The organism is Sphingobacterium sp. ML3W, from assembly GCF_000747525.1.
In the GTDB taxonomy this organism is placed as follows: domain Bacteria; phylum Bacteroidota; class Bacteroidia; order Sphingobacteriales; family Sphingobacteriaceae; genus Sphingobacterium.
In genome coordinates, this window is sequence record NZ_CP009278.1 from 4,899,096 (window position 1) to 4,956,766 (window position 57,671).

The 57,671-nt window shown below is 36.6% G+C and carries 44 protein-coding genes and 1 pseudogene (2 of these 45 cut by a window edge); 21 read left to right on the plus strand and 24 right to left on the minus strand.

All coding sequences use genetic code 11. The annotated features are described in order from the left end of the window. Positions 1-599 carry the 3' portion of an AraC family transcriptional regulator gene (locus KO02_RS20810; RefSeq protein ID WP_038701417.1) on the plus strand. 430 nt of this gene lie to the left of the window's left edge, so only the last 599 of its 1,029 coding nucleotides appear in the window; the start codon falls outside the window, past its left edge; its stop codon occupies positions 597-599. Positions 600-702: 103 nt separating this feature from the next. On the opposite strand, the gene KO02_RS20815 is transcribed toward KO02_RS20810, so the two are convergent. After that, complete coding sequence (locus KO02_RS20815) at positions 703-1,197, minus strand: hypothetical protein (protein WP_038701419.1); 495 nt, start codon at positions 1,195-1,197, stop codon at positions 703-705. 298 nt (positions 1,198-1,495) lie between these two features. Between KO02_RS20815 and KO02_RS20820 the strand changes: the two genes are divergently transcribed. From KO02_RS20820 to KO02_RS20830, 3 genes are read left to right on the plus strand one after another with little or no spacing between them, the layout of a single operon-like run. Next, complete coding sequence (locus KO02_RS20820) at positions 1,496-1,714, plus strand: hypothetical protein (RefSeq protein ID WP_038701421.1); 219 nt, start codon at positions 1,496-1,498, stop codon at positions 1,712-1,714. 22 nt (positions 1,715-1,736) lie between these two features. Beyond that, positions 1,737-2,348, plus strand: coding sequence for a MauE/DoxX family redox-associated membrane protein (locus tag KO02_RS20825; RefSeq protein ID WP_038701423.1), 612 nt, complete (start codon positions 1,737-1,739; stop codon positions 2,346-2,348). Positions 2,349-2,399: 51 nt separating this feature from the next. Next, positions 2,400-2,771: a hypothetical protein gene (locus KO02_RS20830; RefSeq protein WP_038701425.1), complete on the plus strand. Its 372-nt coding sequence runs from the start codon at positions 2,400-2,402 to the stop codon at positions 2,769-2,771. Between the two features lie 57 nt (positions 2,772-2,828). On the opposite strand, the gene KO02_RS20835 is transcribed toward KO02_RS20830, so the two are convergent. From KO02_RS20835 to KO02_RS20860, 6 genes are all read right to left on the minus strand, one after another. Continuing rightward, a complete protein-coding gene (locus KO02_RS20835; RefSeq protein WP_038701427.1) occupies positions 2,829-4,193 on the minus strand; it encodes a RagB/SusD family nutrient uptake outer membrane protein in 1,365 nt (454 codons plus the stop codon). A gap of 14 nt (positions 4,194-4,207) precedes the next feature. After that, a complete protein-coding gene (locus tag KO02_RS20840) occupies positions 4,208-7,444 on the minus strand; it encodes a SusC/RagA family TonB-linked outer membrane protein (RefSeq protein WP_038701429.1) in 3,237 nt (1,078 codons plus the stop codon). A 5-nt stretch (positions 7,445-7,449) separates the two neighbouring features. After that, positions 7,450-8,031, minus strand: coding sequence for a hypothetical protein (locus KO02_RS20845; RefSeq protein WP_038701431.1), 582 nt, complete (start codon positions 8,029-8,031; stop codon positions 7,450-7,452). Between the two features lie 11 nt (positions 8,032-8,042). Further along, positions 8,043-9,443, minus strand: a complete 1,401-nt coding sequence (locus KO02_RS23040) for a TlpA family protein disulfide reductase (RefSeq protein ID WP_081918448.1) — start codon at positions 9,441-9,443, stop codon at positions 8,043-8,045. A gap of 11 nt (positions 9,444-9,454) precedes the next feature. Further along, on the minus strand, positions 9,455-10,087 hold the full coding sequence (locus KO02_RS20855; RefSeq protein ID WP_038701433.1) for a hypothetical protein: 633 nt from the start codon (positions 10,085-10,087) through the stop codon (positions 9,455-9,457). Between the two features lie 123 nt (positions 10,088-10,210). Further along, positions 10,211-10,927 carry a hypothetical protein gene (locus KO02_RS20860; protein WP_038701435.1) on the minus strand — a complete coding sequence of 239 codons (717 nt, stop codon included), beginning with the start codon at positions 10,925-10,927 and terminating at the stop codon, positions 10,211-10,213. An 828-nt stretch (positions 10,928-11,755) separates the two neighbouring features. Here KO02_RS20860 and KO02_RS20870 point away from each other — a divergent pair. The 5 genes from KO02_RS20870 (at position 11,756) to KO02_RS23045 (ending at position 15,896) form a co-directional block, all read left to right on the plus strand. After that, complete coding sequence (locus KO02_RS20870) at positions 11,756-12,289, plus strand: helix-turn-helix domain-containing protein (protein ID WP_144243374.1); 534 nt, start codon at positions 11,756-11,758, stop codon at positions 12,287-12,289. 78 nt (positions 12,290-12,367) lie between these two features. Continuing rightward, positions 12,368-12,604 carry a hypothetical protein gene (locus tag KO02_RS20875; RefSeq protein ID WP_038701441.1) on the plus strand — a complete coding sequence of 79 codons (237 nt, stop codon included), beginning with the start codon at positions 12,368-12,370 and terminating at the stop codon, positions 12,602-12,604. Next, positions 12,585-14,174: an AAA family ATPase gene (locus KO02_RS20880; RefSeq protein WP_038701443.1), complete on the plus strand. Its 1,590-nt coding sequence runs from the start codon at positions 12,585-12,587 to the stop codon at positions 14,172-14,174. Before KO02_RS20875 ends, KO02_RS20880 begins: the two co-directional genes overlap by 20 nt. Before the next feature lie 734 nt (positions 14,175-14,908). After that, the gene (locus KO02_RS20885; protein WP_038701445.1) at positions 14,909-15,319 is read left to right on the plus strand and encodes a protein-export chaperone SecB; all 411 of its coding nucleotides are present in this window, start codon (positions 14,909-14,911) and stop codon (positions 15,317-15,319) included. A gap of 10 nt (positions 15,320-15,329) precedes the next feature. Then, positions 15,330-15,896 carry a hypothetical protein gene (locus KO02_RS23045; protein WP_051960145.1) on the plus strand — a complete coding sequence of 189 codons (567 nt, stop codon included), beginning with the start codon at positions 15,330-15,332 and terminating at the stop codon, positions 15,894-15,896. Positions 15,897-16,244: 348 nt separating this feature from the next. Here the strand turns inward: KO02_RS23045 and KO02_RS20895 are convergent, their stop codons facing one another. Beyond that, positions 16,245-16,697 carry a DUF6036 family nucleotidyltransferase gene (locus KO02_RS20895; protein WP_038701447.1) on the minus strand — a complete coding sequence of 151 codons (453 nt, stop codon included), beginning with the start codon at positions 16,695-16,697 and terminating at the stop codon, positions 16,245-16,247. Between the two features lie 6 nt (positions 16,698-16,703). Continuing rightward, entirely contained in the window at positions 16,704-16,907 is a 204-nt protein-coding gene (locus tag KO02_RS20900) for a hypothetical protein (RefSeq protein WP_051960147.1), read from the minus strand. Between the two features lie 667 nt (positions 16,908-17,574). On the opposite strand from KO02_RS20900, the gene KO02_RS24415 reads away from it, so the two are divergent. The 5 genes and pseudogenes from KO02_RS24415 to KO02_RS23405 form a co-directional block, all read left to right on the plus strand. After that, the gene (locus tag KO02_RS24415; protein WP_200878578.1) at positions 17,575-17,757 is read left to right on the plus strand and encodes a DUF1016 N-terminal domain-containing protein; all 183 of its coding nucleotides are present in this window, start codon (positions 17,575-17,577) and stop codon (positions 17,755-17,757) included. Then, positions 17,758-18,606 (plus strand): PDDEXK nuclease domain-containing protein, encoded by an 849-nt coding sequence (locus KO02_RS24420; RefSeq protein ID WP_200878579.1) that lies wholly within the window; start codon positions 17,758-17,760, stop codon positions 18,604-18,606. A 278-nt stretch (positions 18,607-18,884) separates the two neighbouring features. Then, positions 18,885-19,466: an ORF6N domain-containing protein gene (locus KO02_RS20910; RefSeq protein WP_038701449.1), complete on the plus strand. Its 582-nt coding sequence runs from the start codon at positions 18,885-18,887 to the stop codon at positions 19,464-19,466. A 478-nt stretch (positions 19,467-19,944) separates the two neighbouring features. Then, positions 19,945-20,004, plus strand: a complete 60-nt coding sequence (locus KO02_RS24185; RefSeq protein ID WP_235212403.1) for an ORF6N domain-containing protein — start codon at positions 19,945-19,947, stop codon at positions 20,002-20,004. Between the two features lie 136 nt (positions 20,005-20,140). Continuing rightward, positions 20,141-20,251, plus strand: a pseudogene (locus tag KO02_RS23405) (integrase core domain-containing protein); the annotation flags it as partial. Here KO02_RS23405 and KO02_RS23890 read toward each other — a convergent pair. Both KO02_RS23890 and KO02_RS20915 read right to left on the minus strand, forming a co-directional pair. Then, positions 20,211-20,513 carry a hypothetical protein gene (locus tag KO02_RS23890; protein ID WP_162473243.1) on the minus strand — a complete coding sequence of 101 codons (303 nt, stop codon included), beginning with the start codon at positions 20,511-20,513 and terminating at the stop codon, positions 20,211-20,213. The pseudogene KO02_RS23405 and the gene KO02_RS23890 overlap by 41 nt on opposite strands. Positions 20,514-20,884: 371 nt before the next feature. Next, positions 20,885-24,943, minus strand: a complete 4,059-nt coding sequence (locus KO02_RS20915) for a hybrid sensor histidine kinase/response regulator transcription factor (protein WP_038703136.1) — start codon at positions 24,941-24,943, stop codon at positions 20,885-20,887. Between the two features lie 461 nt (positions 24,944-25,404). Here KO02_RS20915 and KO02_RS20920 point away from each other — a divergent pair, with 461 nt between their 5' ends. Next, positions 25,405-27,528, plus strand: a complete 2,124-nt coding sequence (locus tag KO02_RS20920; RefSeq protein WP_051960152.1) for a beta-N-acetylhexosaminidase — start codon at positions 25,405-25,407, stop codon at positions 27,526-27,528. 322 nt (positions 27,529-27,850) lie between these two features. Here KO02_RS20920 and KO02_RS20925 read toward each other — a convergent pair whose 3' ends face one another. From KO02_RS20925 to KO02_RS23050, 13 genes are all read right to left on the minus strand, one after another. Continuing rightward, positions 27,851-28,327: a LacI family transcriptional regulator gene (locus KO02_RS20925; RefSeq protein WP_051960153.1), complete on the minus strand. Its 477-nt coding sequence runs from the start codon at positions 28,325-28,327 to the stop codon at positions 27,851-27,853. A 347-nt stretch (positions 28,328-28,674) separates the two neighbouring features. Continuing rightward, positions 28,675-29,889 (minus strand): hypothetical protein, encoded by a 1,215-nt coding sequence (locus tag KO02_RS20930; RefSeq protein WP_038701451.1) that lies wholly within the window; start codon positions 29,887-29,889, stop codon positions 28,675-28,677. A gap of 58 nt (positions 29,890-29,947) precedes the next feature. After that, entirely contained in the window at positions 29,948-32,302 is a 2,355-nt protein-coding gene (locus KO02_RS20935) for a glycosyl hydrolase 115 family protein (protein ID WP_158500327.1), read from the minus strand. A gap of 111 nt (positions 32,303-32,413) precedes the next feature. Beyond that, the gene (locus KO02_RS20940) at positions 32,414-33,535 is read right to left on the minus strand and encodes a hypothetical protein (protein ID WP_051960158.1); all 1,122 of its coding nucleotides are present in this window, start codon (positions 33,533-33,535) and stop codon (positions 32,414-32,416) included. Between the two features lie 23 nt (positions 33,536-33,558). Next, positions 33,559-34,689 carry a hypothetical protein gene (locus KO02_RS20945; protein WP_144243375.1) on the minus strand — a complete coding sequence of 377 codons (1,131 nt, stop codon included), beginning with the start codon at positions 34,687-34,689 and terminating at the stop codon, positions 33,559-33,561. Between the two features lie 99 nt (positions 34,690-34,788). After that, entirely contained in the window at positions 34,789-35,520 is a 732-nt protein-coding gene (locus KO02_RS20950; RefSeq protein WP_038701455.1) for a hypothetical protein, read from the minus strand. Next, a complete protein-coding gene (locus KO02_RS20955; protein WP_158500328.1) occupies positions 35,517-36,422 on the minus strand; it encodes a DUF1735 domain-containing protein in 906 nt (301 codons plus the stop codon). Before KO02_RS20955 ends, KO02_RS20950 begins: the two co-directional genes overlap by 4 nt. Before the next feature lie 11 nt (positions 36,423-36,433). Beyond that, positions 36,434-38,275 (minus strand): RagB/SusD family nutrient uptake outer membrane protein, encoded by a 1,842-nt coding sequence (locus tag KO02_RS20960; protein WP_038701459.1) that lies wholly within the window; start codon positions 38,273-38,275, stop codon positions 36,434-36,436. Positions 38,276-38,294: 19 nt separating this feature from the next. Beyond that, positions 38,295-41,441, minus strand: coding sequence for a SusC/RagA family TonB-linked outer membrane protein (locus KO02_RS20965; RefSeq protein WP_051960161.1), 3,147 nt, complete (start codon positions 41,439-41,441; stop codon positions 38,295-38,297). Between the two features lie 93 nt (positions 41,442-41,534). Continuing rightward, a complete protein-coding gene (locus KO02_RS20970; RefSeq protein WP_081918450.1) occupies positions 41,535-43,529 on the minus strand; it encodes a glycoside hydrolase family 97 protein in 1,995 nt (664 codons plus the stop codon). 426 nt (positions 43,530-43,955) lie between these two features. Then, positions 43,956-45,848, minus strand: coding sequence for a RagB/SusD family nutrient uptake outer membrane protein (locus KO02_RS20975; RefSeq protein ID WP_200878580.1), 1,893 nt, complete (start codon positions 45,846-45,848; stop codon positions 43,956-43,958). Between the two features lie 27 nt (positions 45,849-45,875). Beyond that, positions 45,876-49,190 carry a SusC/RagA family TonB-linked outer membrane protein gene (locus KO02_RS20980; RefSeq protein ID WP_235212300.1) on the minus strand — a complete coding sequence of 1,105 codons (3,315 nt, stop codon included), beginning with the start codon at positions 49,188-49,190 and terminating at the stop codon, positions 45,876-45,878. Between the two features lie 360 nt (positions 49,191-49,550). Beyond that, positions 49,551-51,143 (minus strand): discoidin domain-containing protein, encoded by a 1,593-nt coding sequence (locus KO02_RS23050; protein WP_051960163.1) that lies wholly within the window; start codon positions 51,141-51,143, stop codon positions 49,551-49,553. Between the two features lie 824 nt (positions 51,144-51,967). Between KO02_RS23050 and KO02_RS20990 the strand changes: the two genes are divergently transcribed. From KO02_RS20990 to KO02_RS21015, 6 genes are all read left to right on the plus strand, one after another. Then, complete coding sequence (locus KO02_RS20990) at positions 51,968-52,402, plus strand: hypothetical protein (protein ID WP_038701461.1); 435 nt, start codon at positions 51,968-51,970, stop codon at positions 52,400-52,402. Positions 52,403-52,810: 408 nt separating this feature from the next. Then, positions 52,811-53,800: a virulence RhuM family protein gene (locus tag KO02_RS20995; RefSeq protein ID WP_038701463.1), complete on the plus strand. Its 990-nt coding sequence runs from the start codon at positions 52,811-52,813 to the stop codon at positions 53,798-53,800. Positions 53,801-54,451: 651 nt separating this feature from the next. After that, entirely contained in the window at positions 54,452-55,177 is a 726-nt protein-coding gene (locus tag KO02_RS21000) for a DUF6088 family protein (protein WP_038701465.1), read from the plus strand. Then, positions 55,174-56,193 carry a nucleotidyl transferase AbiEii/AbiGii toxin family protein gene (locus KO02_RS21005; protein WP_038703156.1) on the plus strand — a complete coding sequence of 340 codons (1,020 nt, stop codon included), beginning with the start codon at positions 55,174-55,176 and terminating at the stop codon, positions 56,191-56,193. The genes KO02_RS21000 and KO02_RS21005 overlap by 4 nt, the downstream gene beginning before the upstream one ends. A 469-nt stretch (positions 56,194-56,662) precedes the next feature. Next, positions 56,663-56,917: a Fic family protein gene (locus KO02_RS21010; RefSeq protein WP_144243376.1), complete on the plus strand. Its 255-nt coding sequence runs from the start codon at positions 56,663-56,665 to the stop codon at positions 56,915-56,917. Positions 56,918-57,387: 470 nt separating this feature from the next. Beyond that, a protein-coding gene (locus KO02_RS21015) for an RNA polymerase sigma factor (protein ID WP_051960165.1) crosses the window boundary here: on the plus strand, positions 57,388-57,671 show its 5' portion. It continues 349 nt past the right edge of the window; only the first 284 of its 633 coding nucleotides appear in the window; the start codon lies at positions 57,388-57,390; its stop codon lies beyond the right edge, outside the window.

Consider the following 57,671-nt stretch of genomic DNA (forward strand, 5'->3'; position numbering starts at 1 on the left):
TTGCTTTTTTGCACGAGTTTAGATCGGCACGTCTACGCAATAAAAAAAAGCTATTCCAAACTCCGATCTGGCCGATCAAAGAAAAAACACCCTATCAGCTGCAGCGGCTCGACGAAGTGTTTTTCCATTATAAATCGAAAAACGAAGCCGATATCATCAGCATGATCTTCATCCTCTTTGACATAGCCAAGATAAAACAAGAAGAACTTTATGAACTGCTCGACCCAAACAAAGAGCTAGCCAAGCGGGTACGCCGATGCATCCAAGACCAAGTGGCATTGGAATTTAGCGACCTCAACCTCGGAGCACTTCCCGGACGCTTTGGACTGAGACAGAAACGGTTGATCAAAGTTCATAAACAATACTTTGGGCAAACCCTTGTCCAATACCTGCATGAGTGCATCATCGAAAAAGCAAAAGAGCTATTGGCCCGATACAGGGTGGGTGAAACGGCCACCTATTGCGGTTATAACCATACCAGTAGCTTTTCCGATTTTTTCTATCAAAAGGTGGGCATGAGACCTCGTCAGTATCAACAACATATTCTAAATATTAAAGAGCATAACACAGATGACACTCGACCTCATCCAATATCCTAAATCAAAATAGGAAATATTAAAACAATTGTGATCATCAATATTAGAGGATGACTTTTGAAGCATTCAAAGTCATCCTCTAATAAAAAAATATTTTATTAAAAAGTTAATTCAATGTTTCTTTATACAGTTTAATAATAACTTTATCACCCAAAGGGTTAGCCACTTTAAAACCACCATTTATATCTTGATCAACTAAAGCAAAATCAGCCGTTTTCAGATACTTCATATCTCCTACTTTTTTTGTTTCTACAAGCTTATCTTCTAATAAAGACAATAGATCTTCTGTTTCAAATGCAGTATAAGGAAAAAACAACTCATACGTCAGTCTGCTCATAGCCGATAACCCGTCTCCACTACCTTCAATTGGTTTTTTAATTCCTTCTCTAGCAATGACCTGACCATTATAGATGACATCGAAAGAATAGATAGTTAAATTTTTGGCTAGCATCTGTTGTATATTTCCCGCACTGACTTCGGAAAAGAAACCAGCAGCCTTAGGCATCAACTCCTTTGGCGATACCTCTACCCGAGTAGTAGACTGTGCAAAAGAACATAGGCCAGAAAAGGCAAAATATAGCACTAAAATAGACTTTATCATAAAATAATTATTACGTAAGAAAGTGTTCAATGTACATAAATTATTCCAAATCGAAATACTGTTTATCAACAAAAATAATACAACTATAACATCATTCCTTTCATACAAATCCCTCCAACTTCCCCCCTCCTTAAACTTCCTAAATAGTAACGAAGTCAGGAGTGACTAACTAACTAACTAACTAACTAACTAACCTTCAAGGAAAAAAGTCGGAAATCGAAATAGGTCAATCGCCGAAAAGAAATTTTACTATGCACCATATCTTTGAGTAAAGAGGTAAACAAAAAGCAAAGAAGCGATGCAAAATATAACTGAGCGATTCAAAACAAACATACAAGTAACCATTGGAACACTATTGATGGTCGCGGCAACAGTAGCGTTAAATTCTGGATGGCATCCGTTTTTTAAATATCAAGAGCTCAAGACCGTGGAAGCAGTAGGCGAATTAGTGAAAACACCACAATGGTATTATATAGAAAATAAAACCGCAACAATCCACCAACAAGGAAGCTGTTAAGGAAACGTAAAAAATAAGCACTATGAACAACAGGGTAAGACATATCATCGCGAATAGTATCAGTATCTTTCTGATCATCTTTTGGCTATATGTAGGCTTGGAGAAAGCGTGGAGCTGGAAGAATTTTCAGCTATCGTTACAGCAGCAGCCACTTCCAGATTGGTCGATTGGGGTCATATATTGGTTAATACCACTTGTCGAAATCGTCACAGGTGCACTATTAGCTTTTCGGATTAGTAAACTGAAGCGCTTGGGCTATTGGGGTTCTATCCTGCTCTTAACTACTTTTACCATCTTTATTGGGTTGGGTGTGGCTGGTGTGTATGAAAAAAGACCGTGCACATGCGCTTCGATTTTTTCTGGCATGTCTTGGGAATGGCATCTCGTGGTGAATATTATATTATTGAGCATATCTATACTGGGAATAATATTGCTTCGTCCTGCTTCCTTATCCTCAGGTGATAGCGAGCGATACAGCAAAAGTGTCCGGTTATTTATCTTATATCTAGCCCTTTCAACAATCGGCACGGTACAGAGCAGACCAATCGGGGTTAAAACAAATGCATTTGTGATACCCCAGAAAATGCAGCCCTACCCCAGTGGCGTGGTTCACTGCGCTATAGTAGCACGGTAACCAATTAAGAAATTGAAAATACAAAAATTATAAAAAACTAAAACAAACGAAATGAAAAATTTCATTCAAAAATATGCGCTGGCTATAGTAGCTGTCGCAACAATAGTAACATTTTCAGCTTATAAAGTAACGGGTACTAATGCTGCATTCGTAACTACCCCTATATATTTCCATGGCGATGCCACAGATCCAGATCAGGTTGCTGACGAAAGTAACTGGACTACAACTCCAAATGGCAAAAGCTGTAATGGAGATAACTTAGCATGCATGATGTTGGTGGAGAATACGGATCTCACAGGCAGTCAGCTAGACCCACTTAAAATAACACTAGATGCAATAGAAGGAGCATCTGCTCTAGGCTATATCCCTGAACATATTGGTGGTTCAGGATCGCCTAATCCAATAATTATCAATGAAAATTAATCATATACAATCACCTTATTAAACTCCAAAGCCCAACGATATGTTGGGTTTTGGAGTTTAATAAGGGTTTTGAGGTATACCTGAAAGCCGAACGACATCATCTGGCAACCGATGCGCATAGCGCTTATCATTGGGTTGCAGTTGATAATCGGCTCCAGCTATCGTTCTTTTCAAAACAATACCGTTGCCCTCCAAATTGAGTCTTTTGATATCGATAAAACGCAGTCCCCGAAACAAAAGTTCTTTTCTACGCTCCAATAAGATTTTCTTCAAAGCTTCCTCTTTATTAGCAAAAACATACGGAACAAAAGTACCTGTGGCATATCTTTTTTCCAACAATTTATTTAAATCACCTTGTGCCTCCACAAGTTTAGTCTGTCGAGCCAGACACTCAGCCCGAATCAACAGCATTTCATTATTAGCAATACCGCAGAACCAAATATCACTCCCAGTATAATTACCTTTAAAAGTCATCGTTCCTCCCTTCCCACTTTTGAAAAAAGTAACTTTTCTCAAATCGTTATCGTCATACAGCTGTAACAATTCAGGTGAAACATCGACATTAGATGAAGACACGAAGCCACTCGATTTCATTTCTTCATAAAAAACAGTTTCCTTATTAAATGCTGCAATTGGAAAATTGGCGCTAGGTTTAACATCCTCCAGTTGGTTAAAATCCAAAAGGACAGGATTTTCTCCCAACACCAAATCAGCATAATAATAAGCCGAATCATATTTAGCCATCGACAGATAAGTACGTGCAAGCACACCATACACCGCCTTCACGTTGGGTTGCAATACATGAACTGAATGCTCGGGGATTAAGTCCGACGCCTGCTTTAAATCGTCAATAACCTTACGGTAGCTCGCTGCTACTGTAGATCGTGTTGACTTTACATTAAAATCCGATGTGTTGCGTAGCACGATCCCCAAATCTTGTTGAGCGGTTGTTTGATCATAAGCTTTGGCGTACGTCCATAAAAGGGATAGATATTGATTGGCGCGATAAAAAGGAGCAGTCCCTTTCACCTTATCCCAAGCAACATCGTTTTCGGCTGTACGCTTCACCTTGGACAAACGATCCAACACCAGATTTGCATTGTAAACTACCGAATAAGACCTGCTCCAATCGCTACTGCTTAAGCTCTCATAAGGCTGCCAGCTATAGGCCAATTTATCTTGATCCCGCAATTTATTATAATTAGCATCCGAGAGGATATAATCATCTGTCATCTCCTCAATCCTACTACCCTTTTGATAGTTCATTGAACTGTTATTATCCAATATTTTCTGCAGGTCTACAATACTATTCGGCACGACCAGCCGGCTATCGGACTGCACATCTAAATATTGATTACAAGATAGCATACCAAACCCCAGTATAATACAGGCTCCAAATAATTTTATATTTTTATTCTTCATGATACATTCCGTTTTTAATAATCTACTTGAATACCGATTGAATAGGTCCGAGCAGGCCCTAATTGATAGGGATATTCCGGGTCGATATTTTCCTTATTTTTTGTCCAGATAACCCCCAAATTTGAAGCATTCAAAAACAAGCGTGTATTTAAACTTCTACTGCCCAAATTCCACTTTTTATTCCATGATGCCGAAATATATGCCAAGCGCAAATGGTCTGCCCGCAGAATGTTGAAGTCCGCATTTGCATAAAAAGGTGCAGCATCCGAGCTTGTCGGATAACCCATAGCTGGCACATTTGTCTGCAGTTCATCACCTGGCACTTTCCACCTTCTTTCATAATCCGGGTAAGCGCTACCAGAAGAGAACAACGAAGATGCTCGTGTAGTAGGCTTTCTAAAATAATAATCGCCCATATAATTGATGTTGATACTGAGATCCACATTCCGATAAGAAAAAGTATTGATCCAGTTACCGAAGACTTGAGGTTTAGAGGAACCAAAAAACCGTATTCCAGCACTATTTTCACCATTTTTAATCACATCATTCCGAATAGCTACATAATCCGTACTCGCAACTCCGTTCAAATTTCCTTGTGCTTTACCTTGAGTATCCAATCCCATCCAGGTATAGGCGGCTAAAGCATGTAAAGGCTTCCCTACAAATGGATTTTTCCTATTCCCATCTCCGATAAAGGTATTGATATTGCTTATGGTATTTAAATAGTATGCGGTTGTTTTATTCCGGTTTAGACTCAAGATTGTTCTCGTTTTCCATTTGAATGCCGAATTGATAATTAAAGCATTCAAATTCACATCCAGCCCTCTCCCCTGCATACTGGCCACATTTTTGGTAATTGTAAATCCCTTGCCCCAATTGGTATAATCGTATTCAGCAGGACCATATAGATCCTGACCATCCTTGATGTAATAATCCAGCGCTCCAGTCAACCTCCCTTTCCAAAGCGAAAAATCCATTCCAAAGTTCAGCGTACTCACCTGCTCCCAACGCAAAGAAGGATCATTGAGCGCATTCAGGTTTAAAGCCGGCAAATTCGTATACATAGCCGTTAGTGTGCCAGCGATAGGGTCTGGCGTTTTCCGAATATCCACATTGCCACTATAACCGAATGTCGCACGTATACGCCAAGAATCCATCCAATCGTATTTCAAAAAGCTTTCCTTGCTCGCCAACCATGCCCCGCCAACGGACCATAAGGGCGACCACTTTTCATTGGTATTTGCCCCAAAGATATTGGCGCCATCGCGGCGCATGCTGCCCGAGATACTGTATTTTTCTTTCCATATTGCACTCCAATTGGTGTAAAGAGAAACAAATCGATTGCTTTCCGTAAATGCAGTTGGACTTCCTGAAATATTCATCGGATAATTCACTGGTACTGAAGGAAATGCATTGACATAATCCACAGGCACACTCGTGGCTGGCAACTTATTGTAGCCAAACATCGAGTAAGATGAATAATCATTATCAAAAGTCCTACGTTCTGCACCCATCATCCCGATGATGTGATAATCTTTAATCTTCTTGTTAAAATTCAACTGCGCACGAAATGTCTTGGACGTACTTGAATTTAAACTGTTGTTTTTTATTCCACCCAACGGCACATTGTATTTCGTTGTATTGGTCGATGCATCGTACACACTAAAAGAATTGATCATAGATCGCGCAGCATAACTGTCCAACGTATTCAGCTGTATGCGCTCTTCCTGCTGATTGGCTAATTGAAAAGCCACACTAGCATCCAAGAAACTGAACAGTTGATAATTTAGGTTCACACTCGAATTATATTCCCTGATGTTCGTGGTATTTGTAGCCTGTTTATATTCCGACAATGGATAATAGCCCCAGTCCAGATAACCCTTAGGGTATGCGCTATCCATATACGATTTTTTATAACTATTATCAAAAGCCAATTCCCTACCTTGATTATCTAAAAATTGCATATAGGGGACGGTTTTAGTACCATAAGTCAAGCTATTATATCCTGGCAACCCTGCTGTATTTTTTTGATTGGTAAACAAGACATTGATATCTAACTGCAACTTATCGGTAGGCTTATAGCTGTTGGATAGACTGATGTTCAGTTTATCGCTATGCGCATCATTGAGCGTACGGTTGCGGTTATGCCCGACTCCAAAACTATAGGCATTCCGACCACCGCCACCCCGCACATTCAAACTATGCTGGTCGCTGTAACTGCGATGGTAAAAGCGGTCCATGTAATTTTGCACCCCATCTTGCACTAACATCTGATTCATCATGTTCGTCGAGTCTAATGCAGAGATAAAACCTCGTTTTCTTTGGTCAAAAAGATCAATAGCAGGAGTCATGGGATAGTAGGGCACATTGTCTAAATAGGGACTATAATAACCTTGATCAAACAGCATCTTTTCAATACCGATAAACTCACGATTGGACAGACGATATAGTTTGCCTAAATCTGGATTCTGTGGCAACAGCAGCGTACTGCTAAAAGAGACTTTTGGCTGCGATTGGTAAAACGCTCCTTTTTTCGAGCTGATGACGATGACACCATTCCCTGCTCGGGCACCCCAAATAGCGGCGGCAGCAGCATCTTTGAGTACAGTGACATTGTCAATGCTGCTGGGGTCAATATTTTCGATGTTACCATCATAGATAAACCCATCCAAAACAATCAAAGGGTCGCGCTGCCCATTGATGGTACTGAGGCCTCGAACAGATAGGTTCAACTTTTGCAAAGATCCGTCATTTGCGGGCCTATTGTCAAATCGGATTGCCGGTGTGATATTTTTCAACCGATCCAGGATATTACCCCCAGTCTGCTGGTTTAACATTTCATTAGAAATGACATCTACCGAACCCGTTATTTCATTGGCTTTCAATCTCTGGTAACCGGTCTGAACAATGACATCTTCCAATACATTGACCTTTCTATCCAAATAGATATTTGCTCCATTTACGAACTTCCCAACAGGTTCATTCTTATTCCAATAGCCAATAGAGCTAAACAGCAATGTATCTGTTAGCGCGTAGACTCCAATAGAAAATGTACCCTTTTGACCTGATTTTGTTGTACCACTTGGATAACGAATAGTCACATTTGCCAAAGGTTTGCGGTCTTCATTGGAGTACACCGTTCCCCGTACTGTGATAAACTTATTTCCCTGTGCTTGAACTTTAATCTGGAAAAAACTTAGGAATAAACTGGAAATAATAGCTATTATCCATTTTCTGTTAATATGAATCATATCATTTACAATTTAGCTTTGTAATATTCAGACATGTGTACCATCCCATTATTAAGTATTAGCGTATAATGTAATAATTGACTGGGCTGAAATAATGTGGTAAAGAACTCATCTTCCATTATAATTGGGGTATCCATCACATCGCCATATTCTTTTTCGAAACAATCCATCATCGCTTTTAGCTGCTTTTGGGTATCCTTACTTTTTTTACTGTGCACCACAAAAGACGCAAATTGGTCGGATGAAATGAGGCATATCTCGTAGAGTTTACGTAAGTCGGAATAAGAATTGGGATATGAAGCATCCCAAAAGAAAAAATAAAGTGTCTTGCCTTTGTACTCCGAAAGCTGATGCTCTTCTTGAGGTTTACCATTTAAGTACGAAAACTTAAAACGATGATTCCAAGCTTCTTCTGGTAAAAACTCATCTTTCTTTAAACCTAATTTAGTCTCTACTGACGTCGTGTTTTTATCTTGAGCAACGACTTCTTGAAAGGAAAGACACGCAATCAGTAAAAAGAAAGCCAGCAATTTGTGCCATAAGCATGCTGCACCAGCATTTCTGTTGTTATATTTATATGTTTTCATAATAGTATCGGTTAATTGATTTTTTTAAAATAAGGGTATTCGATTACCTTTTTAACAGATTTTAAGTGTAGACCTTTACTTGTTAAAAAAGACAGTTTTTGGGATAGAGAAAAATTGATAAAGCCTTTGGGAAGTAAAAGATTAAATTTGGTTCTATTTTCTTCGTTGAAAACGACTGGCCTGTCCAGATAAGGAAATAATAGATTTAAAAATTGGAACAGGACTATATTATTCAATTGCATTTCATCTTCACTCAATTCTTTTACTCTAAACGGCATTCCACCCTTTGATTCCAACTTGGAAAATGCCGGCAAGAGCTCCAGCTCATACACTTCCTGCAAATCCTTTTGTCGGATGACCTCCAATTGAAAAAAACGCATGACATCTGCTTTCACCAGCTCTCGCACCTCTTCTCGTTCAACGGAATCAGCACGATACATCTCGTACCAGTACGTATCATTTAATGCTTGACACATCTGGAAATGATTGCCTTGATTTAATTGTGGGTCAAAAACATATTCATAAAAAACAAATCCTGTAAGTTCCTTATCAAATGCGTATTGCAAAATTGATTTTAGTGGGTGATTGCCCAATTGAAAAAATGTATGGCCCTGTTCATAATATATATTCCTTTGAGTTGGCATAAAATTAGGCTGGGGTTTTGCAAATATAGATGTTGATAACTTCCCTATTGAATCCACCAGCAATGGCCTATTGTTACGATCTTTATTGATGGTAACGCTCATATCGAGTACATCTACCTGCTCTCCTGCGATCAAGCTTTTCACTCTTTTCTCCAAATCATCACTTCCCTTATCCACACCCACCAATTTTCCTTCTCGATCCACCCAAGCATGCGTGGGAACCGTATTATGCGCGAATAATTGAGTAAAAATAGTATCATCTATTACCGACGGAAGTTCCATCTCATAATTATACGTTTTCTTGTAATTGTCAAATACAGCCTTCAGTCGCTTTGGGCTGTCTCTATTTCGCTTACTGTTCACCAAGATAACAGCCAAATCCTTTCCATATTTTTTTTGCAATTCTTCCATCTTTGGAAAACCATTAATACATGACGTACAGCTTGTTGCCCAAAAATCAAACAGGATAACTTTACCTTTAAGATCTTTAAATGGAATCGTTTTTGAACCTCCTTTTAAGTCGTGCAACACAAATGACATTTCCCAAACCGCATCAGGAATTGGATCGCCAGCTTTCAACGGTTTTAAATCCATTTGCACTTGTTTATTTACTTCCTTAGCTCCTTGTGCCCTACTCACCTCACTCCCAAACAGCAGTAATATGAATAGCACCATTTTACTATACCGATGAAAATGATAAACGCACTGGTGAAATACCTCCAGGAAATATTCCCAAAACAATAGCTTCTTTTTGTTCGTTATTTTCATATCGTTAAGACTTAAAAACTTTTAAACATAGCATCGACGCTCATTTCAGAATAGTATACCGCATCTTTATTGACCTGCGCATATTTCGGAAAAGCACCTACTCTGAACAGTTTATCCAAATTTGGATTACCGATGATACAGGCAATATCCATTTTAACATCAAACTCTTTTTTAAAGCGTTCTAGCGTAAGTTTTACTTTTTCTAGTGTCGCCTTATCCGTTTTACTGATAACCAGTATAACATTGGAATGCCGCCCCATTGCTTCTCTATAATCATAGATTCTTTTGAGGTCTGTATAATGCTCGGGATAGGAAGCATCCCAAAAGAAGAGCTGCACATAATTTTTGTTCATCTCCCTAAAAGTGCTGGTCTTATTGTTATCGCCATTAAAGTATTGGAGTTCCAGCGGCATGTCCTGCACTACATAGGGTAAAGGTTCATATGGTTTGATTTCTGGTAGGTCAAGTAGCTTGACCGGCTTAACTTCCACTTTCGATTGTGCACGTACACTATGGATATTTACAGTAATAATTGCTGCTACCACTAACACCTTCCCGACTAGCAAAAATCCTTCTCCGCCAGACTTAAATAACTTCTGAACCTTTGCCCAGACGCTACTTATATATATTTTAATTGTATTCATTTTTTCTAATTTTTAGGCATAAAGCTCCCCTGCCCCTAATACAGACCGAGGGTGACTCCTTCACAAAAGTCATTTTCCCCTCGGCTGAATGGGGATTTATAAACAGTAAAACTTTATCTTATTTTAAATTTGTACAGCTCGTCTGTTCGAGACCGATACTGTACTTACATTTGGTTTACTTTTCATGATCATCATCGGCTGTTCTTGCCAGATGAGTTCGACGGAAATTCCGTTCTTAGTTATCACCTGCCTGCTTTCTTTTACGATCGAAAGTTTCTCGACCCGCACGTGCAATTGAAACTCATCATTCAGATCATTCAATATCCGCTGCTGGTATTCCTCTCTTTCGGTATCGGCCGGTACAGTAAGCTCATAATCATACCGCTGTATTTCAGACGATCGCGAACGAACTCCAGTAGTCCTAACGGGGATAAACTTGGCTTTATCCTCGCCATGTACAATGATCTGCTCGGCAGGAAAGCTTAATGGCAAGCCTAACGCAAACAAATAGCATTCGTAAATAGCCATGTGTGCCAATAATATCCGAAGCACATCTTGGCCATCATCACGCACCACTGCCGTATAAGAACTGTCCCCTGCCTTCGATGGAGTCAGATACGAATAGTAGCGCTCCTTAGGCCGTTTATTCTGGATGTAAGTCGCATCTCCCGAATACAACCTTTTGAGTGGATCTAAGGATGGCAGCTTAAAATTTCGCACGGGTAATTGTGTTATCATAATTGGTTTTTTGATAATTGAAACACGATTTTCACTCAATAACGAAGACATTTCTTTCCCAGAGGATAGCGCATAGCTCTCCCTATAGCAAGTATTTTGCATTATTTTCGTTAGTTTGCGTTAAGCGTAATTTAGGCAGTAAGACTCTAGAAATCCACAACCCGTTTTCACGGCCTAACAGTTAAAAAATAAGATGGGAAAAATGCAATTATATGTCTTCATCACGTATTATAATTGGTCTTCGCGATTGCATTTTTAGGTACTAGAAGAAAATCTGATTCGATTATATATAGAAAAACTATACATCTCTTAAGCGAAATCATTGTTTGGCAAGGAATATTTCATTACTTTTAATGTGTCAAGAAAAAAAGAAACAAAAAATCAAATGCTTATGGTACAATAACGCTAATACGAATCGGTAAAACCAGTAGGAACTAGGCTATTATAATGGCTATACACCATTATCGTGTGCTTTGTACTACCCTATCGGGTGGATATGCCCCTTTTGGTTTTTAATGTATACAAGCTACTCCGGTTGTCGGATCTTGTTTTTGTTCAACGCATTGATAGCGCTATGCCCAGCACGATCCTGGATCAGCTGAAACATGGGTGGATTTTTGGACTTTTTTCTTTTCATCATTTATTTGGTTACACAATTTGGTTAATGAAAATAAGTCTGTTGGAAGAGATTATGAGGCTTTATATAAAAGGTAAGCTCCACTATTTTTCCACCGCTAACGAGGTACGACGAAGAACCCAGAACGCGATTTCAAATAGGGGGAGCTCGCCCCTTCTAATTGTAAAAGTACAAAAAGCATGGGGGTTCACAAACCCTATCGTCTCGCGTTCTATGAAAATTCGTCGTTTTCGTTAACAAGACTCTAACCAGTGAACTGATTATAAATCAAATATAAGAATAAAATAAATGATTTGGAAGTTTTTAACCAAATAATTGAAAATAAATATAAGATGGGCTATTTAACACCGTTGGGAAGTTTTTTATTCAAAAACAAAATCACACAAAAGTATGTTTCAGACTCTACGGGGTTTACTACTACAAAAGTCAACAAGCTATACATAGAAAAAACAACTTTACTTTATGCAGATGAGTTTTATAGGGTAATAAAATCTACAACATTAGATTTTGACTATTCTTGTGAAGAAATTTTTAAAAATTCAAATAACAAAGAGTTTAACAATAAATGGAAATCAACGCTTGGTATATTACTTTTTGATTATTTCAAACCTCAAAACTATATTGAAGATAATACTGGAATTGATAACGTGAGACTTAATAAACTCCTAACTGATCCAAAAAAACGACCTTACGCAGAAGAACTAAACAATGTTGCTAAACTAATGGGAATTAAACCAAGCCAACTTTTCGAATATTTCTACGGTGATGGTGAACGTCCGGTTATTGGCCTGTTACCAAAACCAGATAAAAAGGAAAATGAGGGATAAGACAGATTATAAAAATCTTAAAATAAACATTAAATTCAGTCCATAAACACGTTTTTTTGAAATAACCAATATATTTTTATGATAATTAATACATTAGACAACGGCAAAATACTAAAAGAACAGTTCAATATATTTTTACCTGGCCTAACAGTATTAACTGGAGAAAATGGTTCTGGTAAAACACAATTCTTAGAAAGTATTCGAGATAATGCACACGGTTATTGGGAAAGACATGATCTTGCAATGATGAATAATCCTCAGGTAGAATCTAAAATGATTTTTCCAATAATCTCTGATGAAAGGGATAGAACTTAAAGATATCCATTATTCCTACCCTGGATTAAAAAGTTCAGAATTTGAATACACCGAAAATCAATCACTCATACAGACAATCAAAAAACAATGGGACATTTTAAACCCTATTTCAAAATGTTTTAGTTCGATAAAGGACAAAATATTCGAAAGTGAACAGGCTGAATTAGTAGCACTAAATAGTGCAATTGAGGTATTTGCTAAATCTTTACATACGAGTCCAAATAATATATCTTCATCCTCTATTAGAAAGGCTAATACACATGAATTGAGCCAATTAAAAATTCTCGCTCAACAAACAAAAAAAAGCATTGATAATTTAACCTTTATTGATTTTCTGATATTCTATAGCGTTCCTACCCATATCTTTTCTTCTGCATTGGATCTACTCTTTCACCAGTTCCATTTAAAACAGAAGTACTATTCTGCATTGACGGAAAAAATTTCTACCCCATGGGATGTGTTTAACGAAATACTTATTAAGGCTAAATTCAAATATAAAGCAGAATATGTACCTTCAAAAAACGAAGAAACACCTCCTCCTGTTACTTTCGTGGATAATGAGAATGGAAAACCAGTACCAATTAATAGCCTTTCGTCTGGAGAGAAAACGATTATGGCACTAATTTTTGTATTATATCACGCTTCAAGTAATGGTAATTTTCCTGAAGTTATATTATTTGACGAACCAGATGCCCATCTCCACCCGTCCTTAACACAACTATTTATCAATGTTATTCAAGAGACATTAGTTAACGAACAAAAAGTTAAAGTCATATTAACAACACATTCACCATCTACAATCGCTCTCTCATCACCAGATGCCATATATAGGATGGACCGTTTATTGGGATATCCTGTTAAAGAAGACAGAAATAAAGCAGTACAAGCATTGAGCGATGGCTTGGCCTCAATATCTATGGAAGATGGAAATTTAGGGATAGTTTATAACTTAGAAAATACAGATAAGCACATCGTATTTACAGAAGGAATTACCGATAAAATAATCCTCGAAATAGCATGGAATAAACTTTACCCAGATCAGACTATGCCATTTTTTATCCAAGATTGTTTCTCTGCAAGTTTTTTGGGTATGCTGTTTAATGGAGGGGATCAAACTCCTGATGGAATATTTATCCAATTTCCGCAGAAAAAACTGATCGCATTATTTGATTTCGATCAGGCCGGTTATTCTAACTGGAAAAGGGAAAAGAAATTTCCTCATTTAGTGGAACTGGATCCAGTAAAATGTCTGACGCGCAGTAACGGTCAAAATGCCTACCTTCTCTTATTACCAGCAACACAAGATCAAAAAATAATGAAATTGGCAATAAAAAACGATGATGAAACTTTCGAGGAAAAATCGCATTTAACAGTTGAATCATTATTTCTTAATGCCCCTAGTTTCATAGAAACTTATTTTTCAGAAGAAGCAATGCCAGGTGGAGGGACAATATATCTTTTCAAAGGGAACAAACGAAAATTTGCAGAAAACCTAAAGGAACTTGATTCGGTTCATTTCAAAGAGTTCACTGCTTTATTTGATAAATTACAATTGTTGATATCAGACTAGAGCAACTAAATAGGTTATACAAAAAAGATATTGTTCTAACACTAGCATTCAGATTAGAATCATATATATTCTTTAAATAATAATTCCTTGTAACATTATTATAAATATTAAAAATATTAAAAATAAATCAAAAAAAAATTATTCAGTTATTTTAAGCTTTTTCTTCATTTAAGCGATAGTTCTTGTATATTTGAACCATGACTTAGTATATACATCATTCGTTCGACATAGAGCTTTAATACTATGAACTCTAAGCCTATAATTTGTAGCATCTCCTTTATCAACACTTGCACTACAAACTATATCATCAATAAGACCACCAATTTGGAAATTAAACTTTTCGTGATTATGTTTGTTCTATACGTACAAATGGAACGTACACGTGCCGCCAATAACACACACTGAAATACTGTATTAAAATTGAATCCTTGTGAAAAATTCTAAGGGATTCTTTGCATATAGTATTGATATGAAATATTGAAAAAATAATATTATGAAAGAGATGTTAGATAATCTAAAGAATTTCCTCGCTACTAAAAGTAGAGATGAAGTGATGGAAATTTGGTCTTCCGGCAACTATTTAGATAAAGGAGGGCTTAAAGTTACTGAGTTCTTATCAAGTAAAAGATGCAGTATAACTTTCACAAATGAAAAAAATAATTTTGAAAGCTTCAAGATTAACAATAACTTAGGTTCGAATTCATATTCGAACCTTTTTTATTTAAATCAGTCCAATGCAACCAGCATCTTTCAAAATTTCGAACTACAAGTTCACTAAAACATTATTAGATTTTTCTTTTTATAAAGAAGGTGAAATCGATGTTTCTTTTGCTGTATCAGGCACTTTTATAAAATCAAGATCCATTTTTGAATTAAGGTTTGCAATAATTGCGAAAAGTGAAGGAGTTACTGACGCATTTGTATCAGTTGATTGCGAAAGTATTTTCGATTTTACCAATGTTTCAAGCCTTTCAGAAGTTCCAGATTATTTCTATACAAACAGTATTGCAATTCTTTTTCCATATCTAAGGGCTTATATAAGTACAATTACTGTCCAATCAAATATTCGTCCCATAATTCTTCCAACCTTGAATTTATCAGATTTGAATGCGCCTTTAAAGCAACATACTAACGAGATAGATTAGAAATTAAGGAATGGTAAAGGATATTTTCCACACATTAAATTTCAGAGGGAATAATGAAGAAGTGTTAGCTCATGGTCCCTATATATGCAATCGCGATGACGCGTGGCTATCTCCTGGATATTACTTTTGGGAAGAGTCAATAAAAGCTGCACATTATTGGGGCACTAATAGATTAAAAGCTGATTATATCATCTTCAAAGCAGAGTGCTTAATTGACGATGATAATTGTTTGGATCTAGTTGGCAATGTTAAACATCGAGATGGCTTTAGTGATTTATTTAACGAGCTTAAAAATAATGGCTACGTTACCGAGGATACAACTGTAGGTCATGTAATAGATTTCCTTCGTAAATCTGGTAATTTTTCATTTGCATCAAGTAGAATAGATAGTACAGATGCTTTTAAATATTATATTGAAGATCCTGATCAAACAAAAGTGCTAAAGTTTGATAAAAATTTTACCCACGTAAAATTGAATTTAAGCTTAGTTGTTCAGTTATGTATTTTTGATTTAGAAGGAGTAATCTTCAGCAGTTTCCAATTAGTGCATGATTCCACAGATGGCGATGTAGCATAAAAAATGAAGGAGACAATGTTTTTAAGAGCAAGAGTAAACACCCAACCAACTTTTCGACTCGTTCAAGATTAATAATATATTTTCTTTATCAATATCATAAATTATCCGCAGACTTTAGGTTCTAACTTTAAACAAGTAACACAGTGACGAGTAACGCAGTAACAATCAGTCTAACTTATTCACCTAATAAAATTAAAAAACGATGAACGTCCTGTTATAGGTTTTTTCCTAAGCCATGGAGATGATAGTGGGGGATAAGGTGATTGATAGTTGAGAGGAGAAGGAATTAAAAAAAATAAATTGTACCAACTTTTTGAAAGATGAGTTAGTATCGGAACTATCTTGATATTAAGATAAATTTTCTATATCATCAATATCTTTCGGTCTATTACTTTCTTTTTTTGCTGCGATCAATTGAGTTTTATGCAATGTTCTTATTTTTAAATCATCATCTTCAAAAAATATAGATTTATCATAATTTTCATTAAAATCTAAACCTTTTACTTTAACCATAATATCAATAGCAACTGGTGGAACGCCAAATGTAAAAACATCCCATATAGGATGAGACAAAAAGTTATCTTTAGTCATATCAAATACTGGCATACCAAATTCTAGAAATGCATTCGTCAATCTTGAATAATTTATTTCTGATCGTTCTACCCAAATATCCATATCTCCAGTAGTTCGAGAATAACCATGCAAGATAACTGCAAAACCACCGACTAGAATATATCTTACCTCATGCTTATTCAATGAAATTAGAAAATCTCTAAAATCCTCATTAAAAATATTCCCCATAGTCAATTATGTCCTTGAAGTTGCTTTAAACCTTGTTTTATCCATCCTAGGTGGATTATCGAGCGAAAAATTAAAAGCAATACTATTAAGGTAAAATGCTATTTGAAGACGTTGTTGCCAACTCAATTTTATATAATATTGAGCATGATTTGCAGCCTCCACTGCAGATTGCGCTTTAAAAGCAGTTCTATCCATTCGAAATGTCATCATAAAACAAATTTAAATAATAAAGTCCATAATATATTACAAAGTCAACGTTGATAAAAGAACGAAAAATTTAATGTTTTCATATGGGAACCTCAAAAACTACATTTTCTGAATGAAGACACGTAACAACTTAAATTTTCGAGAATTAATAGTTTTTGGAAATTTGGGCGGTCATTTCAAACTTATTTGCCTATCTTATTATTTATAAATACCCCCCCCCTTTGGCAAAGAGGGTTATTTCACTTGATTATATTCTACCTACAATAGTAAATAATGGGGCTTCACATTTGAAGTCCCTTTTTGGATAAAAGAGGTTTGACCATAGGATTCCACCTCCAGATTCACGAATTGGTATTGCATACTGAATTATTCAAGCCAGCTCTTCGAATAGTTAATGATAAATAAGATTTGGTTTTGATCGGCATCATAGATTATCCGCAGACTTTAGGTTCTAACTTTAACCAAGTAACACAGTGACAAGTAACGCAGTAACGATCAGTCTAACTTACTCACCTACTAACATTAAGAAATGACGACCGTCCTGTAATAGGATTACCTAAGCCAGCTGATGGAGATGAAAGTGAGGGATAAGGTATATTCATACTTTTTTCAGTATCTTAGATATTGAGAACCAATTATATCACAAATTTCAAATCACAAATAGTGTAGAATGAACATCAATACAAATTCTTATAAAAAATGGCTAGAAGAAATTAAGTTAAAAATAAAAACAACTCAACTTAAGGTCGCTATTAGCGCCAACTCCCAATTAATAGAACTTTATTGGAATCTAGCATCTGACATTATAAGAAAACAAGTTGAATCAAATTGGGGTGATGCAATTTTAGAATAATTGTCTATTGATTTAAAACTGAATTTCCCAAATATTAATGGTTTTTCCAGACGAAATCTTTATGCTATACGTCAATGGTATTTATTCTACAATCAACTATATGACTTTGTGCCACAACCTGTGGCACAAATCCCATGGGGACATAATCGACTTATTATAAGTAAAATAAAAAATATTGAAACAGCTATATTCTATTGCAGAGCTATAGTCGAAAATGGATGGACAAGGGACAATCTTGAATTAGCTATAAAAAATAACTACTACGAAGCAAAAGGTAAATCTATCACAAACTTTGAACGTACATTACCGCAACATCAATCCGGGTTAGCAATAGAAACATTAAAAAATCCCTACAATTTTGATTTCCTTGGACTAGAACAGTACGCACTAGAAAGGGAGGTAGAAGGTGCAATGATGGAACACATAACGCAATTTTTAATTGAACTCGGTAAAGGATTTTCATTTGTAGGTCGTCAATACCAAATAATAGTAAATGATAATGAATATTACATAGATCTTCTTTTTTATCACTTACAATTGCGGTCATTTATAGTTATTGAACTAAAATCTGGAAAGTTTAAGCCAGAATATGCCGGAAAACTTAATTTTTATTTATCAGCTATAGATAGCCAACTAAAGCATTCATCCGACAATCCTTCTATAGGTCTCATATTATGTAAGGATAAAGATAAAGTTGAAGCAGAATACGCACTCAGAGATATTAACAAACCCATTGGCATCAGTGAATACATACTAACACAAGCATTACCAAAAGATTTTCAAAGTAAGTTACCAACTGTCGAACAATTAGAAAACCAGCTAGGCGAGGATTTAAATACCGTTGATTAAGCAGATGAGCATGAAGATTTTGATTCTAACAATAGCCTCAGCCAACTCTTCAAATAATTCTTGATGCGTAAAGTCTGTTTAATATCGGCATCATGGATTGTCCGCAGACTTTTAGGTTCTAACTTACTCACCTAATAACCTGATAACGTTTAAAAATGGCGAGCGTCCAGTAATTGGCTTATTACCTCAACCAGATGCGGGAGACGAGTCTAAAGGTTAAGATATATCATTACTTTTTAATTATCTTAGATATTGAAAACCAATATATTTAACCAATTATGGCGAAACAAGAAACGCTGTCAATACTACCCGAGGAGGTGGTCATGAATAAAATATATGTATTCCGTGGATACAAAGTAATGCTGGATAGTGATCTCGCAGAATTATATGGTATTGAAACTAAGGTCTTAAAGCAAGCAGTACGAAGAAATATAACCCGTTTCCCTGATGATTTTATGTTTGAGTTATTAGAAAATGAATATGAACTTTTGAGGTCACAAATTGTGACCTCAAAAGCAGATAATAGAGGTGGTAGTCGATATTTGCCAATGATGTTCACAGAACAGGGAGTCGCAATGCTATCTTCCGTATTAAAAAGCGACATCGCTATCAAAATAAACATACAGATAATGCGGGTATTTACGCGAATGCGCCAATTATTAACGGATAACACGGATCTCCGTCTTGAAATCGCTGAAATAAAAAATGCTGTCGAAAAAATTTCTAGAAAACAAGATGGTCAAGATAAAAATATGGAGCTTGTATTCGAATACATTGACCGTCTCCAAGATAAAATAGAAGAACTGATACCTGCTGAAAGAAAAAGAATAGGATTTGATGTAGGGAGTAAAACAGAATAGCTCATGATGGATAGATTTGTTTTTTATCGGCATCATGGAATACCCGCAGACTTTAGGTTTAAACAAGTAACACAGTGACACAGTGACGCAGTAACGATTAGTTTAACTTACTCACCTAACAACCTGACGAGTAACGCAGTGACGAATAACGAATAGTCTAACGTTTTAACCTAACAAGTAACACAGTGACGAGTAACGCAGTAACGATCAGTCTAACTTTAAAAAAGTAACACAGTGACAAGTAACGCAGTAACGATAAGTCTAACTTTTAAATAAGTGACGCTCTGACAAGTGACGCGGTAACGATTAGTCTAACTTTTAAATAAGCGACAGAAGGGAGCAAATCATTACATTTTTCACTATCTTAGACACTGAAAACCAATAGAATAAATCAATTATGGCGAAAGAAAATGCGCTATCTGTACTACACGAAGAGGTCATCATGAATAAAATATATGTATTCCGAGGGCATAAAGTAATGCTAGATAGTGATCTCGCAGAATTATACGGCATTGAAACTAAGGTTTGGAGTTGCTAACTTAGTCGGCAGTGTAAGTTAAGAACAATAAATATCTTGATTTTGAAACGATGGCTAAAATCCGTAAAAAACACGATCGCACCTTTAAAGAACGTGCAGTGGCGTTAAGTAAAGACAGGAAAAACATTTCTATGAGATTGAAATACAATACATACAACCGGGAAAGCCTGCTCAAAATGCTTATATCGAGCGACTGAATCGAACATTCAGGGCGGATGTATTGGATGCCTATTTGTTTGGTTCAATGCTTTTGATGGCCCAGGGATGGAAACTATTGCATCAGTAGGTTCTGGTATTGAATCGGAACGGAGCTCGAAGAATTGACCATAAAATTTTCGTTTCCCCGAATACTTACCATTCCTGCGCTCCAATCTCCGCCAGTTATAGAACGTCCCCGGACTAATATCATGAGACAGACAGACAGACAGACAGACAGACAGACAGACAGACAGACAGACAGACAGACAGACAGAATTCATCGGGTTCAACATGATCTTTGACTTGGTCATACGCACTGATTAAAGAAAGGATCTCATCATTACCACGGCGAATCCGTTCGCGCTTGTATTTAAAGGATACTATAGGGCTCATATCTGAAATTTTATAGAACCAACAGTAATAACTATAAAAAAATTGTCAAGATGCGCTACACAGTGAGCTTACGCATAAGTTCATAAATAATGATTAGACAGCGATTGTCGTATTTGAATAGATAGAAACCTGGTATAACCGAAAAAGAATGCATTCTGCACTTAGATACGCGTTCCGTGAGGAAGTTTGGAAGAAAACTGAATCAACTAAATATTACAGCTTAACGCAAGATCGATTCTAATTGTTGTAATTCCAGTAGAATCTGTAAGTTTTTTTCACGACGACACTATCACATTTTAACGTAATCCGTCGGTAACATTCCAAATTGCTTCGAAAAACATTTTGTAAAATACGATGGTGAACCAAATCCAACGAGATAACCAATCTCCGTCACACGATACTTACCTTCTTTTAAGAATATACACGCTTTCTTCAGTCTAGTCACTTTAATAAAATCATTAGGTGTCATCCCTGTTATAGCCTTTACTTTCGAAAATAAGGAAGTACGGCTCATGGCCATTTCCGACGCTAGCTTTTCTATTGAAAACGCAGAATCATCAAGATTTTCATTGATAATAGCCAAACAGCGTTCAATAAATTCTTCGTCCATTTTATTATGTGTCGTGACCTTTGCTTCTAAATTTGGCGTAGATGCATATCTTTTCTTTAATTCCTCCCGCTTGTCAAGCAGATTCTTAAGTTGTGCTTTAAGCTGGAATGGAGAAAATGGCTTTTCTACATAAGCATCAGTACCAATCTCCAATCCTTCTAATTTTGTTTCAATATCATGCTTTGCCGAGAGTAGTACGATAGGAATATGTGATATTTCAATATCACGCTTGATCTGACGGCATAATTCAAGCCCATCCATATCTTCCATCATAATATCACTAACGATTAGATCAATTGTCTCGCCCCTGAGGATCTCTAAGGCGCTTGGTCCATTCACTGCTATAATGACAAGATACTCCTCTTCCAAGATTTTGCGAAGAAACTCAAGCACTTCAATATTATCATCCACAACCAGAACTGTCCTTTTGTTGTTGCCAATCGTCATCTGATCTGCCTCGTAATCCCCCTCAATATGCTTGCTGACTTCTTCCGGTATCCCAGAATGTAAACCTAAAGGTTGTGCTATATCGAGTTTTTTATCCCATTGCTCTTTTCTCGTCGGAATCTTCACCAAAAATTTTGTGCCCGGTTTTTGCTCTTTTCGATCCAAAACAACGATCTCTCCACCTAACATTTCGATCAAGCTCTTTGTCAGATGTAAACCGACTCCTATACCGCTATTAAACACACTCCCATTCTCGCCTACTTGGTAAAAAGCTTTAAAAATATTTTCCCGTTCTGAATGTCCGATCCCTTTTCCATCATCTTCTATCGAAATTATTGTCCAACCATTTTCCTCATAAGCAGATAACAAAACTTTTTGTCGTGCAAATTTCAACGCATTGGAGATCAAATTGCTAAATATCTTAATTAAAGCCTCCTTATCTGCATATAGATGTAGATGATCAGTACCCGCACAAATCTCAAGGTCAACATTACTTTGCTTAGCGGCAATTTTAAACATAGACCTGACTTCATCCAGCAATTGTTTCAGATCGATAAAAGAATAAGTAAGCCTATAATTACCCGTATCGACCTTTCGAAAATCTAGTAATTGTGTAATTAATGAATAGAGTCTTCTATAATTGAGTTGGACAATGGAAAGATATTCACCATAACTATCTCTAATTTCCTTAGATTTTGAAATATATTCAATAGGACCTATGATCAAACTTAAAGGTGTCCTAATCTCATGGGCTATATTTGTAAAAAACTCAAGTTTGGAATCGTAAATCTGTCTCTCTGCATCTAATTCAACTTTCTTAATCTGCGCATTATGTCTCTCTTCAGACCTATTCAGCAGATATCTGATAAGAAAAATAATCAAGGCTATTAATAAAATGATATATATGATAATTGCTGGTTTTGACTTTAAAAAATGAGGATGGACTTTAATGTCAAGCTGAAAATTTCGATCTGCCCATACATGATCACTGTTGGTACTCTTTAATAAAAGTTTATACTTACCGGAAGGAAGGTTGGTAAATGTAATGGAATTTGCGCTACTCTTTACTTCATGCCATTCCTCATCAAAACCTTCCAGTTTATATTTGTACATAGTCTGTGAAGGGTCTACATAACTCAGTGAGGCAAACTCTACAGAAATAGTAGACTGATTGTAAGCAAGATCTAAAGAGCTAATTAATCCAATAGGTTTACTTATTGGGCTGCCAAAAAATTGTGGTGATACCACTTTATTATTTATGGACAAACTCGTAATGACAACTGGCGGGACATACTTATTTTCAACGAGCTTGTTTGGGGAAAATTGACAAAATCCATTAGCCGTCCCAAACATAAGCCTCCCTGCACTCGATAAACAAAAGGACTGAGAAGTAAATTGTTCATTAAACAAACCGTTTGATTTCGTATATAATTTGATATTCTTTCCATTATTATCCACACATACTAAACCCTTATTCGTTGCCACCCAAAGCATATTACCATCTGGCACAATAGAGGATATAATCTGATTAAGAAGATTCAGCTGTTCATATCGAATAAAACTATCATTCTTTTTGTCATATCTACAGAGTCCATAACCGTTAGACCCAACCCAGATATTCCCGTTTGCATCAGACGTTAATGATGTTAATGCATTCCGTATTAAACTTGACTTATTTACAGGATCAAATTCGTACTTCTTATAGGTCTTCTCTTTTACATTATATTTATAGAGACCTTTATTATTTGTAGCTATCCAAATATTATTATCCGAATCCTCTGCAAAAGCTACAACGAGATATTCTGGTTCCAAGCGCACAAAATTATCTTGTTCGCGATTATAATAACAGACTCCACTTCCAGTACCAATATAGATCCTCCCATTACTACTTCTAAATAAGGAGAATACACGGGAAGAGGGTATCGAATTCGGATCATTCGGATCATGAAGATATGATTTAACAGCTTTAGTGTTAAGATCAATTATTTCCAAGCCTCGCTCATAGGTCGCGGCAAAGAGCTTATTATTTTCCTGCAAGAGATCATGGATACAGTAATAGGTCGCGTTTATATCACTTGCAGAACGATAAGGCACAATCTTTTCTGTCTTTGGATCAAAAGAATGAATTCCATTATCATCTGTGCCGATAAGAAACTGTCCGTTATCCAATTCTAAGATACTATTCACAACTTTTCCTAAACCAAGAGAATTTTTAAGTTCATAATGTTTAAAGTTATTTTGCACTGGCGGTAAATATGCTAATCCATCGAAATAGGATCCCAACCATAAACCTCCTTCGCGGTCCTTGAATATGTCATAAATAAACTTATTGTTTGAAAAAGATAAGTCGGAATTATTCACACTTGAATATTGAAGATTTCCTTCAATATTATCATAAATCCCGACACCATTATCTGAGCTTACAATAATTTTTCCGGGCTGATACTCCCGCATTCCCTGAATATGGTATAATAAAGTATTCTGTCCAGAGGGAGGGTAATGCAAAAAGGTTGAGGTGGACTTATCAAAACGGTCAATTCCCTGCTGAAAAGTACCAATCCATAAGTAACCATAACTGTCTTCAAAAATCTTCTGAATTGAATTATCAGAAAGGCTTGTAGGAGATGCTGTTTTCTTAAAATGACTAAAACTATTGCTCTCTTTTGAATACCGACTTAAACCTTGGCTATAAGTTCCAATCCAGATATTTCCTTCACTATCTTCACATAATGAGATAATACGATCTTCCGGAACAGTATTATTATTTAAGATATTATGCGTATACCTAAGTAGTTTTTTCTCTTTTGATAAATAACGAAATAAACCGTCTGTAGATGTACCTATCCAGATATCACCTGCTTTGTCCTGGATGATTGTCAATACACGTCCATTGATTGATTCCCCTTTAGCCGTCTTCACTACAAGTTTTTGAAAGGTGTCCGAATAGGGATCATAGATATCAACCCCATTGTCGAGTGCAATCCATAACCTTTCATCAGAGGCAATAAGTAGATCCATCACACTATTGCTGGAAATACAATTGGAAGACTTACTGTCATATCTGAAATTTCTAAAGCGGGTTCCGTCAAATCTATTGAGACCATCGTTGGTCCCAACCCAAATAAAGCCTACGGAATCTTGTACAATGCTATATACCCTATTAGACGACAACCCTTGATCCATCGTATAATTACGCTTGTTAACCTGACTTCTAGACTGAGCTAAAACATGATAAAAAAGAAATGTCTTTACAAGAATTCCAAACAGAAAAACAATCTTTAAATTTTTCATTACTTTATTAACTAATTTAAACATTGTAAATTTCATCTTTTAAATTCCCTAAGCATGCAATATTAATTTTTAACATCTATATTTCAAATTTAAAAATATAGAGATACTCCAAACCTCCTGGATATTACTTTCATTATATCAATCAAATAACAAATTTAAAATTGCATAATTGGGCGGCACAATTGATTTTCTTTTGTTATCCCTATGATGTCGGTTTAAAACACAATAATCAGCAATTTAAAAACTCCTCACTAATAAAATCGTTCAAAAAAATCCCAATCCCGTACAAAACATCAATTAATCCCATCAATATGCTTAAATATTAAAATATGTACAATCGAATCATCGAAAATTTATATTGAACGATCCTTCTATATTTTTGTACGATTGTATTAAACCTTTACTATCCGTTTTAATAACTTACTATAATAAATCTAATTTGAAAAACCCAATTTTTTATTATGAAAAGACCATTATTATTTATTATCCCATTTTTTTTATTTGGATGTGCGAGTGTTCCTGCTTATAAACATGTTAATATAATTCCTCGACCTTTGGACATCGAATATCACAAAGGCTTTAAAAAAGTTGATTCGAGCGAACTTTTTTCAAAAACAAAAAAATCAATAGTGTCATATGAGCTCAGCAATGAATTTTCTGATCTAGGGGACGAGGGATATATATTGGACGTAACTTCAAAAGACATATCAATAAAAGCTAAAACAAAAATTGGTTTATTTTATGGCGATATAACACTTCGCCAATTATACACTTCTAAAGGGCTTCCAAAAGTAAAAATAAAAGATAAGCCAAGATTTCCATACCGAGGTATACTGTTAGACGTTTCAAGGCATTTTTTTAGTAAGGAAGAAATAAAGGAATTGATTGACCTTATGTCCTATTACAAATTAAACACTTTACAATGGCATTTAACAGATGATGGAGGATGGCGAATTGAAATAGATGCTTACCCTAAACTTACACAACTAGGATCACATAGAACTGACAAAATCTGGCAAAACTGGTGGAAAAACGGAGGTAAATTCACTGAAATGAGTGCATCAAACGCGCACGGCGGTTATTATTCAAAAAATGATGTTAAGGAAATTATTTCATATGCTTCTAGCAAAGCCATAAATATAGTTCCAGAAATCGAGTTCCCTGGACATTCCCGAGCAGTGTTCGCAGCATATCCGGAATTATGTTGCAGTGGAATACCTTATACAAATAATGCTTTCTGCCCAGGAAATGAGAGTACCTATATTTTTATGGATAAAGTATTGAACGAAGTAATGGATCTTTTTCCTTCAAAAATTATCCATATAGGCGGTGATGAAACAAACATGACAGCTTGGAAGAGTTGCCCAAAGTGTCAGAGCCTTATGAAAATCGAAAACATGAAAGAATTTCATGAATTGCATAATTACATCGTCAAAAGAGCAGAAACCGTATTAAATAACAGAGGACGTAGACTAGCTGGATGGGACGAAATAATTGATAAAAAGTTAAATAAAACTTCGATTATTACATCATGGCAAGGAGACGAATTTGGGACTAGAGCGATGGAACAAGGATATGATGTAATATTTGCACCGTTGCATTATCTATATCTTGACTACTTCCAATCGTCACCTAATACACAACCTCTTGCACATGATGGATACACAACATTAAAAAAGGTATATAGTTATAATCCGCCTGTTAAAGACGATGATTCTCATGCATTAGGTATACAGGCTCAATTATGGACCGAATGGATATCAGATATGCCCCAGTTAGAATATATGGCATTTCCACGAACACTAGCTGTTTCTGAAGTTGGATGGAGTGTAAAACAAAACCGTGATTGGACAGATTTTAATAGAAGATTGCCATATCAATTAAAATATCTAAAAAATAGAGGTATAAATACATACAATCCTACCGGAAATATTGATTTCGATATCAGAACCGATTCATTAAATAAAAACGCAGTAGTTTCTTTAGAAAATGAAGAAGAAAGTTTAGCTATAAAATATACAACAGACGGTAGCATGCCGAACAAAAAAAGCAAAAATTATGAAAAGCCCTTTATCATAACTGATAGTTTAAATTTGACAGCAGCTTCGTTCAAAAATGATTCTACCATAGGGGAAGTGTTTAAACAAAATTTCTACTATCACAATGCTATAGGTAAAAATATCAAAAGTTCACTAAATAGTAATAATCTAAATTTGCTTATAGATGGACAGTTAGGAGGAAAAACATATTTAGATGAAAAATGGTTAAATTTTTCTGGCGATCAAGAATTTTTAATCGACTTAAAAAATACATTTACAATTCATATGATCAGTTCTCGATGGATGCAACTCTACGCTGGAGCTAGACGCAGCTTTCCAGACAAAATCGAAATTTATTACTCGTTAGATGGGAAAAAATTTGAACTAGCTGATAGCATTGTTAATAAAAATTCTGATGATATAAATAACAGTATTCTAAAAATCAATAGTTATTCTGCTAAAGGCTCATGGAATGCAAGATTTATATTGTTAAAAGTATTTTCTAAAAGAGGTGGAATGTCATTGGATGAAATTTGCATTTTTTGATTTAAACATCGTAATGATTAGAAAAGACAACATAAAGTTATAGTCTGAAATTTTATCCATCAAAAGGGCAGTCCAACTGGACCGCCCTATTTTATTCAATTTAATATATGCTTTACATGTCATTTCAAATATTTGACTGCAAAAAGGGGGTATTACTTTAGGCTCCTCTTTAATAAAAAAAAAATAAGTGTTCTAGAGTTAACAACCCGTTACTTCGAATATTCAGTTAAAATACTATTCAATTGTACCAATATAAGCTTACTGGCATCTCTCGCTAATTTATATAAACGAGTGCTATCATAAAAATCCCAATGCGCTAAGGTTATTTTTTATCTAAAAATCTAAATATCTCATCGATTACCACAATGGGAAATCTGTTTTTCTCTAAATCTTTAAGCCGATCTCGCGACAAATTATTTCCAGTACTCAAAATTACCATGCCAGCAAAATTATTAATAGCACAACGCTCTATACATTCTAGCTCAAGATATAGATCATCCTTACTTTGCATAAAAATAAGGTGGTAACCTAAGGAAGCCAGCGAACTCTCGAAATTGCATAATAGATTAGAAAAAAAAGGTGTATCAATAGTCGGAAGAATAACTCCTATTAATCTATTTTCAATGCATTTAAATAGTTTCACCATTGAATTGATCTCAAATGCATGGGTAAGAGCGTAATTCCGAACCATTTTCTTTGTTTTATGACTTATTTCTGGACTATCCGCTAGAGCTTTAGATATTGTTGATCTAGATTTATTAAGAGCTAATCCAATTTCTTTGACAGTAATCTTCTTCATATCATTCTATTATCAAAATTAAAGGTCAATTATTTCTATTTGATAAATGTTTTATTGCTCGAATCTTTAGCAAAAAACGCATTGCTTCGAATCTTCAATGTGCTTATTTGGGGTCATTTAGCTAAGTTTTTATGATTTTAAACTAAAAAGTTTCTTATCTAGATTGGTACTGTCACCGCCTACCATAATCGTAAAATCTCCCTTTTCCACAATAAAGTTTATATTGTTATTATAGAAACCAAGTTATTCATCCTTTATATCAAAAACGACTGTTTGCGTCATTCCCTTTTTTAAGTATTAATTGGAAATATAAATTCTCTAATTCATAAAATTGATTGCTAAACTTATTAATAACCTACATTGAAATTCATTATAGCGCCCGGTACACTGATATCAGAAATTTTAAGACTAGGGACTGTTCCGTCCCGCCAGCGTAGCATCGGATTTATCTTCCCATTTACAGATTTAACATTTTTGCCAAGTAGAACACGATTATCGTTTCCTGTTGCCACAGGTGGTTTGGTTGATCTATCGTTCATCAAGTCGACACCGTCTGCCGCCACAAGACGGAACCAGGGATGCATTGGCGCATTCGAATCCTCCACGACATGCCAGATAGCCAATCCAATATCCATAGGATGACCAGCTACATTGTAGCTAGGATACCATTTGCTATGATTAAGTGACTGAATAACAAAATATTCTTTTGAATTTTTTGGATTAACAAAACGGTACAACGTGTCTCTGGCATTCGACCTAATCGATATTTTCTTTTTGTCATCAGCAGAAATATCGACAACTTCCGCTGTTTTCAAGGTAAGCAACAACGGTGCACAATAATCGATGGGAGAATTTTCACTACCGGCATTCCAACCCATGATACAAAAAGATCCGGCATTTCCTTTTTTGGAAAGATCATCACCGGCCTGATTACCGATATCAGGAAAACGAAAAATTGCGTGGGAAGATTCATGTGCCAGTATCCTGGTCATATGACTTGTCTCTGTACCCTGGCCAATGTCACACAGTCCGATATGGTTCATGGGAATGTACGAATCACCACTTTTAAATGGAATAACTGATTTTACCCCATAGGCGGAGTAACCAAAGGGAACTAATACCAACCAGGAGCCAATTCCATTATTCGATAACTCCTTGTATCGAGTTAACCCCGGGATGCCATCAGGGTACTTTTCTTTTACTTTCAAAATCACGGAATCAGCAAAAGCCTGTCCCCAATCCCAGGGCTCATTGGTATCCGGATTTCTTCCAGATGAGTTTTTGAAGTAACTCCTATTTTTATGAAAGCGGATACGAACAACGGTATGGGTGACATCATACTTTCCATCTGTTTGATCTTTAAAAAACTCGTTCAGCGAGCCGACATTGCCTGCTTTATTGTAACCACTTTTCTGATTCAGCAAACTATCAATGGTCGCATCTGAAGCCTTATATTGAAAATCATTGAAATCCGCTATTACAGTCAGGCCATGAATTTTTCCCTGTGCATATAAACCTATAGAAAGGAATAAAAATAGAATTAAAAAAATATGTTGTTTCATACCAAAATAACTTGTAATCTGTTTTAATTAATAACTTATGGAATACTATATATGCAGGTTACCACCGCATTATCTTTATTTCATCAACAATAATATCGTTATCTAACGCCTTGATTTTTAGAAAATGTGTGCTATTAACCTTCATATTCTGCTTGAAATCAATAATTGCTTGTTGTCTCAAAACGTTAGCTCGCCATCGGTCTGTAAATGGTTTTGCCTTTATCGAGTGCTTTCCTAAATATTTGTCATCCAGCCAAAGCTCAAGACATAAATCTCCACCGTTGGCCGGTTGCATTGGAATAAAACCTAATTGAATTTCGTAGTCACCTTCCTCCTCAATCGTAAATTCGTATTCTACAGCACTTTCTCGGTTAATTTCGGAAGCTTGATTACTATGCCCTAATCCCGTAATTGTACGGACAATCCCAATAGATTTATTAAACTCATTCGCATAAATTGTCAAACTATTTTTTGGATTTGGACGACCAACCTCCATATCTTTGTGCGTATAATTTGCTGACTCAAAAACGGGTAAATTACGAGGTTTCATATCCATGATTCCATTCCATTTGCCATTTGCGATTTCCATGTTATAATGATCAGTTAATTTAGTGATCTCATTATAAGCATCCAAGGCAGGCTGACCTGTCAATAAAAATTTTTTGTTCATCTGCGATGCAGCTCTAACAGGATATTCTACCAATTGATAATAAGCATCCCTCAAATTCTTCGGAATATATTTAGAAATCTCAATGGCAGATTTTTCAATAGCGTCATAATCTGCAACCCTTTTTTTTGCTTCATCAATCGTGAAATCAGGAGATACGACCGGCATCAATCCGCCACGTGGATATCCCTCTATTTCTACTTTATTGAAACCCATAAATTCGGGACGGCGAATAGAAGCTAATCTATAATATTCTTTCATGACTTCGGCTATTTCAGCGGTCTTTTGGCCTCCAAATTCACGAGCAGCCCAGTTATAACTGTGTTCTTTCAAGCTCTTTTCGTTTATCGATTCGATATTCCACCCCATATCCAAAAATAGCTCCGTCAGATATTCCGCTGGCTTTATATCACCTACATTTAAAATCCATAGTTTGCGCGCATTATAATCCCAAGCACGCTTCATTTCAGAATAAACAAGTGCGGGCTGTGTAGAACTTAGCCAAAGATAGTCATGTGGAGATCCCCAATAAGAAACATGATAGTATACTCCTGACCCTCCTTTGCGTTTTTGCTCCTCTTTATTGCTAAGATTTGAGATATGGCCATCATTGTCGTCTGTCCACATCAATGTAACGTAATCCGGGACCTCCAGTCCTTCCTTATACACATCCAAAACCTCCTTATATAAAACCATAGTCTGTGGTATTTCCTCCACATTTGGATTAATATATTTTTTAAGTAAATCCCTTTGGACATCAAATACTTCGTGGAGAGCGTCACGATATTCAGCGGATGTTTTGACACCCTCCATACGACCGTCGTGTACCCCTCGCATCCCAACAGTCATAAAAGTTTCTGTGCCAGCCACCTCTTTTAATCTTTCTGCCCAGTAATTAATGATGTTTTCACGGTTGGATTTAAAGTTATATCTTCCTAAATTTTCTTTATACCATTCCCCTGCATTATTTCTCATCAACGGTTCACAATGGGAGGTGCCCATAACTATACCATATTTCTCCGCTGTTTCTCTATTTCCTTTTACTGTATAAAACGGAGTTGTTCTTTCATGCATCGCAGGCCATAAAGTATTAGCACGCAACCGCAACAACAGTTCAAATACTTTACCATAGGTCTTTGGCCCCATATGATAAGGAACAGTACTCGGTTCAAAAGTCTGAGAACTCCATGGAACTATACCCCAATCTTCATCATTTAAAAAAATTCCTCTATATTGTACCGATGGTTTTTGAGTTTCTTTAAAGCCAAATGGTAAGGTGACTGTCTCTTTTCTAGAAGGAACAACATCTGCCCACCACATCCAAGGAGAAATCCCGATCTTTCTAGAGAGTTCTAATACTCCATAAGCTGCTCCTCTGGGATCACTACCTACAACAAAAAGTATATTTTCTTGCTTTCCTGAAACCTCGATGTGGCAAGCTTCCCATTGATTTTTAATCCCTTTGACATCTATTTTATACTTTATTAACAGCTTATCAAATGCAATATTTTCACCGATTACACCAACGACTACCCCATCTTCGCTCAAAGTGGAAGAAAATTTAAATGGAGATGATATGAGCTTAGAATCATTAGTAAGCATTTCAATTGCTGTATTTACCACTTGTGAATGACCCACATAATGAATATTAGTACCCTGCCCCTTATCAATCAGGTGAAATTTATCTTTTCCACTGGTACTTAGCGCAACAATAACCGAAAAAATTAATATTACTGTTTTCTTCACCTTAATGTTATTCAATTTCGAATTTATATACGCAGTCCTCATAGGGTAAAAAGAAAATTAATGACGTATATTTCATCTGGATTATTTTAAATGCATATATACTATTCATACTTAAAATTCGATAACCGCCTCATGTATATTTCCACCTTTTAGCTTGGTTATCTGGGTTTGCCAGTCTGGTATCCATACATATTTCTTTTGCCCATTATATTCCGCTTCAACAACAAAACTGAACCAGTACCAATAAGGGAATTCATCTTTAGGTGGTATACCGATATCATCATGATCAGGATGGTATAATTTATAGACATTGTCAATCTCGACATAACCCACCTTATCTGTTGAAAATGTACGGAATGGCTTGGGGTATACATCCCTATTATTCTTCTTGCCCCCGGCTCTTGTTCCGTAAAACTTAACGGATACATTTTTCTCTGTCTTTCCTTTTACCAATACCTTTATTCGAAGTTTATCGGGAAATACATTTTTAGTTAAATCTTTGTTCAACTGTTTATGATGGGCTGTATAATTAAAAAGAGCTGAGCAGTAGTCGCTCCAAGCTCCAAATGCTGTCCCCATATTGCATCCCGGAGGTACTAAATCAACAAGGCTGACAGAATTATCCTTAGCTTTAATAATATATTGGTACATATCTGTCGCACCACGTACATGTCCGAATTCATGGCCAAGATCGCTATACACACCTTGTACTGGTGGTACCTTAGAAAAGATATCACCATTCTTTTTTTGCTCTTCCAGCGTTTTGTAACAAGCAACTAATGCTTGTCCACTTTTGCCCCCTCCACTACACCACATCCCATTATTCTTGGCATTGAGAGCAAAAAAAACAACAAAGTCATATTTTTCGGTATCTAAAATACCAGAAGCGTCTTTTATGTGCTTGTCATAATTGTCCTTATTACTATTATTATCATAGATTTTTAATCCCGCAGGGACATAACGAAAATAATAATTGAATTTATTAGAACTTTCATTCCAAAATAAAGTGGTCTGAGCAAACATCTTTTCAAGATTCTTCTTAAAGATTTCTTCCCCACCATATCTTGCAAGATCCTCTTTTTCAACCCATACCTGCGCTCTATAGGTAATTGTGTCTTTTTCAGAAACAATTGTCCTATCTTGAGCAATTGTAATCTTCCCACTGATACAAAAAATTAAAATGAGAGATAAAACAGAAATTTTGAACATTGTTTTAATATTTAAATTAGCCATGGTATTTCCCCTGGCTTAGGTGTTTAAAAAGCTATATTAGCGGTATACGTATCCTTTCCTTCAAAGAAAGGCATCTGAATTTCATACTCCGGTAACCATGCATATTTTTTTGTTGTTCCAGAAGAAACCTCTACTAAAAAACCGAACCATCGGCCGTAAGGTAGATCTTGTGGAATGTTTGGAAATTTACCTTTATCAGGAATAAAAAGATTCTTGGTATCCCTCATCATATATTTTCCATCACTGCCCGTCTGTCCGGTTAGAAAAGCTGTTGGATAAATATCCCGATTTCGTCCACTGGCACCAGCCCTAGAACCATAAATTTTAACATCAAGTCCTCTTTTTGATACGCCATTTACAGTAACATTAATTTCGATATTTTTAGGATACATACTTCCAAAGAAATCCGTGAAGTCTTTTCCGATCTGTTTGGATGAGCCCGCACGATTAATACATGCTGCTGCATAATCGCTCCATAAACCAGACGCAGCATCATTCATAATGCAAATCGGTGGATCAAACTTCTGATTGCTTACCGGATTATCATTCGCACTAATAATATACTGATAAAGATCAGTAACGCCACGATAATGCCCTAGCTCGTGAGTAAGCGTCCGATAGGTATTATCATTGAAAATATCTTTAGGAGTTCCAGAGCCTGTGAATACTGTCACAACAGATCGATTATCTGATCCACCGCCATGCGCAGCTCCTCCATTGCCGGTCTCCCCATTATCCTGAATACCATCAAAAAACACCGTGACATCGTATTTGCTAAAATCAATAGGATCATTATATATCACTTTGCGCAAGGCTGCACTCTGTGAAGAGCCTTCATAAATCTTCATGTCAGTAAAGGTGTAACGGTATTTTTTGTTCAACTTTCCTTTAGAACTTTCATTCCAATAATTGGTCACTTTCCGAAATAGCTCAGCCATTCGTGAACTGACGATGCGTTCACTGCCACCTAGATGCCCTTCGACGCTAGCCTTATCCACATAGACCAGCACTTTAAATTCAAATTCATCTGTGGGTGTTACAACCGGGGGATCTGGATCCGGTTTGGTATCTGGTACAACAGGAGATGACTTTCCACATCCATGTATTGAAAATATCGTCAGTAACCATACAGTAAATAAGACTGCGATGTTCATAATTTTTATCATTGCTTATTCTTTTATATTTTTGAGCTAAGTAAGTATATCCTCTCGCACTGGATTACGCCAACCCAAGAGGATATACCAGACATTAGGTTAACGTTGACTAACAAATACCTGATTCAGACACATTACTTTACCTGTGGTTTGATACCAACTTTCGTATAGAGACACTCTTATGTATCTCTTCGTCTGCATTCCAAAGTCAAACCAGTGTACCATACCTTCCCAATGATTGGTCCAACTATTAGTGCTACCTTTTAATTCAGCTTCTGTAAAAGCATCCCACATTCCTGTTGTTGCCGAATTGGGACCTAATGTTGTCCAACTAGCATTATCATTACTAACCTCTATTTTAATACGTTTTGGGGCAGGTTGGGTCCATTGCAACCTAGGCATTAATCCTAAGGAATTGTATTGTTTATGACCTTCACCCATATCAAATGTCAAAACAAAAGGTGTCGATCCATCAACTCTATTATTTAATTCTAAATAAATGTCCTCACTGGAATTACTAGGCCAAGTGCCATTATATAATCGGTTTAGTTGGCTGCTTTTGTCTGCCACATTTGCACTGTAAGCTGCTATATTCCATAATTTTCGATTCAATAATGTCCCATACCCGGGTGCACATTGTCTGATGTTGATCGTCTTGGTCAGTTTCGTTTGTTTGTCTAGAACGATAACAGTCGCAATGCGTTCCCGATGATTGACTGGATTTAGCTGATTCACATTGAGGTAAATGTTACCATCTGCCTTTTTCGTCACATTCGCCCACGGCTGATCTGAAGAAACTTCAATCTCCACGCCCTCTGCTGTAGCAATCACTTTATCATGAAGTACCTGTGAAGGAATAATAATTTCGTTCTGCTGAAAATAGTCTCCTGTCCATTTAATATCATCAAGGGTACCTTTTGAAATGGTAACTTTGATATATGCATTAATCTAATAGGAATCACCCATTTCCCTCTAGGCATTTTAGCCACATCAAGCGTCAGAAAATTTTCCACATATTGCTCTCCTGAAGGAATAGTAAGATCAGTTTTAAAGCTATAGAACTTCGTGTCTAGCGCCTTATCTTCTTGAGAAAGCAGACTAACATCAGTCGTATAAGAAACATTAAGATCCATTGATGATTTAACATCGAGACCAGCAGTCAGATCCAAATCGTATTTCTCCGGTGGATTAGTCGAAAAATCAAGTGAAAAGGCACCCTTTTTCTCACTATAAATCGTGAGAACAGGCTGTTTCAAAGTAATAGCCAAAATCAAATTGGATTTTTCTACATTGACAGTTCCACCTTCTGTTTTACTGTTTATACGTAAAGGAACATAGTAGGTTCCATAACCTAGATCCTTAATAATATCTTCAATTTTTAGTATTAAAGGAACTGAAGCCTCATTAACCCCTGCCGCTATCTCAAAATCCTTTTGTAGTGTAAAATACTTTTCATTAAGTATTTCATAATCGGTATTATGAGACGCATTATAGGTGTCTAAATATGTGGCATCCAATGATAAGTTACCATCAAATTTATTCTGAAAGTAACCTGCTTTATGAATCCATATCTTGTGTGTATAGTCATCCTCATTCATCACCGTAATTGTCCCAGATTGAAGATCACTTTTCGGTAAATAAATCGAATCAGAGATCATATCATCAAATCTGGTATCCCTGCAGGCTGTCAAGGATAATGTGGCTGTTAAAAATAATATTAAATACTTTTTCATTCTTCTTCCTTTTACCATTTGTAATTCTGTACTAATGAAAAGTTTTTATTCAGATCGCTTTGCGGTATAGGATATAAATAATAACTCGGGGTAAAAACGCGTTTTTCAATTACCGTTCTTTTGAAAAATTCCGCTGGATAATTATTGGATCCTCGTGTACCGGTTGCCCTAATGTTCATACCATGAATAGCACCTCTTTCGCTCTGTTCAGCAATAAGCCATCTTCGGGTATCGTAAAAACTCATTCCCTCAAAAGCAAATTCTATCCGTCGCTCTCTTCGAAGCAGTTCGATCAGCTTTTGTTTATTTCCTACCGCTTCAGGATATGCCTGTTCAATATTAGGTAGCCCGGCACGTTCCCTGACGATATTCCAATACGTAAATAAGTTCGCATTTGACAGATCTCCCATTTCAATACTTGATTCGGCGTAATTCAGAAGAATTTCAGCATAGCGCATATAAGGGATCTCCCGCTGCACATTTTTGGTTGGACTTGCTTCATATTCGGGCATGGCAAGTTTGACCATATTATATCCTGTTGAAAAGTAATTATGAGACGCATCAGGACCATTATTTCCATTTTTGAACATTTCCACATAGACTTTTTCAGACGATTTATTAGGTATAAACCAAGATATACCTCCATATAGAACTGACACATAAAACCTAGGCTCGCGGTTAACAAACATGTTAAAGGTATTACGTGGCACCTTTTCGATAGGGTGGGTAAAACTTGTGAATCCCGTTTCGCTATAACCTGCCTGTGGATCAATATCCGGCGTATTGCGGTCGACATCTTGATAGCCCCTAATTGGATATCTTCCAGTGTTCATTGCATAAAGGTCGACCATTTCCTGTGTCGGATTATATCCTCCTCCCCAACCACCGATACTATTTGGAGCTAAACGCTTATCTATATATCCGTCATCCGACAAGTATGAAAAGATCATCTCTTTATTTTTAGCTACTGTAAAAACTGATTTATAGGAAGAATACGGATCAATCGCACCGTTAGATCCATTTACTTTGACCAAACTATAATATCCTAGTTTTATAACGTCTTCCGCTGCATCTTTGGCCAGTTTCCATTTGTTTGGATCTTTTGTTACAGGAAATAATGCTTTCCCATCAGAATTCTTGATACTGGTATACATCGGATTTCCATTGAATTGATCGCTTGCAGACTGCAAAAGAATACGTGCACGATAAGCCAAAGCAATCGCTTGACTCATGCGAGCATAGTCATTTCCCTCTTGTACTATAGGTAAAAAACTGTTATTTGCCATAGCCAAAAATTCAGATGTTACCCAATCAACACATTCATCCCAACTATTCCGTGGCTGCTTCATATCAACAGCAGTAAAATCTGGTAACTCATCTCCTAAAAGTATAACGGGGCCATACATACGCATCAACTGTGCATAAAAATATGCCCGTAATGTTCTCACTTCTGCACGCCACTGTTCTCGCGTATCTTTATTAAGCTCGCTATCGGGACATTTATCCAGATTTTGAAGAAAGTAGTTCGCTTCTCTGATTGCCTGATAGAAAGTATTCCATTTGTCGTAGGGCGCGCTGGATGCGGTCCAAGTTCCCAGGTCAAATGTTGTAACATTTGTATAAGCTACATCCAAATCACTTGTCGAAACCATTTCAGGCATAGAAGAAGGATTAGATTTCCTGACATAAGCATAAATACCATACATGGCATTTTGTGTGGATGAGTACGTCGAAAATATCTGTTCAGGAGAGCGTAGATCTTCAGGCGTGGTATCGAGAAATTTTTCACACGATCCAAATAGTAGAACCGTTACCAGGAGAAAAAATAATATTTTAATATATTTCAATTTCATTATGTCTCTTTTTTGGAGTTTATAAATTTATATTAATACCAATATTAAAAATACGTGAAGGCGGATATTTACGTCCATCTGTGGATCCCAATTCGGGATCAAACAATTTAATTCCCGGTGCCCAGGTCAGTAGATTGACACCTGATGCATATATTCTTAAATTTTGCAGGTGCAGTCTATTGCTCCAGACTTTCGGCAGTGTATAACCAACTTCAAGATTTCTTAAACGAATAAACGATGCATCACGCGTCCAAAAAGATGACGTCTTGGTATTATTATTACTCGCATAATCAACTTCACTTAATCTTGGATAGCGAGCATTAGGATCTGGGTTTTGCAGCGTCCAATGATTATTAACGACATCTTGGTTAAAATTATCTAAATACGCATACGGATTACTAAATGGATGAAGACTCTCTCCTTGTTCCTGTATGGTCACTCGCGCTGTTCCTTGAAAAAAGATCGAGAAGTCAATTCCTTTCCAGCCTATAGATCCCCCAAAACCATAAGTTATTTCAGGGATATCAGACATGCCGATAGGAATTTTATCAAAATCATTGATAACACCATCGCCATTGATATCTTGATATTTTATATCTCCTGGGCGCAAACCGCTATGAAGTGCTTCACTAAACTGAATAGGATTACGATCGATTTCTTCTTGCGAGCTAAACAAGCCTAAAGATTCATAACCATTATTCTGGTAAATCTTCCTACCCACAGTATTCATATAAGGATATTTGTTAATTGCGTCCCCATTTCTGAGTATCTGATTGGATGCATAGGTAAAAGTACCACGACCAGTTAGATATACTTCGCCAACTTTATTGTTATATTCCAACGAAGAGTCAAATCCCCAGCTTTTCATTTTACCGATGTTGACCATTGGAACAGTTTGTAATCCTACATAGGCAGGGATATTATTGTTGCGGACAAAAATATGATCCCTTACATCATGGTACCAATCAGCCTGAATATCAATTTTATTTAGGATTCCCAATTCTACACCTAAATTCTTTTTCGTTGATACTTCCCAACCTACACTTGGATTTGGAATTTCATTGGTACGCTCACCGCTAGTTTTATTATAATTACCGTAAACATAATTATCCGTATTAGCGACAGTTCCCAAATAAATGAATCTAATTCCACCGCCTATTTGGTCATTCCCTACCTGCCCAATAGATGATCGTATTTTGAGTTTAGATATCACATCCTTTATTGGTTCGAAAAACTTTTCATTGGATACATACCATCCTACAGCTACAGACGGAAAAAAACCTAAGCGATGGCCTGGAGCGAAGTTTTCAGAGCCATTATATCCAAAGTTTCCTTCAATAAAATATCTTGTATCATAATCATAAGTTACTCGAGCTGCCAACCCCTGATTTTTATAAGGTAAAGAATTAATAGCTGAGCTCGCCGTATTTGCTTTTACACGCTGGTTAAAAAGTAATAAGCCACCGACACGATGTTTTCCTAATAATCGATTATAATTTATAGAAGATTCCAGATAAGTAGCATTACTTCCTCCAGAGCCATTTTCAAACCAAGGCCCCCCTTTTCTTATATCAGGGGTATTAAATATGAGATTACCTTGCTCATCACGTCCAGTTGCAAGCCAAATATCATCTTGCTGTGTATATTTATTGGTATGCCAAGCATCGGTATCAAAGGCAAATTTTATATTCGCCTTTAATCCTTCAGTTACTGAAGACAAATCCTGGTCTAAAGACAATAAAGCATTTAATGTACTTTGCCAATTATTAGAATAACCTTCCCTGGTCACCCTGTAATAAGGATTCCGTTCTACTCCGCCACCCCAGTAGCCATTCGAATAACGAATAGGAAACACATTAGGAACCATAAAAAAGGACTTTTCCCAGATAACCGATTGATTTGCAGCCTCCCTTTTCTGTGTTAGATAACCCCCAAGAGTGAGCCCCAATACTGTATTTTTGTGAAGATTTATATCGACATTTGATCTAAAATTATAACGTTTGAATGTAGGATTACCGTTGTAAGACTCTCCTCCAGACTTAAAAATTCCATCTTCGTGATAATATGCTGATGACACAAAATATCTTGCTATTTCTCCACCACCCGTAACATTTGCAGTTACACGTTGGTTAGAGGTAGAAGGCTTAAATACCGCATCAATCCAATCCACATCAGGATATAAATCAGGATCAGAACCATCTTTATATTTTTGAATGACGTCGGGACTATAAAAATCATAGCCTTTCATTTCATTGTATAATAAAGCATATTCAACGGAATTTGCCATCTTTGGCAGTTTAGTGGGGGCTACTATTCCAGCTTCAGCACGTATAGAAATTTTTGGTTTTCCTTCAGAGCCACGTTTGGTTTTTATGAGAACAACTCCATTAGCTCCTCTAACACCATACAAAGCTGTAGCAGTTGCATCTTTCAAAAGTGAAAAACTCTCTATTTCTTCAGGATCTAACAGATCCAACGACCGCTCGACACCGTCCACTAAGATCAATGGCGTTTTATTTGCTCCAAATGTAGATATACCACGGATCCAAAACTCTGCAGAACTTCCAGGCTGTCCACTTCGCTGGATAGAAACTATACCACCAAGCTGACCAGCCAGATTTGTGGAAATAGAGGCGTTAGGAATCCGTAAATTGCTAGGTTTGATCGTACTTATCGCACCAATAACACTTTCTTTACGTTGGGTGCCAAATCCAACTACCTGAACCTCCTCAAGAGCACTTTCATCTTCTTTTAGTTCGATGACAAGGTTGTTGGTCGTTCCCTCGACGACCAATTCTTGATCTTTAAAACCGACATAGCGAACTGACAGAATGGTCGGAACATCTTTAGGAATATCGAGCATAAATACACCATCGGATTGTGTTGTTGTTCCCAATGTTGTCCCTTTTATCCATACGCTTACGCCCGCTACCGGTTTTTTATCAGGCCCGAGTACTTTTCCTGTTAGTTTCCGAGTCTGCTGCATGAGTTTATAACTTGCAATAGGTGCGAAATTCGGTTCATTCTCTGACTTACGTAAGTCATTACGGGCGATAAATCCATAGACACTTACGCAGCTCATTGAGGCTAAAAAAGCCAAGGCAAACAGCGCTCCTTTTGGAACCCTTTTGTGAAAGAGTTTCCTCCCACGATTTTTTTTCTTCATAATTTATTAGTTTAATTGGTTAAATTGGATTTATAAGCGGTTAAAATTAAGACCGATCCTAAATACTTATTCACGGTCTTTCATTATTACCGTTTAAATTTTAGATAGTTTCATGATAAAGCCACCACCTGAAGCCAGGTGTGCGTTAACAATGTTACTCTCACTCATATTAAGTTTATTTATTTCGCGCTTATAATCTTCAGCTACTTTATCAACGTTGATACCGTCTTTAAAAATTTCAGCTTCATAGTTTTCTCCCCCCAGAAAACTAAGATCAAAGGCAATATCTTTCGGATTCCAACCTGTTAAAGCTGCCACATACCAGGTATCACCTTTCCGGCGTGCAATAGCAATATGTTCGCCGACCTTGGAATCGAGCGTAACAGTTTCATCCCATACTGTAGGAATTCCTGCTATAAATGCTGTACATTCAGATTCTTTGATATAATTAGAAGGTGCATCACAGAGCATATTCAAAGGAGACTCAAAAACGACATATTCTGCTAATTGCCGGCAGCGTGTCCCCTGGCTCATCGGCTGGGTATATACTGTCCGGAAATTCTCCTTATTCGCATTCCGCATCGCCCCCTGGGTATAATCAACCGGACCCGCTACCATACGTATAAAGGGCATGGTCACATCATACGTTACCTGATCAACCTCAGGTTTTGCCCATTTCATTTCCTCCAGACCATGGACTCCTTCAAAATTAATGGTGTTTGGAAAAGTACGTTGGAGTCCTGTCGGTTTTGATGTTCCATGAAGATCAATAAGCAAGCGATGTTTTGCACCTGACTCTGCGGCCCGATAGTTAAAATCTATCATCTGCTGATCGTCACGATCCATAAAATCAATCTTAAATCCCTTGACTCCCATCGCCGCATAATGTTTGCATATCGCGTCCATATCTTTGTCAAAAGCTTTATATCCTGCCCATAAAATAATCCCTACATTAAGCTGTTTCGCATAACCAATAAGATCAGGTAGATCAATCTTTGGGACAACCTGAAATAGATCAGCTTTCCCCTCAACCGCCCAGCCTTCATCTAAGATGACGTACTCTATTTTATTTCTGGATGCGAAATCAATGTAATATTTATACGTTTCGTTGTTCACTCCACTATTGAAGTCAACATCATAGACATTCCAGTTATTCCACCAGTCCCAGGCTACTTTACCCGGTTTGATCCAACTAAAATCACTGAATTTCGCAGGAGTCGCCAGTTTATAAACCATATCATTGTCCAGAAGATCCTGATCTTTGGAACTCACGATAGCGACACGCCAAGGGAACTCACGCTGACCATCGCTCTTTGCAATATATTTTTCACGGCTTTTGACAACTCCTTTTAACCCTTTCACCTCTGTCACAATTTCTTTAGGGTAAGCCGCAAATAAACCCGAAAGTACATTTGTTCCACTACCCTTGGTCAGATACATTCCTGGATAGTCTATAAGATCAGCCTCTGTGATACATATTTTTTTCCCATTACCCTTTTCCAAAAGAAGGGGTAACATACCAGGTTTTCCATCGTTCCAGTCAGCTACTTTGATATGATTATAGGTATTCTGAAATGAGCTATAAAATGGATCTTCAACACCGCTGTTCAAGCGTGCTTTTGGACTTGCAATAAATGCAGCCTCTTCTGAAACCACAACAAAAGGTTTTTTCTCTTTTGAGATAAATCGATAAGCGACACCATCATCATAAGCCCGGAAAACAACACTGTAGTTATCCTTAAAGTCTAGGACAAGTTCATTATACTCATCCTTAATTTCTTTTTTTCGATAGATCGGGGGATGTATCAGATCCTTATGTGCTAAACGACTGGCCTTTTTTAATTTCGGATTTTGGCCCCAAATACGACCATCACCCAGATCAAGCGATATTGTTGACGATTCAAGCATGCGCTCCCCTCCATTGCTCAAGTCCCAAGAAAGTTTGCTACCGAGATTCACCTCTATGCTATTTATTCCTGAGGGACTTTTAAGTTCGAATTTTTCCTGTGCAAAAGACATTCCTGTAGACAGGTATAAGGCCCCCACTACTACAACTCGTGAGCCGGTCTTTTTAATTATATTGATCATTTGTATACGGTAAAATATTTGGTTATTAACTGTAAGCAAATGTAGCCGAGCAAGCTTTTTATTGTTAAAAAAATAGTACAAAAAAAAGGTAAAATCGTACATAAACGTGATAATAAGTTGTTTTTCTATGTTATTGCTATTATATTTTTAATTAGGATAAATAGTCTAAAAAAATCTCCCATAACAAAAAAAAGAGCGCCCAATTATCGGGGCTCCTTCCAGATCATCAAAGTATAATATTGTGAATCTGATAACAGGTTCTTTAAATCAATAATATGTTTAAACTATTTACGTCAACTATTTTCAGAGTTCAATAATCCTTCTTAATTTTTTTTAAATTCCTAATAATAGAAAAGTCCCCGTAACTATATTTACAGGGACTTTTTATAAAACAACAGCCTAGTTAAAAAGTACCAGCTATACCTTTTATTCTATATAACCGGGGTTTTGCACTAATAATGGGTTTTTTCTGATTTCATCCCGAGATAACGGGATAAAATAAAGCTGATTTTTCCAAACGCGATTTTCCTTGGTATTGAACTCCTGTGGTGTATAATTGTAGTCGTATATAGACTCATCATGTTTATAGATATTGGCCAACGATTTTCCTGGCTTGAATGTGGCATCAATCTTAACAATGGTAACTTTTCTTCCCAGGGTTTCATCAGCAATAAGCCATCTTCGGGCATCAAAAAAGCGTTGTTGTTCGTAAGCCATTTCGATACGACGTTCATGACGATATATAGTACGCAATGTATTTTGATCTGTCGCTGTGATCGCAGGCATACCCGCTCTAAATCTAATTTTATTTAACCAAGTCTTAGCAATTTCTGTCTCACCAAGTTCTATGCAGGCTTCCACATAATTAAATACTAATTCTGTGTATCTAAAAAAAGGCCAAGGTACGTATTGTCTCGCCTGCGCATCGACAATATTAGGGTCAGGATCCATAAATTTGCCAATATAATATCCTGTCCACGTACCATTATGCGATTCTCTAGGTGCTTGCTTCGTGTCGAGACCCGAAAACTTCGTTAATTTACCACCTACTATGAGATCATAGGTTCCGGTCTGGATCTGATTTGCTGGATCTGCAGCGTTATTTCTCGGTTTCCAATCTGCCCCGTCGTATAAGATAGAAGCATAAAATCGTGGATCTCTGTTTTTATAGGGGGTTGCCTTATGAACAGGATTATTCCAGTCAAATTTAGTACCATCACTCATTTCATAATCATCCACCAGAAGTCCCAAAGGTTGATTCCCACCCCAACTACTATATCCATTTGGCCCGTTGTCCCGCGCATGTGTAGAGCTCTGTTCAGTAATAAAATAGCGGGCAAAAATAATATCAGCTGATGCTGAAGCATCGATACCCGCCGCTTTGCTTCCTCCACCCATAGCAATACTTTTATAATTTGCAATACCCTGATCGACAGAAACAGGCTCCGTAAGATTTAACTTGTAGCCTATCCCCGCATCCAATGCTGCTTTCGCAGCAGCCTGCGCTAGACGATATCGTTCTTGTTGTGAGCCCGAGGTGTAAGCTAATAAAGGTAGCTTATCAGCAATATCACTTAAGTCGCTCACTTTCGTAGTCAATTTTTTACCATCGTGTAAATCACTTGCTGCATAAATGAGTGTTCTTGACTTAAGCGCCAAAATTGCAAGAGCATTTACGCGTCCCTTTTCTAGTTTTACGCCAGCCAATCTTTTGTAAGACTCATCACAATCCTGTATAATCTGGCTCACACAAGCTTCATAAGTAGCACGCTCCTTTTTATACACGGTTGGGTCTTCAGAATACGCGTAACTATTGGTAATCAGTGGTACACCGCCGTAATATCGCAATAGCTGGTGGTAACAGTAAGCACGGATAAAATAAGCCTGCGCCAATAATTTATCCTTTGCAGCTTGGTCCTTGATACCATTTTTTGTATCATCTGCCAATTTTTCTATCGCTATATTACTGAACCGAATATAAGTATACATACGTTCCCACCATCTCGACGTACCACCCCAGCCCTGGTTTGCACCATTTATAGCACCTGTATTCAGCAGAAGAAAGACATCTGAATGATTCCACAATGATTCATCTGTTGCCGAAGCCTGCATCTGTTCAGTAAAGCCTGAATTCGTCGCATCAAAAGCATTATAAATGTCGCTGATAAACTTTTCTGCCAATACTGCATCCTGCCATATTGTTTCATCGGAAAATGCATTGCGGGGTGTTATATTTAAGAAATCAGTACTGCATCCTGTAGCGCACAATAGCATAACAGAAAAGATATAGGAAATCTTAATTTTAATTAATCTTCTCATTTCAATAAACTTTTATTTAAAATTTCGTTAAAAACCAACCTTCAAACCGAAGCTGATAATTTTGTTCTGCGGGTAAAAATGACCGCTGCTATTATCCGATTCTGGATCCCATATTTTTATTTTGTCAAACGTTAGTAAGTTGATCCCATTCGCATATAACCGAACTGAACTCAAACCCATTCTTCGAATCAGATCTGTAGATAGACTATAGCCCAGTTCAATATTTTTTAACCTTACATAATTTGTGCTTCGTATCCAATAGGTATTATCGGTGGTTGTATAATAGGTATCTGACCGATTTGTAAGACGAGGGTCTACGTCACTTGGATTATCGATACTCCATCGATTATTATAGTTCCAATCGAAGTAATTGCCTATTAAACCTGATACGGTAGGACCTATTCTCCGCATACCTCCAGTAGCTCCTTGTACCAAGATATTGAAATCAAAACCTTTATACTGTCCACCGAGAACCAAGCCGCCCGTAAAAGTAGGTGTACCATTTTTATCCAACCTCACCCGGTCGTCACTGGTTATCTTACCGTCATCGTTATAATCAACATACTTCATATCACCTGGCAACAGTTTTCCATTTTTTAACCCTAATGGGCTGTAATCGACTTTATTCGCGTCAATTGAAGCTTGATCTTTGAAAATGCCGTCATACAGGTAAGCTAAATAAGAATCTGTCACTTTTCCTATCTGCTGCTGATAAGGTAAGGTATTAGCGACATCACTAGAATACTGCACATTGTTTTTCGCATAGCCACCGTTAATACCAATATTATAAGATAGTTCACCCACTCGATCATTATAGCTCAATTTGAATTCATATCCCTTATTAATGAGATTTCCTAAATTAGCTATTGGCAAATTATTTGAAATACCAGAGCTAATGGGAACAACACCTGGATTTTTTGTAAGCACATTAGTACGTTTATTATAGAAGAAGTCTAACTCCAATGCTATTTTGCGATTCAAAAAAGACATATCCAGCCCGAGATTACTGTTGTTCGCTACTTCCCAGGTAAAATTTGTATTTGGTATCGTACTTTCCCATATCGTCTGGTAAATCTTATCCCCAAATACACCTTGTCCTGTATTCATCAGCGATAGATATTTATACTCTTGCAAAGATCCTCCAGAATAAGCCTCCGCACCCATTTGGCCCCAAGATGCCCGTAGTTTTAGATCGTTAACGAAAGCAACATTGTTTTTAAAGAAACTCTCTTCAGATACGCGCCAACCAGCCGATACTCCAGGGAAGAAGCCAAACCGCTTATTGGGTGGAAAAATATAAGATCCGTCCACCCGCCAGTTAAATTCTAAAAGATATTTTTGTTTATAATCATAATTTACCCTTCCATAATAACTTAGGCGCGCTCTATCATAGGTATTTTCATTGCCCAATGTCTGGCGCTCACGATCCCCAAAATTTAACTGTTCGATTAAAGTAGATGGAAAATCCATTCTGCTCGCATAAAATCCATTATTGGTTACTGTCTCGCGGGTTAATCCGATCAGAGAGGAAACATTGTGCCCTCCGGTAAACGTCTTCTGATAAGAAAGCATGGAAGATAAATTTATACTGAGCTGATCCTCGGCAGCTTCACGTAACTGAGCTTTAGGCTCGATCCCTTTTGGCACATAACCTGTAAGTAAAGGAGTGATGCCATCCGCTTCAAAACTTACCTTATCCCAATTATATAGTGTCCAGGGTGTTTCCCACCTTTTCGACCTCCCCCAATACTTGTCAATTGAAGTTGTTCCTGTTAACTTTAATCCTTCTACACCGGGTATCTGAATGTCAATAGCTCCTGTATTCTGCAAATAGTCACGAGTGTTTCTGTCATATCCTGTTGCATCCGTAGTAATAACAACCGGATTGGAGCCATTTTCTTTGTCAGGTCCTGGAAGTCCATTCGGCCAAACGGCAATTTGGGTCGGAAGGCTGGTAGCAAGGAAATTAAAAATTGTACCAGCGCTACGGGTCGGAAAATTACGGGCTTCCTCCCGACCTGTTATACCCAGCCTTACAGTAACATACTTTCCTAATTTGAACTCCAGATTGGCACGTAAATCATATTGCTTATAGAATGTTGCTGAATTCTTATAAATTGCATCTTGATTTAAATAACCTAATGAAATTAGATATTTCAAATTTTCAGTACCACCATTAACCTGTACATTATGTCTTTGCTGAGCTGACCAATTCTTTATCGTAGAGGCAAACCAATCTGTATTTGGATAACGTAAAGGATCAGACCCATCACTATATTTCTGTCTTTCTTCGGGAGAATACACCGGCTTAATTTTTCCAGAAGGTAAAGTATAACTTCCATCTCCCGTATTAAAAGCCTTCCAAACATCGGTCCATATCGCTGGATCTTGTGTATACACACCCGTTACTTCGTTAATAATGGATGTGTATTGTTCAGAAGTCGCCATCTTAGGTGTACGTGTAGGACGCTGTAGACCATAGGAAAAATCATAGGATATTTTTGGTTTTCCAAGGGTTCCCTGTTTGGTCGTCACTAGAATAACACCATTACCAGCACGAGAACCGTAAATAGCCGCTGAAGCATCTTTCAAAACAGATACACTTTCCACATCATTGGGATTTATACGATCAAGCCCCCCTGCTCGCTGAGGCACGCCATCAATCACGATCAATGGGCTCGTATTCCCACCTGACAGGGAATTGATTCCCCGTATACGAATGGTAGAGCCATCGTCCCCGGGCTCCCCGCTGCTTTGCATAGCAGTCACTCCTGGCAATCTGCCTGCAAATGAATTTGAAAGATTAACAGAGGGAGATTTAGCAAGATCTTCGCCTTTTACAGAGGCAATAGCGCCCGATACAACCACCTTTTTCTGCGATCCATAACCCACGACGACTACCTCATCCAAAGTATTTTCATCTTCTTGGAGTTCCACTGATATATTGTTGGATGAAGGTTGCACAGTTACTTCCTTATCTTTATAACCAACAAAACGTAAAACAAGTGTAGAAGGATTTCCGCTAGGTACATTTATACTAAAATTGCCCTCTTTATCCGATGATGTTCCTATAGTTGATCCTTTTAGAACGACACTTACGCCTCGCAGGGGCAAGCCGTTTAATCCAACAACTTTTCCACGAAACGCTCTAGTCTGGAGCCGCTTCCCTCCAATCGAAGTTTCAGCTGAACGCCACTGATTTTCTACTTTCATCAACGTCACATCAAATACAGAAGCATAGACAACCTCGGCATTTATTGATGCCGAGAAAGCCAAAGCAAAAAATGCCCTCTTTGAGATCCTCCTTGGATTGAGTTTAATCCCTTGGATTCTTTTCACCATAGTATAGTAGTTTAAATGATTATTTTGTTATCGTTAATTTAGTATTTTACAATGCTGCCGTCTAAATCTTTGTAAGCTGAATGCTGTAGTCTTGACATTGATCACCAAAGTGACTTTTAGGTTTGTCAATCACTACGATCTTAACTTATAGAATCTGAATACGGTAGATTTTTGGTTATTTCACTGCTAGCAAATGTAGCGGAAGTGGCTTCCAGAAAATGAAAAAATAATACAAAAAAAAGGTAAAATCGTACAAATCTCCTTCCTAAATAACATTGTAGTAAGCTGTAATAGAAGAAAATAAAAAAACACCTCAAAGATATTATCTTGAGGTGTTCTAATATTTTAACTGTATCCGGTCTAGTAAACGCTTATTTCTGAGAGAGAAGCATTTGTTCCACCTGAGTCATGATTGGATGTAATGATAACTTTAAAATATTGAGCTACCTTAGCCGAAGGAAAATTGATCGACTGTCCTCCATTATAATTCAACAACTGAAATTGTCCAATATTTTCCCAGTCTACATTATTTGTACTTGTCAATATTTGAATACCTTTCAACCGGCGTCCATAATCACGCTGTACAAAATTTATCCCATGGATGGTCTTCGAAGCTTTCATATCGACGATCATCGAATGTGGGAATGGCGCTGCTGGTGAAGCCCATCTGGAATGCCAGAATGTTTCGGCATTGTTATCAAAAAGCTTGTAGCCACTATTTGCTGATTCTTCTGAACTAAAGGTAGCTGTCCAAGTAGTTCTATTATATACATCGTTTCTTATCCCGAAATCAATGACTGGTAAATTACTGATATACTTATATGGAAACGAAATTACTGAACGGGAACCATTTTGGTGATTTACCACAACAGAAAGGACATAGTTCTCAATATTTTTTTCTTTTATCTCGCTAATCGGCATACTGATGTTAAAGCTATCCACATCAACTGGTGAAGTCACCCACCCTGGAGCTGTATATCCGCCCGTGTTATTGCTTGGTATGTGGTTGAATGAAATTTCATTGATGGGATTATTAGCTTTTAATCTTCCCGAAATCACAATATTTCCGCTTTCATATTTCGCATAGATTCTTTTGGTGATCAAACCAGGATCTCCATAAAAAGTACCTGTAGTTTCACTAAATAGTTGACCTTTAATAAAGGAAGCTGCACTGGAATGTGTAATGAAAGTCGGCTTTGTTCCGTAAGTATAGTTTCCTCCGCCCATCAGGGAAGTACCGAGCAATGGATCGTTCTTTTCGGAAACCTTTTCTCCCGAATGCCCAGCGTTCAAAGCATGCCCCAATTCATGTAACAATCCACCTATCCATTTCATTGCCTCAAAACCAACAGTTCCGGGCTGTCCAAGGTTATTAGCGTCCATTGCCGGATAATCTAGCGCAAAACAGTAACCCGGCCAGGCACTTGTAGCTCCACTTCCGTGAAAGGGCATCTTTACAAAATTCTGTACCCTATCCGGATCCGTTTCATTTGTTGCTGTCACCACTAAGATATGTTTACTTGTCATGTCTTCCGGATGATTCAGAAAGTATTGGTCGACCTCAGCCTTAATTAAATTATCATTGTAGTCCCAACCATTGCCCTGTGCGGCCTGCCCGCGGATGGTAATAATTTTTACCAATTGCTTATCATCATCCTTAAGCAATCCAAAAGTTTTTTCACCATAGCCCCAATGCATCATCCATTTTTTAAAGAACGCCTGTCCATCGATTAAAATCTTACTCAGTCTTTTTTCATAATCTACGTTAGTTGTTATATCCGATGGTACAAAATATACAACATTTAAATTGTACGGGTGATCAGAGTTGTATACAGTGTCAGTCACTGGAGGGGGATATGTTTCGTCCACTTCCGTCATACTGATGTTTTTACAGGATATCGCAAATAAGAATAATGCGACGATTGCCATTGAAATTTTCATTTGTTTTCTCATATTTATTATTTATTGGTTATAATTTTTCTAACGTGCGAACCAAATTTCCAACATAAATATCAGCTCTAATTTTAAAAGGATTTCTAGCAAGGTAGTCTCATCTTATGCACCAGGTTAATATTAAATCGATTAATTTAACATCTTCAGGATTTCAAAAAGACAAGTGTTAGATTTTAATTGGTTGTAACGAACTATAATAGTTCTTCGTATATAATATAGCAAAGGTATAATCCAACTACTTCTTTCATTAGCAATCCTGTACATATAAATAGTAAAATCGTACAGAATAGGCTGTGGATTTTTATATTTTGCAGCCGATAATCTTAATAAATTCACAAAGCTTAAATCCTTAGGAGAATTCGTACTACTCAATAACTGTTAAGAACAAACTTTTTCACTCAAATAGGAGTAGAAGATTTCGATGGTGGAGGAAGTGCCATTGGTTCCTTAGATATTTTGGCAATACATTTGGGTGTTCACAAGACCAAACATTTGGTTTCTTGATAGCACTATTTCTACCCCATCATTATTCCTTGTTGAGCGGAAAACCAGTATAAAATTTTCCCTCATAAATCTACGAATGAAAACTGCGCTAGTATACATGCCAAATTAGAAAAAATCAAAGATTTTATAAAAAGAGTCAATCACTGCAACCCCATTTGTTTCAAGGGACAACATATCGACTGCACATAGGCTACAGATATCAAACAGATTCTTTATCACTTAATCGAATGAATAGATCCGGAATTAGTACCATTTTTTACAGCTATTGACAAGATCAATAATAAGACAAATAAATTACACAACATTTAAAATAAGGAAATATGTTTATAATTGATATCCGTTGGGTCTTTAAAATACTTTTTAACTTGGCGATTATCATTATTATCGGCAGGTTATTTTACGCACCGTACGAACACAAGCTACAGGGTACCAACCTGGTACATATACTGCCATGCGTTGGTCTGCTAAGTAGTTACCTCTATCTCGCGGTTTGGTTTGGCTGGAAAAAAGGATTTAAAATATTATGCTATGTCGCTGGATATTTCTTATTTACAGGTTATTTTGCCTTGAGAGACTCCTTACCGAAGTGGCTTGATTACACCATAACGGTGGCAATACTCTCTTTAATTGGTTACGGGTGTTACCGCATCATTAAATTCCTGATCAACCTAGTGAAAAACCTAAAAATGAGATCTGAAGCTTACAGGATGCGCCATAAAAATAGAAGAAAATCATGGATCGTCTACAGGGCTTAGGTTCAAACTGTAAACAAGTAACACAGTTACGAGTAACGCAGTAACGATCAGTCTAACTTTAAAAAAGTAACGCAGTGACGAGTAACGCAGTAACGATCAGTCTAACTTTAAAAAAGTAACACAGTGACAAGTAACGCAGTAACGATCAGTCTAACTTTAAAAAAGTAACACAGTGACAAGTAACGCAGTAACGATTAGTCTAACATACTCACCTCATAACCTGATAACGTTAAAAACAGCGATCGTCCAGTAATAGGGTTATTTCCTAACCCTGTTGGTTAAGACGTAAGTGAGGGGTAAGTTTATTAATGGTCGAAAGCATAAAAACAATCCATATTTAATACGATAAAATTGGGGATAAAAGCAAATTTAGTTAAGTTTGATAAAAAATGAATTATAATCCTTGTTATGAACAGATTAGAACCTAGTCAGAATAACTTTATTCTTTATACTACACCTGAAGGTGAGGTAAAATTGAATGTTTTGTTGGAGAATGAAACTATTTGGTTAACTCAAGAGCAGATGAGCCAACTTTTTAATCGTGAAAGGAGCGTAATTACCAAACATATTGGTAACGTTTTTAGTGATGGTGAACTGGATGAAAAAAGCAATGTGCAAAATTTGCACATTAGTGGTTCTGACCGTCCAGTCAAATTTTATAATTTAGATGTAATCATATCTGTAGGTTATCGTGTGAAATCACTAAAAGGTACACAATTTAGAATATGGGCTACAAAAACGTTAAAGGAGTTTATTATTAAAGGTTTTGTATTAGATGATAATCGATTAAAACAAGGTGAAAGTTTATTTGCAAAAGATTATTTCAGAGAATTACTGGACCGAGTACGTTCAATACGAGCTAGCGAACGTAAAATATATCAACAAGTTACAGATATTTTTGCTGAATGTAGTATCGATTATAATCCAAGTGCTGAAATAACCAAAAATTTCTATGCAATGGTTCAAACTAAATTTCATTATGCTATTACAGGATATACAGCAGCAGAAATTGTATATAAAAAAACGGATGCCACTATCGCAAATATGGGCTTAACCAATTGGAAGAATAGCCCAGAGGGGCGAATACTAAAATCTGATATTAGTATTGCGAAAAATTACCTGCAAGAAAAAGAAATCAAACAATTGGAGAGGACTATAACCTCTTACTTTGATTATATTGAAAACTTGATTGAGCGGGAAAATACATTTACTATGGAAGGTTTAGCACTAACTGTAGATAAGTTTTTGAATTTCAATGAATATAAAATTCTTGACGGTAAAGGTGGAATTTCTCATGCTAATGCAAACTCAAAGGCCGAAAAAGAATATGAAAAATATAATAAGACACAAAAAATAGTTTCTGACTTTGATAAACAACTCAAAAGATTAATGAAATAAAATTTTATTAGACAAATTTATTCCATCAACTTAGATGGAGTTAAAAATTGAATCCAAAACCACCTATATTAATATTCCATACTGTAAATCATAGCAACTGGAGTCCAACGAAGCCACCACTTCGAATAGTTCATGATAGATAAGCTTTGTTCTTTATAGATATCATGGATTATCCGCAGACTTTAGGTTCTAACTTTAACCAAGTAACACAGTGACGAAGTAACGAAGAGTCTAACATTCTAACCTAATAACCTAACGAGTAACACAGTAACGATTAGTCTAACTGTTAAACAAGTAACACAGTGACGAGTAACGCAGTGACGATTAGTTTAACTTACTCACCTAACAACCTGATAAAATTAAAAAAATAGCGAACGTCCAGTAATGGGATTACCTAAGCTAGTTGATGGAGTTGTAAGTGAGGGACACTTACAACTACCTATTTATCAACTATTTAAACATATTTATCTTAGAATTTTATTAGTTGAAATATGACAACTGACTTGACCTTTCTTTGATTCAAAGAAGAAATATTTTTAAAAATAATATTGCTATTAAGCAAAACTTGATATTATAACTTAAAATATAAAATGTCCAGTTTTTTATATAAAAAACTGGACAAAATCATATATTTGCAGTAAATAAAAAGGCATGAAAACTACTGAATACATAGCGAATACTATAGATAGGCTTCCTAAAGGATATGTTTTTACCTATACTGACTTTATTACAGAGGTGAATAAAAAGCAGGCAGTCATTAAAGCTTTAAATAGAATGGCTGTTTCTGGTAAGATAGCTAAGCTAGCTAAAGGCAAATATTATAAACCTGAAAATACTCCGTTTGGAAATTTAGAACCGAGCCAGTTCCAAGTGGTAAAAGATTTACTTGAAGATGACGGAAAAACAATCGGTTATCTAACAGGCTATAGTATTTATAATCAATTGGGATTAACTTCACAAGTGAGTAATACTATTCAGATTGGCAGGAATGAAATTCGTCCAGTTCTACAACGAGATCGCTATATTATTAAATTCATCAAGCAAAAAAACACTATTACAAAAGAAAATATTCCGCTTTTACAACTATTAGATGCTATTCGTTACATCAAAAAAATTCCTGACAGCGATGCTTCATCCGCCTGTTTACGGTTTATAACGCTATTGAAAAATCTCAGCGAAAAAGAAATAAATACTTTAGTACGATTATCGCAAAAATATCCACCCGCCACAAGAGCACTTTTAGGTGCCTTACTGGAAGAAATAGGAGTTATGCAATTTCAAGAAGTACTACAGAAAAGCTTAAATCCAATTACAAAGTATAAACGATCAGGTGTTGATCGTGTTTTGAAAGCATCCGAAAAATGGAATTTACTATGAAGTTACACAATGACATAAAATTATTCAGACAATCCATTGATTTTACAGCTCAACAAATGGGAATATTACCCATTTATGTGGAAAAGGATTATTGGGTTACGTATGCCCTTCATTTAATTTTCCAGGATTCAATAGGAACAGAAACCGTTTTCAAAGGAGGAACTGCTTTGTCAAAATGTTTTGGTTTAATTGAGCGATTCTCTGAAGATATTGATTTAGTAGTTTTGAAACAAGAGGGTGAAGGTGCAAATCAACTAAAAAATAAGTTGAAAAAAATAACAAATCTTGTTGGAACCAAATTAACTGAAGTTAACGAAGAAGGTATTACCCATAAAGTCGGAATGCTTAGAAAAATCGCTTATAGTTATCCAAAAACCACTACTGGAAAATACGGACAAGTAAGAGAAAACATTATTGTTGAAGCTACTTGGCTAGGGCGATATGAACCTTTCCACAAAACCACTATTTCCTCCTATATTTTTAAAATGATGGAATCAACAGGACAATATCAACTTGCCGAACAACATCACTTATTACCTTTTGAAGTTCAGGTTTTGCATGTAAACAGAACTATTTGCGAAAAAATAATGAGTTTGGTTCGGTTTTCTTACGGAGAACATCCAATCACTGACTTGCGAAATAAAATTCGCCATACTTACGATTTACATCAGTTATTACAAGTTCCAGAAATTTTAGAGTTTTTTGAGAGCTCTAAATTTGAAGAAATGCTTTTACTTGTCGGAGAAGATGATGTAGCGAGTTTTAAAAACAACAATCAATGGTTAGAACTTCATCCTAAAGAGGCTAAGATATTCCGTGAAACTGAAGAAACTTGGAAGGAATTAGAAAATACGTACACGAATGAATTTGGGAATCTTGTATATGGTGCACTACCAAATAGTGAAGCCGTTTTAGACTCGCTAATAGGAATTAGAGAAAGGATGAAAAATGTAAAATGGGATATTATAATTCCTAACTTACCTAAGCCTGCTGACAAGGATAAAGGTGAGGGATAGAGGTTATCGGCATCATGGATTGTCCGCAGACTTTAGGTTCTAACTTTAACCAAGTAACACAGTGACGAGTAACGATCAGTCTAACTTACTCACCTTATAACCTGATAACGCTAAAAATGGCGACCATCCTATAATAGGGTTATTACCTTAAGGCAAAAGTGAGAGGTAAAAGTTATCGACATCATGGATTATCAGCAGACTTTAGGTTCTAACTTTAAACAAGTAACACAGTGACGAGTAACAAAGTAACGATTAGTCTAACTTACTCACCTTATAACATTAAGAAATGGCGACCATCCTATAATAGGGTTATTACCTTAAGATAAAAGTGAGAGGTAAAAGTTATCGACATCATGGATTATCAGCAGACTTTAGGTTCTAATTTTAAACAAATAACACAGTACCTCGTATATTAAATATTTATAATGAGGAAAGTTTCCATTTTTCAGACAATTTTTTAAGATTGGTATTGCCTGCATCGCAAGTCACCCCGCAAGTCAAGCTATTAATTGTAACTCTGACCGACGACCGCAGTAGAAAAGAATTACAATCACAGCTTAACCTATCTGACCGGGAATATTTTCGATTACATTTCTTGCAGCCCGCTATTGAACTGGGATTTATTGGAATGACTATCCCCAATAAACCTAAAAGTAGTAACCAAAAGTATTTTCTAACAGAAATGGGGAAAGAAATAAGAAATCAATTATTGAACGAAACATAAAAAGCCAGCCGATGAGGACGAAAGTGAAGGGTAAAAGTTTTCGATATCATGGATTATCCGCAGACTTTAGGTTTAAACAAGTAACACAGTGACGAGTAACGCAGTAACTATTAGTCTAACTTACTCACCTAATAACCTGATAACGCTAAAAAATGGTGGACGTCCTGTAACTGGATTATTCCCTAAGCCAGTTGATGGAGATGAAAGTGAGAGATAAGACGATATTGAGAACTAATTATATCATAAATTTAAAATTACAAATAGTAGAGAATGGGAAAACTGAATTTTCCAAATATTAAGGGTTTTTCCAGACGGAATATTTATTTTATGCTATGCTTCAATCGTACTTATTTTACTAGCAACAATATGACTTTGTGCCACAACCTGTGCCACAAATCCCATAGGATAGAAATTTAAGTCAACCAAATAATTTGGTATAAAACTGTTCTTTAACATTCAGATTTGACAAATTGCCAAAGATTTCTTTACTTCGTGGCAAAGGTTCACCGCATGTCACATATCCCATTAATGAAAACGACTTACTTCAACGTTTAATAGACGGTGATCATGCTGCTTTTGAAACAATTTACCACCATTATAAGCAGCAGTTGGCGGTCAATCTTCTTAAATTGCTAAAAGATGATGACCTCGCTACTGATGCGCTTCAAGATTTGTTTACCCGCGTCTGGAAAAATCGGAGCTCGATAGATATCAACCAGTCATTCAAGGCTTATCTCTACCGGATTGCCAAAAA

What these genes read in the sequence shown, in the direction of transcription:
- KO02_RS20815 (WP_038701419.1), bottom strand. Translation starts at nt 1,197, where the DNA reads ATGATAAAGTCTATTTTAGTGCTATATTTTGCCTTTTCTGGCCTATGT.
- KO02_RS20820 (WP_038701421.1), top strand. Translation starts at nt 1,496, where the DNA reads ATGCAAAATATAACTGAGCGATTCAAAACAAACATACAAGTAACCATT.
- KO02_RS20825 (WP_038701423.1), top strand. Translation starts at nt 1,737, where the DNA reads ATGAACAACAGGGTAAGACATATCATCGCGAATAGTATCAGTATCTTT.
- KO02_RS20830 (WP_038701425.1), top strand. Translation starts at nt 2,400, where the DNA reads ATGAAAAATTTCATTCAAAAATATGCGCTGGCTATAGTAGCTGTCGCA.
- KO02_RS20835 (WP_038701427.1), bottom strand. Translation starts at nt 4,193, where the DNA reads ATGAAGAATAAAAATATAAAATTATTTGGAGCCTGTATTATACTGGGG.
- KO02_RS20840 (WP_038701429.1), bottom strand. Translation starts at nt 7,444, where the DNA reads ATGATTCATATTAACAGAAAATGGATAATAGCTATTATTTCCAGTTTA.
- KO02_RS20845 (WP_038701431.1), bottom strand. Translation starts at nt 8,031, where the DNA reads ATGAAAACATATAAATATAACAACAGAAATGCTGGTGCAGCATGCTTA.
- KO02_RS23040 (WP_081918448.1), bottom strand. Translation starts at nt 9,443, where the DNA reads ATGAAAATAACGAACAAAAAGAAGCTATTGTTTTGGGAATATTTCCTG.
- KO02_RS20855 (WP_038701433.1), bottom strand. Translation starts at nt 10,087, where the DNA reads ATGAATACAATTAAAATATATATAAGTAGCGTCTGGGCAAAGGTTCAG.
- KO02_RS20860 (WP_038701435.1), bottom strand. Translation starts at nt 10,927, where the DNA reads ATGCAAAATACTTGCTATAGGGAGAGCTATGCGCTATCCTCTGGGAAA.
- KO02_RS20875 (WP_038701441.1), top strand. Translation starts at nt 12,368, where the DNA reads ATGATAATTAATACATTAGACAACGGCAAAATACTAAAAGAACAGTTC.
- KO02_RS20880 (WP_038701443.1), top strand. Translation starts at nt 12,585, where the DNA reads ATGAAAGGGATAGAACTTAAAGATATCCATTATTCCTACCCTGGATTA.
- KO02_RS20885 (WP_038701445.1), top strand. Translation starts at nt 14,909, where the DNA reads ATGCAACCAGCATCTTTCAAAATTTCGAACTACAAGTTCACTAAAACA.
- KO02_RS23045 (WP_051960145.1), top strand. Translation starts at nt 15,330, where the DNA reads ATGGTAAAGGATATTTTCCACACATTAAATTTCAGAGGGAATAATGAA.
- KO02_RS20895 (WP_038701447.1), bottom strand. Translation starts at nt 16,697, where the DNA reads ATGGGGAATATTTTTAATGAGGATTTTAGAGATTTTCTAATTTCATTG.
- KO02_RS20900 (WP_051960147.1), bottom strand. Translation starts at nt 16,907, where the DNA reads ATGATGACATTTCGAATGGATAGAACTGCTTTTAAAGCGCAATCTGCA.
- KO02_RS24415 (WP_200878578.1), top strand. Translation starts at nt 17,575, where the DNA reads ATGAACATCAATACAAATTCTTATAAAAAATGGCTAGAAGAAATTAAG.
- KO02_RS20910 (WP_038701449.1), top strand. Translation starts at nt 18,885, where the DNA reads ATGGCGAAACAAGAAACGCTGTCAATACTACCCGAGGAGGTGGTCATG.
- KO02_RS23890 (WP_162473243.1), bottom strand. Translation starts at nt 20,513, where the DNA reads ATGACCAAGTCAAAGATCATGTTGAACCCGATGAATTCTGTCTGTCTG.
- KO02_RS20915 (WP_038703136.1), bottom strand. Translation starts at nt 24,943, where the DNA reads ATGAAAAATTTAAAGATTGTTTTTCTGTTTGGAATTCTTGTAAAGACA.
- KO02_RS20920 (WP_051960152.1), top strand. Translation starts at nt 25,405, where the DNA reads ATGAAAAGACCATTATTATTTATTATCCCATTTTTTTTATTTGGATGT.
- KO02_RS20925 (WP_051960153.1), bottom strand. Translation starts at nt 28,327, where the DNA reads ATGAAGAAGATTACTGTCAAAGAAATTGGATTAGCTCTTAATAAATCT.
- KO02_RS20930 (WP_038701451.1), bottom strand. Translation starts at nt 29,889, where the DNA reads ATGAAACAACATATTTTTTTAATTCTATTTTTATTCCTTTCTATAGGT.
- KO02_RS20940 (WP_051960158.1), bottom strand. Translation starts at nt 33,535, where the DNA reads ATGGCTAATTTAAATATTAAAACAATGTTCAAAATTTCTGTTTTATCT.
- KO02_RS20945 (WP_144243375.1), bottom strand. Translation starts at nt 34,689, where the DNA reads ATGAACATCGCAGTCTTATTTACTGTATGGTTACTGACGATATTTTCA.
- KO02_RS20955 (WP_158500328.1), bottom strand. Translation starts at nt 36,422, where the DNA reads ATGAAAAAGTATTTAATATTATTTTTAACAGCCACATTATCCTTGACA.
- KO02_RS20960 (WP_038701459.1), bottom strand. Translation starts at nt 38,275, where the DNA reads ATGAAATTGAAATATATTAAAATATTATTTTTTCTCCTGGTAACGGTT.
- KO02_RS20965 (WP_051960161.1), bottom strand. Translation starts at nt 41,441, where the DNA reads ATGAAGAAAAAAAATCGTGGGAGGAAACTCTTTCACAAAAGGGTTCCA.
- KO02_RS20970 (WP_081918450.1), bottom strand. Translation starts at nt 43,529, where the DNA reads ATGATCAATATAATTAAAAAGACCGGCTCACGAGTTGTAGTAGTGGGG.
- KO02_RS20975 (WP_200878580.1), bottom strand. Translation starts at nt 45,848, where the DNA reads ATGAGAAGATTAATTAAAATTAAGATTTCCTATATCTTTTCTGTTATG.
- KO02_RS20980 (WP_235212300.1), bottom strand. Translation starts at nt 49,190, where the DNA reads ATGGTGAAAAGAATCCAAGGGATTAAACTCAATCCAAGGAGGATCTCA.
- KO02_RS23050 (WP_051960163.1), bottom strand. Translation starts at nt 51,143, where the DNA reads ATGAGAAAACAAATGAAAATTTCAATGGCAATCGTCGCATTATTCTTA.
- KO02_RS20990 (WP_038701461.1), top strand. Translation starts at nt 51,968, where the DNA reads ATGTTTATAATTGATATCCGTTGGGTCTTTAAAATACTTTTTAACTTG.
- KO02_RS20995 (WP_038701463.1), top strand. Translation starts at nt 52,811, where the DNA reads ATGAACAGATTAGAACCTAGTCAGAATAACTTTATTCTTTATACTACA.
- KO02_RS21000 (WP_038701465.1), top strand. Translation starts at nt 54,452, where the DNA reads ATGAAAACTACTGAATACATAGCGAATACTATAGATAGGCTTCCTAAA.
- KO02_RS21005 (WP_038703156.1), top strand. Translation starts at nt 55,174, where the DNA reads ATGAAGTTACACAATGACATAAAATTATTCAGACAATCCATTGATTTT.